The sequence below is a fragment of the Rhizobium sp. B21/90 genome, assembly GCF_019355815.1.
Classification (GTDB): Bacteria; Pseudomonadota; Alphaproteobacteria; order Rhizobiales; family Rhizobiaceae; genus Rhizobium; species Rhizobium rhododendri.
In genome coordinates this window covers 1,803,418-1,859,664 of record NZ_CP072162.1, presented here as the reverse complement: position 1 = coordinate 1,859,664, position 56,247 = coordinate 1,803,418, and the positions used below count along the sequence as shown (strand labels likewise).

Here is a 56,247-nt window from a genome sequence, read left to right as displayed (position 1 = left end):
CACGGGCATCGCGTCCACGACGAGCACCCTCGTCTTGCTGTTGGTAATCGAACGACGCACGGAAGCCACGAGATTGTCGGCTGCCTGGGTATTGTCCTTCAGTACGTAGTCGATAATGCTGCGCTCCATCAACCGGTCGCGCATGTCGATATCGGCCGCTGCTGTAAAGACGATGCTCGGGACCCTGTGGTCGAGGAGCATGTCGAGTGCTTCGCCGTAGGCAGCATCCGGCAGATTGAGATTGACGATGGCCAGGCTGAAACCGTGATCGCTGGCGCGAATCGTCGTTTCCAGCGTCTTCATGGATGTACAGAGCGTGACATCGAGATTGAGCTCGACGCGGAAACGTTGGGAGAGCATCGAGCCGAACATGCGGGAATCTTCGACCAGGAGAACCTTCTGGCCGCGTCTCGCCGCAGGGCTCAGGTCCCGCGAGAATTTTTCGAACAACAGGTCGCTCATTGCCGGCAGCCCCCCCGGCAATGCGACCGGCCCACATTCAATGCGGGCAGCGGGATAGTCAGCAGATCAAGACAGGGATTTATGAACACCGGGGTCCAACAGTTTGTAACTAGTCACCGCGAAGTGGGCATGAACGGGCCCCGAAGCGCCTGTTCTTTCTCAAGCATAGGCCTTCTGCTGGCGCATCGATTGGATCTGCAGCAGGGTATCGAGGTTCTGGTTGACCCTGCAGTAGAATTCCTCGTCGATGAACGGCCGCAATATGAAGTCGTTGCCACCGGCCTTCAGGAAGCGGGCCGACAGCAGCCGATTGGTCGACGACGACACGCCGATGATCCGCAGCTGATGCGAGCCGATGCTGGAGCGGATGCGCCGCGTCAGCTCGAATCCGTCGATGTCGGGCATGTTGTAGTCGGTGATCATCAGGCCGATGTCGGCATTGGCCTTGAGGATTTCCAGCGCCTTGGATCCGTTCTCGGCAACGCTGACGCGGAAATTGTAGCGCTTCAGGCGGCTGCTGAGAAGCGCGCGCGCTGTTGCGCTGTCATCGACGATCAACACGTGGTGGCGGTGATTGGTCAGGAAGCGACAAACCGATTCTGCCAGCAGGTCGACTGCGAAGATGTTGTCCTTGAGGATGTAGTCGACGATATCCTTGGCGAGCAGCGCGTCGCGCATTCCCTCATGGAAGGTGCCTGTGAAAACGATCGTCGGGATGCTGAGGTCAGTCAAGTATTCCAGCGCCTCGCCATTCTCGGCACCCGGAAGATTGATGTTGGAGATCGCCAGCTTGATCGGCTCGGGCGACTTGTCGTAGGCGAGCTGCAAATCTTCGAAGTTGCCGCAAATCTCGATCTCGATGTCGAAAAGCTCTTTCAGCCTCTTGCTGATCATCGCGGTAAAGACATGCGAATCTTCGGCCAGAAGTATGCGAGCCCCCGCAAAGGTCCCACCCGAATATTGCATTCCGGAAATGCCTAAAAATGCCATGACTAACCTTCGATGAGACCTCACTGACCGAAGAATAAGGCAAAGCATTTGAGTTTGTGTTAATTTTGCGACGACTTATGTAAATCGCCATTCAGCTGCAGCAAGTCTGCAGCATTACAGAGTAGATCAGGACTGCACTTCAGGTTTGCCATCGACTTTACGCCGGCTGGGCCTGGTTCGTGTCTCCGCTGGCACCGGCGCTTCTGGCGGCTGGATCGGCGGCTCGACGATGTAATCAGCCTTTTCGATGCTTTCAGGTAGCGTGGCTTCCACCCGCTGTCTTTCCGCGCGGCGGCTGATGTGCAATTCCTGCTGCGGATAAGGCATGTCGATGCCTTCCTTCTTAAAGCGCTTCAGGATGGCAATGCGCAGGTTGTTGCGGATAGGCATGCCATCGGAGAGGTCAGCCAGGTAGAACCGCATCTCGAAGTCCAGCGACGACGGACCGAAGCGGAGGAACTCGACGTGCGGCTCCGGGTTTTTCAGCACCTTGGGCACCGCCTTGACCAGTTCCAGCAGGATTGCCATTACCTGCTCCGGGTCGCAGTCATAGCTCACCGAAACCGGGATTTCGGAGCGCGCGAGCCTGTTGCGGTGCGTCCAGTTGCCGACCGACGCATTGATCAGCTCGGAATTCGGCACGATGATCGATTGCTGGCGAAAGGTCTCGATCTCCGTCGCACGGACGGAAATACGCTTGACGATACCCTCCGAAGTTCCGGAAACAATCCAGTCGCCGACCTTGAACGGCCGCTCCACCAGGAGAATGAGGCCGGAGACGAAATTGGACACGATGTTCTGCAGGCCGAAACCGATACCGACGGAAAGCGCACTTGCAACCAGCGCAAGGCTCGACAGATCGATACCCGCAGCCGAAATGCCGATCACGGCGGCAATTGCCACGCCGAGATAGCCGATGCCGGTCTTGACCGAGTTGCGGACGCCGAGATCGACCTGGCCACGCGCCATGACCGTGCCGTCCAGCCAGCGCTGGAACCAGCGGGTAACGAGGTAGCCGCCGATGAAGAACAGGATGCCGGCAAGGATACCGACGAGGGAGATCCTGATGCTGCCGAGCCTGATCTCGGTGAACAACCGATAGAAGAAGATTTCCAGATCCTGAACGTGGAACCCCCACGACAACAGGATGAGCGGGATGCCGGTCATCAGCGCGAACACATAGATTGCCAGTCCCGCCACGAGGCCCGCTTGGTCGAGCATCGCGGTGCTGATGCTCGCACGGCTCTGCAGAAACCGGCCGATCGATGTCTCGGGGAAATTCTCCTGATCCGATACTGCCTTGCCGAGCAGGATGCCGAGATACATGGTGACGAGAACGGCGCTGGTGACGATCAACTGCAGCGCGATAAAGCGGGCGAGCCCGACATAGCCAATCACCGCCATGAAGATCAGCGCGGCACCGATGACCCTCAGGATGATGGCGAGTCCGTGCGGCCAGCGGCGGCCCGGGGCCTCGGGATCGCCGCTTCTCGCAAGCATCGGCTTGCCGAACGACACCGCGATGAAGATCAGGCCGATGATCATCGCTGCAGAGAAGCTCTTCGCTACGGTGACGATGACCGGCGAGCCCATCGATTCGCTGATGCGATTGAGGACGAAATCGAGGCCATTGACGATGGCAATGGCGAGCAGGCACCAGCCTACGGATCGAGCGCCCTTGTTGGAGAGCTTCACGAGCCGCCAGCTGGGCTCGAACGGCGCAAAGACGGCGTTGACGAAGCTTGCTACGAAATAGACCAGCCCGACGAAACCGAAAACTGCTGAAAACACCGGCGCGATGTCCGGCCGCAGCACATTGAAAGTCTCGAGGAAAAAGAACGAGAGCACGAGGAAGGCAGCCACCGACAACGCCCGGATCATCGTCGACCAGAACGCGATGGAGAGCCGGCTCATATAGGAGGGAGCCTCGATCGTCTCGTCACGGAAGAAGTATCGCCCGAAAAGCCGGTACCCCCCGGCCATGAAGATCAGGGCTGCGGCAAGGGACAGGAAAACAGCGGTAAACAGCGGGATCCGCTTGAATTTCCAGACGAACGTACCCCAGCTCGAGAGGGCGTTGCGAAAGTTGACAGCCTCCTGCACGAGCGCCTGGCCGGCGTCGTCGAAGGTCGACAGCGAGAGTTCGGTACGGCGAAAGAGGGTATCGGCAAAAAGGCGCCGCCGGAGCTCGGTGATCTGACCGGACACCCGATTGGCACTGGCCGTCAGATTGTCCGCATCGCCCATCACGACGTTGATCTGCGCGATTGCAGACGTCAGCTTTTCGCGTTCCTGCGTGACGATGGGAGCCTCGGCAGGCTGGCCCTCTTTCGGAGGCGGGCCGATCTGCGTCAGTCGCGCCGTCATTTCGTCGGCCCGTGGCTTCAGGCGCCCCGAGATCTCGGTCGCGGCACGGGTGAGATCATCGGCCTTTCCGGCAAGGACCACCAGCGCATCGTCATCGGACGCGCCCTGTTTGACGCTATCCTCGAGGGAGGAAAGCTGTTTGCGAGCCTGGGCGATCTCGGCAGCCGTTCGATCCAAGCCGTTGGCCGCAGGCGGTTGCTGTTTTTGCTGGGCATCCGCCGACGGCGCGTCCGGCTTGGTCGCATCGGGCTTTGCTGCATCTGGCGTGGGCGCGTCAGGTGCCGCCGCAGGCGCTGGCGTTGTCTGGGGTGACGATGTCGCCGGAGCCGCCGACTGCTGTGCGCGTGCCGGCAAGGCAATCGCAGTCGCTGACACGGCAAGTGTCAGGAAAAGGACGGAGATCGAATTCAGAAGTGGTCGCAAGCGTCTTCCCCAGGTGAACAGGTCAGTTGGCGAGATCATCGTCATCGCTTGTAAAGCAAACCAAGGCGACAGAAAGGCAACATTCACAGCACTTGCAAGTCGCGCGCCGCATCGATCAGTCGATAGAGAAATTCAACATCGCCCGCGTGCCCTGGCGGTCGGGGGCGTAGAGAATGCTGGACTTCAGGCTGGATGCCATCGCCGTCAGGATCTTGGTGCCAAGTCCCGTGCCCTTGGCCGGAGCCGTCCGGTCGAAGCCGACGCCGTCGTCTTCGACATGCACGCGGAGGCCACCCTGGCCAGTCTGGTCGACAACCACGCGGATTTCACCGGTCTGGCCGGCGGGATAGGCGTACTTATACGCGTTGGTGACAAGTTCACTAATGATCAGGCCAAGCGTGATCACCTTGTCAGTCGACAGGATGACATCGTCGCACTCGACCTTCACGCTATGCGGCCGCTGCTCGTCGCGCATGGACGCCTCGAGTTCGGCAAGCAGGCTCTCCAGATATTCCTTTACCCGGACGGTACCGACCTCGTGGCTGGTGTAGAGCCGCCGGTGGACGCTGGCGATGGCGTTGATGCGGATCTGCGTTTCCTGCAGCGCGTCGATGGTCACCTGATCCTTGGTGACGGAAGCCTGCATGCGGATCAGCGCGGCCACCAGGCCGAGGCTGTTGGCGATCCGATGGTTGACTTCGGAGAGCAGTAGCTCGGCGCGGTCGCGTTCATGGCGGATCACCGCCTGGGCGCGCAACGTATCGCGTCGAAAGCGCGCCCGCTCCAACCCTTGGGCCAACGCTGCGGCCAACAGGTCGAAATAATCGGACGAAACGCCCTTCATGACATAGTCGTCGGCGCCGGCCTTCAGGGCCGCAACTGCAACGCCGGCATCTCCCGATCCGGTCGCGTAGATGACCGGCGGATGATCGGCACCGGAGACGATGCAGGGCAGCAGGTCCAGCCCCGTTTCCCCTTCGAGGAAATGGTCGAGGACAATCGCGTCAATGCCGCCTTCGGCAAGACGCGCCAGGCCAGCAGCGCCATCCTTCGCCAGATGAAGCTCGTAGCCGCGACGCTGCATGTTCTTGCGCGTCAGCACGCCGAGTGCTTCATCGTCGTCTATATAGAGAATATGGATCGCAGCATCCGCCGCAGCATCCAGCTCTATCATTCCACCTCCGGGATCTTCATGACGGCAACGAACATGCCGAGCTGCTGTATCGCATGCACGAACTTGTCGTATTGCATCGGTTTACTGACATAGACGTTTGCGCCGAGGTCGTAGCAACGGGCGATTTCGCGCGGGTCGTCGGTGGTCGTCAGAACGATCACCATTGCCCGCCTCGTATGCTCGTTGGCCTTGACCTTCTGCAGAATATCCAGCCCGCTCATGTCGGGAAGATTGAGGTCGAGCAGGATGAGGATGGGCTGCCCACGCGAAGGCTCGCCACTGCCATCCTTGCCAAGCATGAAGTCGAGCGCATCTCCGCCTGTGACGAAGGGCACAATCTCGTTGGTGACGCCGGCACGACGGATATTCTTCTCGATCAGCCGTGCGTGGCCTTCATCGTCTTCGATCATGATGATCTTGACGGTATTCGGGGAACTCATCATTTCGAATCTTCTCTTTTCAATCGGGCCATATCGGCAGCAATCTTAACTTCGAACGTTGTCCCCTGCCCCAGCTCGGAACTAACGGTAACATCTCCGCCGAGACGCCGGGCCAGCGCGCGAACATGGGCAAGGCCGACGCCGTCGCCCGGCATGTCCTGTCTGCCCGAGCGCCGGAACAGTTCGAAAATCCTCTCTTGGTCGCCTGCAGCGATTCCCCGTCCATTATCGCTGATTTCGACGCTCGCGAACATACCGTGGCGCCTGCCGGAAATGGAGATCTTACCGCGCCGTGAGGGGTCCAGGTACTTGATGGCATTGTCCAGCAGGTTGCCGACGATCTGCTGCAGAGCCAGCCGGTCGGACTGCACCTCAGGAAGGACACCCTGTATATCCACTTCGATCTCGGCCTCGTCCAACCGGTGACGGAGCGTACCCAGCGTGTCCTCGACCAGCTCCGACAGCTTGATCCGATCGCGTTGCAGTTCGCGGTTTCCGGCCCGCGCAAGCACAAGGATCTGGTTGATCAGATTGTCCATCCGACGCATCGAAGTCCGGATGAAACCAAGTGCTTCCGGGATATCCGTGTCGACTGCCTCGATGGCCGCACGACCTTCGATCGTTGTGAGATCGGCATTGTTTTTCTCGAGGTATGACTTGAACACCTGTGCGGCGCGATCGAGCTCCTCCGTGAAGCCCATGATGTTGACGAGCGGCGCGCGCAAATCGTGGCTGACGATGTAGGCGTAGGCCTGCAGCTCGTCGTTTGCCCTTTGCAGCCCTTGAGTGCGGGCGACCACTGTCTCTTCCAGCGTTTCGTTCGCACTGGCAAGCTGCAGTCGTGCCGCCTCGATCTGCCTATGGTGATCGCGGATAAGCTTGAACGCGCCGGCGGCTAGTGCCACGAGCAAGGCCGCACTGACGGCAATGATCGCCGAAAGTGACGTCGTCGATGCCCTGAGCGAGGCGATATGGTCGCCCGAATTGACGATGCCGCGCTGCTGGATGACATTGATCTCACGACGGATTTCATCCATCAGCTCGATCCCGACATTCGATTCGACCAACGCGATCGAACCGGCAGTGTCACCGGCGGAACGCAGGTCCACCGTGCGTTTCATCTCCGCGAGCTTTCGATCCATGAGGGATTTGAGATTGTCCAGCGAAGACTGGGGAACGCCGATCTCGAGCAGGCGCGGCGTGAGCGCGGCAATTTCGGCCGGGATCGACACTGCGGATTTCGTGAACGGCGCAAGATAACGCGCATCGCCGGTCAGAAGATAGCCGCGCTGTCCGGTTTCGGCATCCTGCGCCGAACTCAGAAGGTTGAGCACGCGATTGTTGAGACGGCTTGCATCGACAGCGCTGTCCGCCTCCTCCGCCGCACGACCGCTGAAATACAGAGCGCCGAGAACAACGAGGAGCAGGGTTATAGCGCCAACGGTCAGGATCGCAGGGATGGAGCTGGAAATCGATTTATTGAAACGTATCATTTTAGCTACGATGCACCCATGCCGACCGTTATCAGGCCAGGCCAGACGAGATGCGCCTGTAGCGACGCCACCGATCCCTTCGGGAACGCCCCTGGATTGAAATGGTTCCCAGGCCTCTGAAAAATAATCGATATTCGTGGCATCTCGTTAAGCCGCCTATTGGGAGCCCGGGGACGTGGTCTACCTAGCCCGTCACGGAAACAAGCGCTTCTTCAGCATCTAGCCCTTGCGTCCCGCTCGCCACGAATTGCTCAAGCGTCATATTGTCGAGGATCGTTGCGACGGCGTCGCGAACCACGGTCATCGACCTCCGTACCTGGCAGCCTGCCGGATCGGCACAGTCGTCGCAGGCTTCAAAGGCAGTACGGCTTGCACAACGGATTGGCGCCAGCGGCCCGTCAAGGGTGCGGATCACATGGCCGATACGGATTTCGGCCGCAGGACGAGACAGCGAATAGCCGCCCCCGGGGCCCTTCTTCGAGCGCAGCACGCCGGAATTTCGCAACTCCAGCAAAATCGCATCGAGAAACTTCTTCGGAATGTTGTTGCGCACAGCAACATCGTTGATGAAGGCAGTTTCGCCCGGGCCCAGACGAGCAAGATCGACCAACGCCTTGAGACCGTATTTTCCTTTTTTTGTCAGCATGAGATTCGTTACCTGAAGACGCACGACCGCAGCATCTCGCTGATCGGCAATCACGCAAGCTGCGTAACGCCGGGAGAGCGCGCGGGCAAGCCGATATCGCAGAAATTGCAGGCTTATAAGACGATAAAATTGCGTTTGGACGAGAGGCGGCCGCAACCCGCTAGATGCTGTGCAGGCGCTGCGTCGCTGGAAACATTGCACGGACCGTATCTGCAACGCCGGATGCGACGAAGACCGCGTGCTCCGTTACCTGCGGCAGGCCCATCAGTTCGCCGAATGTACCGCGCGCCAGCGGTCCCGATATGAACAGGGATTCCGTCGCCGTGCCGGACGTACCGATCGCTTGTGAATTTGCATTGCAGTCGAGACCGAGCCGCGTTGGGTCGTTCACCAGATAGCCTCGTTCGGCCAGACCTGCCAGGAAGGGCTGGCTGCGAAGGATGCCGCCATGCCCCGGCCCCGTTGTGACCACCACCGCATCGAAATGCCGCTCGACCCGCTGGCGCGACCGCCCGAGCCGTAGCACGCAGAGGATGCCATCTCGGTCGATTGCAACTTCGGCCACGGAGCCAGCCAGCACGGTCATTCGGCCGTCGGCGATTGCCTCCTCGCTGGCAGCCTCGACTTGCGGCGCGACACGGAACCGGTGGACGTCCCAGAACGGCCGAAGGTGACGTGCGATCCGCCGCCTCTCCCCGACCGGCAGGCCGCGCCACAGCGCCTCGCCATGGCCCCTCACCTGATCGATGACCGCATGCCAGCTAAGCCCCTCCCTGCCCGCTTCGCGAATGGCCGCCCGCACGCGTTTGAGAAGTCCTGATGCAGTCTGCGCAGGCTCGGAGGTGAAATCGCCGAACGGATCCTGCGGCATCGAAGGATGACCGCGCGATCGCAAGCCTCGGCGTGATACCGCTGTGATCTGTCCCCGATGGCCTCGCAGACCAAGCGCTGCAACGACATCTGCCGATGTCAGCCCGTTGCCGACGATCAGCACACGGTCGTCGACACCGATCGGGTCGAGCGCGACCCGCCGGGTCGGGTCGGCGACAAAGCGCGGATCTCCGGCAAGAACGCTGGCAAGCGGCTCCGGTGCGGACGGTGCCGGATGGCTGGTCGCAATGACGAGTATATCGGCGTCGATAACATAGCCTCCCTCGCCCGTCAGATGCCACCGGCCATTGAGGCGATCGGCCGAGAGCACGCGCTCGCGGACATGGCGGATGGAACCGCTCTCGACCAGCGGCCGGATCATCGCGTTCATGTAGCGTCCGAAAAGACCGCGCCTCGGATACAGGGCGCCGCTGGCTGCCAGTGCGTCAGGATCGTCGGCAAGAGCCTCGTTCGCATCGATCCAGCGCTGGAAGTGCTCTGGATCATCCGGAAACAGGCTCATGCGGGTGGATGGCACGTTGATGCGGTGGGCAGGCTCGACAGTGTCGTAGGCGAGACCTGCGCCAAGCAATGCCCGTGGTTCGAAGAGTACTATCTGTTGCCTGCCGAACAGACCTGTTCCCGCCAGATGGTAGGCAACCGCCGCCCCTGAGACACCACCTCCAACAATGGCAACAACAGGAATTGTCTCGGGCGAAGAAAGCATCAGCTAGTCCTTTTTATGCATCGCCTGCCGGAAGCCTAACTCTACTCCGGGCGTCGCGCGATCAATATACGCTGGTGGCGGCGTGACAAGGGAAGGGCTTCCCCTCATGAGACGGGCAGCGGAATGTTTTTTCGAGCTTTTCCGCAACCCTGAATTTTATTCATGACGACCCATCCAAAGAGGAGTACACTGGACGCTCTCTTGAGGAGGAGAAAAACATGGAAATCTTCAGACTGCTGACAGCATTCGACTACCTGCTGGTTGCTGTACTCTGCGGCGTATTCGGACTGGCGATGGCCAACGGAAGAAGCCATCGCTGATAAACAAAATCGGCCCGAAGATCTGAGGAGACCTTCGGACCGACCTACTCTCGATGCTCAAAGCGGCAAGCCCACATGGGCTGCCGGGCGAAAAGGGCTGAAGAAACCCTGCTCCTTAAAGCGAAACCTTGGCATTCTCGCCCATGTCGGGCTTGGCGCTCGACATGGCTGCGGCAATCATCTTGACGTAGCTGACGACGGTGCCTGGGCTATCCCAGTATTCCGCATATTTCGGCGTGACTTTCAGAACCCGGATAGACGGGTCCTCCGCGCTTTCCCACCAGGCTTTGGCGGGCGTCGAGAAAAGTTCGCGGATCCGCTCACGGTCGTTAGACACTTCTGCATCGCCCGTCACGGAAACATACTTCTGGCCCTTTGTGTCGGCAAAGGACAGGCCGACATTATGCCGGCGCTCGATTTCCTCGTCCTTGTGGCTAGCCACGTCCGTCAGAAAATAGATCGCATTTTCAATCGGCTCGAAATGGGCTGCCATTGGCCGCGAACGGATGTCCTCGCCGACCCGGGTGGAAAGCATGCAGAAAAGGATCTTCTCCATCAATTCCCAGGTGCGTGCGACCTTTTCGTTTTCCTGTGTCATGACATTTCCTCTTTTGACTAGATGAACGGCTTGCCGCCGGTGACTGCAATAGTGGTACCGGAAACATAGCTCGACAGCGGATCTGCAAGCATGACGTAAGCTGTTGCGAGTTCCGCCGGCTGCCCCGGCCGCTTCATTGGCGTCTGCTTGCCGAAGTTGGTAACGTTCTCTTCCGGCATGGTGGATGGGATAAGCGGCGTCCAGATCGGGCCCGGCGCAACGGCATTGGCGCGAATCCCCTTCTCGGCCAGCATCTGCGCCAATCCGCCCGTAAAGTTCTGGATGGCGCCCTTGGTCGTTGCATAGGCAAGCAACGTCGGATTTGGCATGTCGGCATTGACCGAGGTCGTGTTGATGATCGAGCTACCGGGGGCCATGTGTTCGACGGCTGCTTTTGTCAGGTAGAACATAGCGTGGATGTTGACCTTGAAGGTCAGCTCCCACTCTTCATCGGATATCTCCGCGATATCCTTGAAGGTATTCTGGTGAGCGGCATTGTTGACGAGAATGTCGATACCTCCGAGTTCGGATACGGCCTTGTCGATGATCGCCCGGCAATGGGCTGCATCCTGGATATCCCCGGGCACCAGAACCGCCTTGCGTCCGGCCTCTTCGACATAGTGCTTCGTCTCCGCTGCGTCCTCGTGCTCATCGAGATAAGAAACGAGCACATCCGCACCCTCCCGCGCAAATGCGATTGCGACGGCGCGGCCGATGCCGCTGTCGCCGCCGGTAATTACGGCGCGCTTTCCGGCCAGACGTCCGGACCCCTTGTAGGAGCTCTCCCCGTGGTCGGGCTTCGGATCCATCCGGGCCGTCTTGCCGGGGATGGACTGTGACTGCGTGGGAAATGGCGGCTTGGGATAACCGTTCATGGCCTGTCTCCTTTTGGTCGGCTTGGACCAGACTAACCAGCGTTGCGCGTCATGGTTCCCCACCGAAGTCTCCGAATTCAATCTGAAGGATGGCGGCACTGAAGCCTGCAGGCTGCGGATGAGCGTTCGGCAATTTGCCACGCACGCCATCGAACGGCACGGATCGGAACTTCAAGGGCCCGAATTTGTTTCTGAACATGACAATGAGAGGATCATCATGACCAACACCCTGCACAAGGCAGACGCGACCGGCAAGCTTGAGCTGGCCAACGAAACCGCGCCAGTTTCCTACAGCGTGACTGTCGCGACCGAAAAAGAGAATGGCAAGTTTGCTGTTACCCTGCTCGTCAAGGCACCCCGCGATTGGTTGCTAAAACGCGGCTTCACATCGTCTGCGACCCTCGTCAGGCACGATGGAGACCAGGTCGAACTCCATCATGATGGCGAACTCGACGTCGGCGAAGCAGTATCGGTCGAGTTGTCCGCAGTTGACACCTCCTGCTCCGACGACAGCGAACTGCAGCGCAAGTATCCAGAATTGCGCGGCTGAAGCCGTGCCGAACGGGAGGACCCGCAGACATGAGGCCAGCAGAGCGAGAGGTCGTCTTCTCCAAGCGCGCACTTGCCGCAACGATAACAGGGATCGACAGCGATGACGGCGCCGACGACATGATTGTAGGCCTGTCACTGGGTGAGGCTATCCTGTTCGTCGCCGAAGAGGCAGGTATAGGCGCTTCCAACGCCCATGTTTCTTATGGCGAGAGCAGAACTCTCAGCTATACCGATTGTCTCAGTGTCTATCGAGATTTCGGGCTATCCCTCAAGGCTGACGCGAAGAGTTGAGATTGTGAAACGCAGTGCCGGCGTACTGATCTACCGCTTTGCCACACATGGGGCACCCGAAGTCCTGCTCGTCCATCCGGGCGGCCCCTTCTGGGCCCGCAAGGACGAAGGCGCCTGGTCGCTTCCAAAAGGCGGCATCGAACCGGACGAGGACGATCTCGCCGCGGCCCGCCGGGAGGTCCGCGAGGAGATCGGCACCAGCCTCAACGGTCCGTTCACGCTGCTCGGGGAAATCAGACAGCCTGGTGGCAAAGTCGTCGTCGCTTTCGCGGCCAATGCCGAGATCGATGCAGACGCGATCGTCAGCAACAGTTTCGAAATGCAGTGGCCGCCGAAATCCGGCCAGATACAAAGTTTTCCGGAAGTCGACCGCGCCGGCTGGTTCGATCTCGATCAGGCGGAAATCAAGCTGCTGCGGGGGCAACGACCGTTTCTCGAGGCATTCAAGGCGTTCATGGAGCGCCTTGACGTCCCTAGTCGTCGAGCGTGATCCACGCGGGAGCATGATCGCTGGCATGCGCCCAGCCGCGGACGTCCCTGTCGACCCCGGCGTCGCACAGCCGCTCGACCAGCGAGGGACTGAGGAGGAAGTGGTCGATGCGCAAACCGGCATCGCGGGCATAGGCGTTGCGGAGATATTTCCAGAACGTATAGATCCGTTGATCGGGGTGCATCTGCCGTATGCCGTCTGTCCAGCCTTGATCGAGGAGCTCCCGGAAGGCGTAGCGGACATCGGGATGAAACAGCGCATCGTCGATCCAGCGTTTCGGATTATAAACGTCGAGTTCGGTCGGCATCACATTGAAATCGCCGGCAAGGACGACCGGGACCTCGAGCTCCAGAAGCTCGGTCGCATAGTCGGCGAGGCGCTGGAACCAGGCTAGCTTGTATTCGAACTTCGGGCCTGGTTGCGGATTGCCGTTCGGAAGGTACAGGCAGCCGACCAGGACGCCGCCGATTGCCGCCTCGATATAACGGCTCTGTCCATCGTCATCACCGGGCAACCCGCGTCTGGTCTCCAGCGGCATAGCGTCCCGCGCCAGGATTGCCACGCCGTTCCAGCTTTTCTGCCCATGCCAGATCGCCCCGTAGCCTGCCCGCTCGATTTCCCGAGCCGGGAAGCGGGTGTCCGGCGCCTTCAATTCCTGCAGACAGACGATGTCCGGACTGAATTCGTCGAGCCAGCGCAGCAGGTTTTCGAGGCGACCGTTCACGCCGTTTACATTGTAGGTCGCAATTTTCATCTGATGGCGTCCCTGCGCGTTGCAAGCCGCAACTCTCGCCTCGCAAACGGGTCAGGCGGCAAAAGGATGCATGCGGCCTGCCATGACCTTGCAGTTCCACTCCCTCGGCCGACCCGGGAAAAATCTGCTTTTATCTCTTCCGCTCCATGCTATCAGAGGGGATCGACAGGGGTGCTCCGTATTGCCGGGGCTGAGACCGAAGCGCACATGCTTCCAAACCCTAAAGCTGATCTGGATAATACCAGCGGAGCGAGGCGGGCTAAAATGTTTTCAGGCGCACAAATATCACTTTATCCGATGACCGACGATTTCGTCGGCGTCATCCACGGCGCGCTCGGTGCTCTGGACCCCTATCGTGACCAGATGCGGGTGTCGACCGACGATCTCTCGACCCTGCTGGTCGGCTCGACCGACGTACTATTTCCAGCGATGCGCGACCTCTTCGTGGCGGCAGCCTCATCGGGCAAGCACTGCGTACTGCACGCCACGGTATCGCGCGGCTGCCCCGGCGAACCCGACGATCCGATCTGCACGCCAAGCACCAGCATGGTCAGCACCCTACCGCTCGAAGAACGCAAGCAGGCGGCTCTCGCAGCCGTTCGCGAAACGCCCCTGACGGGAGAGACTGTCTCCGCGCAATTCTCGCTCTACGTTCTCGGCATCGATCAGCACATGGACGAGATCTACGGCTGCATCGACTTCCTCAAGCAGTCCGGCGTGTTCCACAGTTCAAAGAACTTCTGCACCAAGCTGCGCGGCGATGCCGGCGCGGTCTTTGCGACGATCAACGAGGCCTTCTGCCGCTTTGGCCCGACCATGGGCCACGTCACGCTCGATATCACTATATCTGCCCATAGCCCCTCGTCATCCTGAGATCAACCGGGGAAGCCAGCATTACTGTCGAGGATCGTTGCCGAGGTCTCGCGCCGGTTTCGGTTTGGCGAACAGATAGCCCTGAACCTGCGTGCAGCCGATCTCCTGGAGAACGGCGAACTGCTCCTCGGTCTCCACGCCCTCCGCCGTCGTCGACATCCCCAGGGTCTGGGCAAGAGCGGTGATGAGCCGGACGACGGACAGTGATTCCGAATGCAGGGTCAACTCGCGGATGAACGACCGATCGATCTTGATCTTGTCGAAGGGGAAACTTCTGAGATTGGACAGCGACGAATAGCCGGTACCGAAATCATCCATAGCAATCGAGATGCCGAGTTTCTTGAGGGCCAGCAAGGTCGACGCCGTATGGGCGCCTGCATCGAGCAGGACGGATTCCGTGATTTCCAGCTCCAGCCGGCCGGCCTCGAGCCCGCTATCCGTCAGGGCCGCGACGACCGTCTGGATCAGGTTGTCGTTACGGAACTGGATCGGGGAAAGATTGACGGCGACCGTGATGTGGTCAGGCCAGCGCACGGCATCGGCGCAGGCCTGGTTGAGCACCCACGCACCGAGCGCGCCGATCAGCCCTGTATCCTCGGCAATCGGGATGAAGTCCATTGGCGGGATTTGACCCATCCGGGGATGGTTCCACCGTAACAGCGCCTCGTAGCCGGATACCTGACGCGTCGCGGTGTCCACGAGAGGCTGGTAGTAAACTTCCATCTCGCGCCGCTTGAGCGCTTTGCGCAGATCGACTTCCAGCGCCTTTCGCGCCAGCAGCCGCTCGTCCATGTCAGGACGGAAGACGCGCACGCGTCCCTTCCCTTCGGCCTTGGCCTCGTACATGGCCAGATCCGCGTATTTCAACAGTTCTTCCGGATCCGAGGAATGCTGGGGAAACTTTGCCACGCCAACGCTGGCGCCAATGGTCACCTCGTGATCGTCCAACAGGTAAGGACGCGTCAGCTCTGCAACCAGCCGGATCGGCAGCTCCAGGCTCTCCTTCTCGCTGGCTTCCTCGCTCAAATCCTCGTTGGCTTTAAGGATATTGATGACAGCAAACTCATCGCCGCCGATGCGGGCGACGACGTCGCGGGGGCCGACATGGGCGAGCAGGCGCTGCGATACCCGCTGCAGAAGCTCGTCTCCAACGTGGTGCCCCATCGTATCGTTGACATCCTTGAAGCCGTCGAGGTCAAGGAAACATACGGCCACCGCGTCGCCGTCGCGCTTTGCCTCCTTCAGCTTGCGCTCCAGCATCTCCATGAACAGCACCCTGTTCGCCAGATTGGTCAGCGCATCGTGATGGGCCATGTGGGCGATGCGCGCATCCAGCCGACGCCGCTCCGTGATGTCCTCGTAGGTCGCAAGCCAGCCGCCTTCCGGCAGCGGCTCGTGGGTCACCACGTAGGCCTTGCGATCGGAAGCCTCATGCATGAAGACGCCGCGCCGCGCTTCCTTGATCAGCGGAATCTGGAGGGCAAGAAGCTGTTCGAAGGTCGAAGAACCAGACCCGGACTCGGAGGTTTTGGCAATGCTGTCGATGGACGTACCGCTGGCGATGCCGCGCGGCCGCGCCGCCATCGTCGAGAAGCGGTCGTTGCAGACGATCATGCGGCCGTCCTTGTCAAACATGCACAGCGCCTGCGTCATGTTGTTGAAGGCCGTCAGATAGCGAAAATTCTGCGCGTCGGTTTCCCGCGATGTGCGCTGCAGCTCTTCCGTTGCCCTGTTGAGTTTGTCGCGCGCGCGCGCAAGCAGCCGGTTGTGCTGGACAAGAAGGATGATCAGAGCGATGCCGCAGAGGATGAGGCCAGCGGTCAGGCCCGTATAGATCAGATGCAGCCGCTCAAGACCGGCCTCGTCTTCATCGATCTTCTTCGCACCGCTTTCGATTGCAGCGGAACCGAGCGCAATGACATCGGGCTCGATATCGGCGAGGATCTTCAATGCCGGCTGAGGATCGAATGGCGCCGTATCGCTCGCCGGCATCGAACGGTCGACCGTATCAAGCGCCGTCTTCAGCTGTTCGATGGCCAACTTGTTGAAATTGTCGTTGCGGACAAAGTTTCGAAAGGTGGCGTTTTCCAATACGCCGAGACGATTGAACATGATGTCCAGCCGAAGCCGCACATCTTTCAACGACACGCCGCTACCCGGGACCGAATAGGCCAGCAGCGTCTTTTCGAGCCGCAGCAATTCCGAGGACGTCTGGCTGACGCTCCAGGTCTCGTTATAGCCTGCGACCTGATGCAGGGCTTCCTGCCGCTCGATGATCACATAGGAGAGATAGGAAGAAGAAAGGACGAAAAAGCAGACCACCCCGGCGAGCACCCACTGGATCTTCCTGAACGCAACGGTGGTGCTTCGCAACGCCTGTTACTCCACGACGAGCTTGGCGAGTTGCCAGGCTGATCGGCCGTAATATGTCTGCGTCTGCAACTCGCTGTTGCTGTCGAACGGATAGACGATAAACAGCGGTCCCTTGTCGCGAACCGGCATATATTGACCGTCGCGCTTGATCGCCAGCATTGTGCCGTACTCGGCGAAATCGGAAATCGGGATGTTGATGGCGTAGTCGTTGAGCGCGACTGCGCGGACGCTTGTGCCTTTGGCCCCGACCATCTTCATCAGCTTGTCCATAGGCACGCCTTCGAACGTCACCACGCCCTCGTACCAGGGCGTCTTGGTCGACATCTTTTCCATGCCGAGGGCCTCCAGCATCGGCAGGTCGAACTGCGCAGTCCCCGCAACATTGGTGTTTGTGATGTCACCCGAAATCACCAGGATCGGCGCAGACTTCGGCGCAGCAAGGGATTGCGCCATTGAGGCCGATGACACCGCAAGACCGACGGCGATTGCGATAACCGCCCAAAATAACTGTCGCAAGAAAAGCTCCGATTCGAATAATTTTAAAATATGTGCGCTTGAAAATTCTTAATCCGGTAACCCCGAAAGGTCAGTTATCACCCGATCAATCATTTGCAACTGCTCTTGCTGCCCAGCAATCTCCCAAAGCCGGTCTTGGCCAGGCAGATCACTACCCACAGCGCGCCTGACGTGCAGGGTGGCATTTTGATCCCGGCTCAATTGCACTGAAAAGTTCTGTATTCTGCCGGCGCAACCCTTCAGCGAGCACTTTAGTTCCAGACTTTTGAAAAAGACCTGGCTTGGATAAGATTGAGGGCTTGGACAGCACTAAGGGCGATCGACTTGGTGGATGGCAGAGACCTTGATCCGCCATCCGTCAAGTTCGAACGTCCCGTCCCGGCTTGTGACCGCACGGACAATATCCGCATCGGTAATTTTCGCCTTTTTCGGAGCCGTCTTGCCAACGATGGCCCGCAGGCGTGGCAGGGTGAGTACGCCGTTATGCAGCGCAATGCCCCTGTAGTGAACAGAAGCGTGAAAAAGCGTGGAAGCCTCGATCATCATCACCTCCCTGATCGACCATCGGCGATCCTCCTCGCAGGTCCCGATATACATAACTTAGTAACATGACGCATTCGGCACAATGGTGGGGTTATCGGATGACGCGCTAAGCGCGAAATTCCTTAACGAATTTTATAGAATTCGCGGAAAGATCCAGACCGGAACTTGCGTACCCGGACCGTAGGTATCCTCCAAGGATACCTACAACAAATTGATTTTAAAGAGAATTTGGTGGGTGATGTAGGGCTCGAACCTACGACCCGCTGATTAAGAGTCAGCTGCTCTACCAACTGAGCTAATCACCCGCACCGCTTGTTCTTCCGGTGTGAGGGCGATATAAATAGGATCGCTTTCATTGTCCAGCCGATTGACGAATTTTCTTTGCCGAATTGTCAAAAAAAACCGGATAAGTCAGAAAACCCTTTAAAATCAAAGATCCAGCGTTCCGGACGCGATGCGAACAGCCTGGCCGCCAATACGCGCATTGGAAATTTCACCATTGGTGACATCGATGTGCAGATGGATGAGCGACGGCCTGCCCATCTCCACGCCCTGTTCGACGATGATCGGATGATGGCCATCCGGCAACCTGTCGAAACGATGGATGGCGCCGGACAGCGCGGCGACTGCGGACCCCGTTGCAGGATCCTCAACGATGCCCATGCCGGCGGCAAACATCCGCGCATGGAACTTTGCGGTGTGGTTGACCGCGCCTCGGCAGTAGAGGTAGGCCGAGGCCAATGCCCCGTCGACGAAGGGCACGGTCTTCTCCCAGAGCTGCGGATCGAACTCCACACGCCCGGCGGTGCCTATGTCGCGCACGGGAATGAGCAGGAACGGCACGCCGGCCGACCACAGCGACACGACGTGATTCTCGAAAGCGAGTTCGCTCGGCTGCAATCCCAGGGCATTGGCGATCCCGAGCCTGTCGAGCGGCAGGGTGATCTGCTGCGATTTGCGCGGCAGGTCGAATTCGGCAAAGCTCGCCTGCTGCTGGCGGAGGCGAACGGCGCAGCGCACCGGTCCGACCTTCTCCTCGAGCACGCACACCAGATCGAGTTCGCCGCCATTTCCGGCATGATTGCGCTCGGCAAGAGCTATAGCGGTGCCGACGGTCGGATGGCCGGCAAACGGCAGTTCACGCCCGGGCGTGAATATCCGCAAGCTGGCGCTGTGGGCAGGATTGGTCGACGAGCAGACGAAGACAGTCTCCGAAAGGTTCATCTCTCTCGCGATCGAAAGCATTTCCGCGTCGCCGAGCCCGTCCCCGTCGAAGATCACGGCCAGCGGATTGCCGGCCAGTTTGCGATCGGTGAACACATCGTAGATGCCGTAACTGCGAGCCAAATCAGCCTCCTGAAATCTTCGACGACGGGCAACCTGCCCGACCGCGCTGCCAAGTGCAAGGCGACTGGCTCAAGCCTGCCGATTGAAATACCAGTCGAGGATGGTCACCATACTCCCGTGGTAGGGCTGAGCCTTCGGATCGGCCGAACGAATGACCACAGCGCCGGCAATTTCCTGCTCCTCGTCGTCAATCATGTGCCGCTCGATTGCCGCCACCAATTCTTCCGCCGTCTGCGAAAAACGGAAAATGCGAAACAGCGTGACGGTGCTGTTCTGGTGGACCCCGTAATATCCGCCATCGGCCGTCGCAAGGTCCAGATCGAGCCCGGTTTCCTCCCCTACCTCGCGACGCATATTGGAGGCTATGTCGCAGAAACCGTCGACGATATCGTGTTCGTCTAGCGAGCCGGCAGCAAAATACACCTGGCCGGGATTGGCGGTATGCGCGCCCATCCTGATTGCCACCAGCGCCCCATCGGAGCTGGCGATGACGGGATAACCGAACAGATGAAAGCCGCCGCTGCGATCCGCCTGCTTGCGCCACCACATGAAGGACGAGAACGGCACCACGTGACCCTCGCCGCGAATTCCGGAAGAGGTGATCTCCAGACGTCGCTGGAACACCATCCGGCCGTCGAACAGCGTCGGGTTGGCGGCAATCTCCGCTGCCCAGTTGGCCGTGATGGCATCGGCATTGGCAAGATGGACCGGATGGTCGCCGGCCAGCACCCGCAGTTCTACGGCAGGAACCGCAATAACAGTCTTCTCAGGCGGCCATCCGGCGGTTTCTTCGATGCGTGTCGTGTTCATTATAAATTCCAGTGTCATGAGGTCGGAAAGTCGAGATGCGTGCTGCCTGTGCAAGCCACCGCATCGATGGCATCTCGATATCGGGAAATTTAGCCGGCCTTTCCTGTGACGGTCGATTTGAACTTGCCCATGAGGTAGGGGCCGGAAAGGACAGGCGCATATTTCGGGCTATCGCCCGGCGCCACGCAAGACGGCAAGCAGGAGATTTCCGAAAACCAGTTCGGCTGGTGAAAGAAGGCCAGTGACTGGCGACGCTGTAGCCCACCCTCCTCCGCAGACGGATTGACCACCCTGTGCATAGTCGAGACCCAGCGGTCGTTGGTCCACAGCGCCATGAGATCGCCTATGTTGATGACAAATGCACCGGGTACCGGCGGCACCGGTGTCCAGCTGCCGTCCGGTGCGATGATCTCAAGTCCCTTGGATCCCGGCTGCGGAAGCAGGATCGTCAGGCTGCCATAGTCCGTATGCGCACCCGCACGCAGTTGCCCCGGCTCGGGAGACACTGCCTGTTCCGGATAATTGAGAGCTCTGAGGGCGCTGATGGGAGCGTCGATATGGGCATCGAAAAAATGTTCGTCGAGCTGCAGTGCCGTCGCGAACACCCGCATGATCCGCGCAGCAAGGTCTTCCATTGCGCTATAGTAGTTCTTCCAGGCCTCGGTGAAACCCTTCGGAGCAGATGGCCAGATCGTCGCCGCATAGCAAAAGCTAAGCGCCTCCGTATCCGTCATACCCGGCGGTACGGCCAGAGGCCCGCCATTGAAACTCTCTTTCAGATCAGGCGGTGTCTCGACGTTACGCGATTTAGCCAGCGCTTCCGTGCCGGGCCCGAGATAACCGTAGGGATAGCCAGGATAAGGGGCACTGGCCTGCTGTTTCTCTGCCGCGGGCAAGTCGAAGAAGGCCTTTGTCGTAGCCCAGATGTCCTGAATAATGCCGTCGCTGATGCCGTGGTTGGCGATTGCCAGGAAGCCTGTCGAGCGGCAGATATCATCGACAACATTGCCAAGCCTTCGCTTATCGGAAGCCCCTGCAGCCTCATAGGCGCCGAGATCGAAGATTGGAAAAGCTGTGCTCTGCATGGCGACTCCTTTTGAACGACACTCGACTGAAACACAGCTGGCAGAGGGCGACAACCACCTCATGAGGGAGATCGCCATTCAGTGGCTACAGCCTCCAGCCGGCGCGGATGACCACCGGTATCCGGTCGCCCGGTGACACCGAATGGCGGGTGTAGGCGCGCAGGACCTGGCCATCGGGCAGAGCTAGCCGCACGGCATAGCGTTCGCCCTCGTAAAGCACCGCCTCAACGCTGCATTCGATCCCTTCGGCATCGGCGATGACGTCCTCCGGACGCACCAGAATATCGACAGATGCGCCACGACTGCTCGACGAACCCGCCATCAGAGGCGCCAGCGCCCTCCAGTCGAGGGCTCGTCCGACCGTCTCGGGCGATAGCGGCAGCGAAAGAATGCTGCCTTGGCCAATCAGGCTACCCACCAGCTTCCCCTCGGGACGGGCATAGATCTCGGCGGGTTCGGCAACTTGCAGCAAACGGCCTTCCGACATGACGGCGACATCCGTTGCCAGCGCCATCGCCTCGCTCTGGTCGTGCGTCACATAGACCATCGTGGCACCAGAGCGCTGGTGGAACTCGCGGAACGTTTCCTCCATCTCCTTCTTCAGATGTCGGTCCAGATTGGCGAGTGGCTCGTCGAGCAGCACGACGTCGGGCGATGTCACCAGGCAGCGCGCCAGCGCCACCCGCTGTCGCTGGCCGCCAGAGAGGTCAGCCGGGCGACGCTCGGCATAATCACCAAGCCGCACGGTGCGCAGCGCCTCCATCACCCTGTCGCGATAGTCCAAACCGGAAATGCCACGGACCTTGAGCGGATAACCGACATTGTCGGCGACGTTCATGTGCGGCCATAGCGCATAGGACTGAAACACCATCGCCATATTGCGTTTTTCCGGCAGGAGAGCGGACATCGCATTGGCAAGCAAACGGTCGCCGAGATGGATCGAACCTCCCGTCGGCTGCTCGAAACCGGCAATCATCCGCAGCACCGTCGTCTTGCCGCAACCGGATGGCCCGAGAAGCGCGAGGAACCCACCCTCGCGCACGGTCAGCGAAAGTCCTTCGACGGCGGCGCGACCCGTTCCGAAATCCTTGCTGAGCGTATCGAGGATCAGCTGCGCCACGGCACCACTCCCTTCGGCAGCCGATTGGCCAGAAGCTCCAGAAGCAGCATCAGGAGAACCACCATCGCAACGACCAGCACGGACATCGCAGATGCGAGGTCGGAGCTGCCGCTGTCGTCGAGATTGTAGATGACCACGCCAAGCGTCTGCGTGCCCGCCGACCAGAGCAGCGCCGACACCGTCAACTCGTTGCAGGCAATGAGAAATACGAGGATGACAGAGGCACCGGCGGCCGGCGCTATCAGCGGCACGATGATATCGACCAGGCGGCGCCGGAAGCCTGCCCCCGAGAGCCGCGCCGCTTCTTCCAGCGCCGGATCAAGCTGCAGGAACGCGCTCATCACCGGTTTGAGGCTGACGGAAAAATAGGCCGAGAAGTAGGCAAGCAGGATGATCCAGATCGTGCCGTAGAGCGTGACATGGATGAGCGGCAGGGGCGCTGCAAACAGCAGGATGAAGCAGACAGCGATGATGATCCCCGGCAGCGAATAGGGAATGTCGATCAGCCCCGCCAGCAGCCGGCTGGCAAGGTCCCGCCGCTTCGTCAGCACGTAGGCGGCAAGCACCGTCAGCACCAGCAGGCCGAGCGCTGTGGCGCCAGCGAGAAACAGCGAATTGCCAAAAGCGACCCGTGTCACCGACTGGTGAAACAGGATTTCCTCGAAGGCATGCAACGATGCCGTCTTCAACGAAAGCGGCACGCCGTAGGCAGGCACCAGCGCGCCGGCGACAAGCGCAAGGAATGGCGCCACCAGCATGATGAACACCAGCCCCCAGAGCAGCGGTCCGGCGGCAAGTTTCCAGCGTCCAAGCGCAAAGGCAGCTGACGCACCGGAGAGACCGATGACGCGGTAATCCCGCCCTCGCAGCGCCCGGTTCTGCAACGCAAGCCCGGCAATCGAAATGACCGCGATGATCGACGACAGCACGGCGACATCCCCGAATGTGCGCGGGCCAAAAGCGGAGAACTTGGTGAAGATCAACGTCGACAGCGTGAAGATCGAGGCGGGAATGCCGAGGATCGCCGGAATGCCGAAATTGCCGATGGACGAGACGAAGGCGATCGCAGCACCGGCAACGATGCCCGGCATCGATAGCGGAAGGATGACATCGCGAAACACCCGGAAGCCACCCGCGCCGGAAAGCCGGGCAGCCTCGACGCCATCGCGCGGCAACGCCATCAGGCCGGCCCGCAGAGCGAGATAGACCAGCGGCGCGTGCTGCACACCGTAGAGCAACGCGATACCGCCGATCGAATAGAGCGGCTGTGGCGACCCCAGCGGCGGCGCGATGTGGAGTGCTTTGAGCAGCGGGCTCGAGGGGCCGCTCATCTGCACCCAGGCGAGCGCCGTGACCTGCGGCGGGATCATCATCGGTAGCACGAAGAGGAAACTGAGAATGCCCTTTCCGGGAAGATCGGTGAGACCGAGCAGGAAGGCAAACAGGCAGCCGATGGCCACGGAAATGACGGTGCCGATCACCGCGGTCTCGACCGTGTACCAGGTGGATTGCCACAGGCCGGCATCGGAGACGAGATCATATGCACCGCCGTGCAGCAGAGCTGCGATGCCGGCAACGGCAAGGCGCACCAGCGGCATGGCCGACAGGATCAGAACGGCAAGGACAACGAGGGGAAACAGCCAGATTGGCTGGCCATTTCCCCGGCGAAGATAGTCTGTCATGCGTGGTCCAGGTTGATCGACGGGATCTTGTAACTCACTTCACACCGTAGAACGAGGAGAAGGTCTTCAGATCCTGGTCGGTATTCTTGACAGCCGCTGCGGCATCGAGCGGCAGCACCTTGATCGTGCTGCGCGCCGGAAAGCCCTCTGGCATGGCAACCCCGTTGCGCGCCGGAATATAGCCGAGCTTGACGAAACCCGCCTGCCCCTTCTCGGACAGCACATAGTCGACGAACGCCTTGGCAGCATCCGCGTGCTTGGCCGTCGACAGGATCGCAACCGGCTCGGTGACGGCGGACACGCCTTCGGTCGGGAAGACGAAGGCGAGCGGTGCGCCCTTGGCCTTCTCGCGGATCGGCATGTAGTCGACGATCATGCCATAGGCCTTTTCGCCTGAAGCCACCGACTTCAGCACCTGGCCGTTGCCGCCCGATGCAATCGCCCCGTTGGCAGCGAGGCTCTTGTAGAAATCCCAGCCGAGGCTCGGCACACCCGCCAGCGTCTGCGCATGGATCAGCGCTGCACCTGATGTCAGGGGGCTCGGCATGACCACGAGGCCCTTGGCTTCCGGTTTGGCCAGGTCTTGCCAGCTGGTCGGCTTCATGGCGGCGGCAGTGTTGTAGACGATGCCGGTCGTGATCAGCTTGGTCGAATAATAGTAACCGCCTGCGTCATAGAGCGACGCATCGTAGTTCACGGCTTCCGGAGACTTGTAGGCCATCAGCTTGCCAGCTTCCTTGAGCCGCTCGAGCGTCACGGTGTCGGCGATCAGAAGCACGTCGGCAACGGGATTGCCAGCGACCATCTCGGCCTGAAGCTTGGCCATGATCTTCGGTGTGCCATCACGCACCCAGTCGACCTTGATCGACGGGTTCGCGGCCATGAAGCCATCGACGGTCGCCTGCGCATCTTCGTTCGGCTGGCTGGTGTAGAGCACAAGATCGGCAGCGGAGGCCGGCAATGCGGCAAGGCTCGCGGCAAACAGCGCGGCGGCGGTAGCGATCGTCTTCATGGCTCGGTCCTCATTGGTTTGCACTTCCCATAGGGACGGCGTTTTACAGATGTGTGACAGGTCGGCGTGCAATCAATGGCATTTTGCAACGGTCGCGTGCTCAACCGATGGGGAACTGCATCCAACAGGCACAACAACGCCGGAGGCGCCCGGCAGACGAACTGTGCGGCTCCGGAGATAGAGGGATTTCAGAATGGCCCACGGCCGGACAAAACGTCTGCCTTGAGCAAGCGCACCCACTAGGCCGCCTTGGAGACGATCTCTTGCGCAATCAGGTCCGCCAGGCGGTGAATGCCCTCTTCGATCTGCTGGTCGTCGGCGCGGGAAAAACTCATCCGGAATGTATTGGCGCCGGATCCATCCGCAAAGAACGCCTGCCCCGGCACGAATGCGACCTTGGCCGTCTGTAGCGATTTTGCAAGCAGCGTCGCTCCATCCATGCCCTCCGGCAGGGTGACCCAGATGAACATGCCGCCTTCAGGCTTCGTCCAGTGGGTCCCGGCCGGCATGTACTTGGCAAGGGCTGCCAGCATGCAGTCCCGGCGGCGCCTGTAGACCGTTCCGATCCTGGCAACCTGAGCCGGGAAACCATGCTCGACGACCTTGTGAATGGCCATCTGGTTGATGGTCGAAGAGTGAAGATCCGCCGCCTGCTTCATCAGCACCAGCTTGCGGATTACCTGAGCGTTGGCAACGACGTATCCGACGCGCAGACCCGGTGCCATCGTCTTGGAAAAACTGCCGCAATAGATCGTCCGCGTTGCTTCGATATCGCCCTTGCGGGAAATCTCCAGGGCAAGGATCGGCGGGATCGGGTTGCCGTCGTAGCGCAGCGACTGGTAGGCGGCATCTTCGACGATAGCGATATCGAGATCGTCGGCGAGGTCGATGAGCTTTTCGCGCGCCTCGAGGTCGATCGTCTCACCGGTCGGATTGGCAAAATCCGGAGACAGATAGGCAAACTTCACCCGCCCACCGGCCTTCTCCGCAGCAGCGCGATAGGAACCCGGCGTGCGGTTGCCGTTCGGCGTCAACCGGTCGTAAGTCGGCTCGTAGGCGTTAAAGGCCTGCAGCGCGCCGAGATAGGTCGGCGCCGTGACGAGAGCCGTATCATCGGGAGACAGCATCAGCTTGCCCAGATAATCGAGCGCCTGCTGCGACCCGGAGACGATGAATACGTTGTCGAGGCCGCAGGCAACGCCGAGCCCGGCCATCTGCTGCACGAGCCACACACGCAGCGGCTTGTAGCCCTCGCTGACCGAATATTGCAGCGCTGCATCGACAGTCGCACCGTCGAAGATGTCGGCGTAGGCCTGCTTGAACGCATCCTTCGGAAACAACTCCGGATCGGGGATCCCGCCCGCGAACGAGATGATATCCGGCCGATCCAGCAGCTTCAATAATTCGCGGATTTCAGAGGCGCGCATCCGGCTCGAGCGCGTCGCAAAGATCGTTTCCCAATTCAACATGGGGCTTCCTCGTAATTTTGTGTCTTTCGGGAAGCTAACCACGCAACAAAAGATAAGTCAATAATGCTGACCTATTTTGCCAATAGGCAGTGACGATTTTGATGATGAATAGGAAGCGAACGATCGGTCCATACAGTTGGAAACGTCAATTCCCCCGACGTTGCTGGTGTGTTATTCTTACTGGATAGACATCGATCAAGAGATGGTAAGATGGCAACCGCAACCCTATCGTCCAAATTCCAGATTTCGATCCCGAAAGAGGTCCGAGATCAGCAAGACTGGTCTGCGGGTCAGGAGTTCGTTTTCATCCCGAAGGGCAATGCGGTGCTGATTATGCCAGTGCCGACACTCGAAAGCCTCAGGGGGATTGCGGCTGGAGGAAATCCTGAGAACTATCGCGACCGCGACGATCGTCTCTGATGCGCGTGGTCGATAGCTCGGCATGGATCGAATGGTTGCTCGACAGCGCGACTGGTCAACGCTTGGCCGATGAAATGCCCGAACGCGACAAGTGCGTCGTGCCCACCATCGTCCAGCTCGAGCTATCCAAGTGGCTGAGCCGCGAAAAGGGTGAAGAAGCCGTCGATCAGTTTTTCGCGTTTACAGCCACATGCATCATCGCGCCACTAGATACGGCGATAGCACGACTGGCAGCGGAGACGGCAACGCGCCACAAACTGTCGATCGCCGATGCAATCATCCACGCAACTGCTGAAACTTACGATGCAGACATTCTGACCTGCGATGCGCATTTCAAAGGTCTGGCTTGGGCAGCCTACGTCGAGAAGATCAGCTAGCGTAACCCGAAACTTCGCTCTACCCACCATACGGAAAAGGCCGAGGCTTTCGCCCCGGCCTCCTTGTCTCACATAATATCACGAAAGGCTTAGTTGACGGCCTTGTCGACCAGCTTGTTCTTGCCGATCCAAGGCATCATGCCGCGCAGCTTGGCGCCGACTTCCTCGATCTGGTGATTGTCGTTCATGCGACGGATGCCCTTGAAGCGCGAGCCGCCGGCACGGTATTCCTGCATCCAGTCCGAGGTGAACTTGCCGGTCTGGATGTCGGTCAGAACGCGCTTCATTTCAGCCTTTGTTTCGGCCGTGATGATGCGTGGGCCGGTGACGTATTCGCCCCATTCCGCCGTGTTCGAGATCGAGTAGTTCATGTTGGCGATGCCGCCTTCATAGATCAGGTCGACGATCAGCTTCACTTCGTGCAGGCATTCGAAATAGGCCATTTCCGGTGCGTAGCCGGCTTCGGTCAGCGTTTCGAAACCGGCGCGGATCAGTTCGACCAGGCCGCCGCAGAGGACGACCTGCTCGCCGAACAGGTCGGTTTCGCATTCTTCGCGGAAGTTGGTTTCGATGATGCCCGAACGACCGCCGCCGACGCCGCAGGCGTAGGAGAGCGCCAGTTCAAGCGCGTTGCCGGAAGCGTTCTGGTGAACGGCCACGAGGCAAGGCACACCGCCGCCCTTCTGGTATTCGCCACGAACCGTGTGGCCGGGGCCCTTCGGTGCGATCATGACGATGTCAAGCGACGCCTTCGGCTCGATAAGGCCAAAATGGATATTCAGGCCGTGGGCAAAAGCGATGGCGGCGCCGTCACGGATGTTGGCTTCGATGTCGGCCTTCCAGATATCGGCCTGCAACTCGTCCGGGGTCGCCATCATCAACAGGTCGCCCCACTTGGCGGCGTCTGCGACGGTCATGACCTTGAAGCCATCGGCTTCGGCCTTCTTGATCGTCTGCGAACCGGCCTTGAGCGCGATGACCACATTGGCGGCGCCGCTGTCCTTGAGGTTCAGCGCATGGGCGCGACCCTGGGACCCGTAGCCGACGATGACTACGTTCTTGGCCTTGATGAGATTGAGATCGGCATCACGATCGTAATAGACGCGCATTTGATTTTTCCTTCCCTTGCTTGTCGATTTTGGTTTGATCCATCAGACGGATGCGGCTGCATCCGCCGAAACTTTTTCCGTGCCATAGAGCCTGAGGAAAGCACTGACCGCCCTCTCCGCCTGCTGGGCACCATCCTTGATGCTGCGTTCGCCGAGCAGCATGCGAACGTGCAGGTCGGAGACAACGAGGCCATAGAGCGTATGGTAGGCCTCGTTGGCATCGTCGAAGCGCAACAGCCCCGCCCGCTTGCCGGCATCGATCAGGCCGCTGGCACGTCGGTCGATCTGTCGACGTCCGCGCTCGAGCAGCAGCTTCCCAAGCTTCGAGCCATCGCGGTTCGACTGGCCGATCGCCAACCTGTTCAGTGCCAGCGATACGTCGCCGGCCAGCACTTCCAGGAGGTCGCGGGCAAAGATCACCAGATGATCGTGCAGGCTCGTCGCCGTCAGCCGTTCGCCGTTGCGCTCGAAGGTACGGACCTTGCTCGCCTGGTGGGCAATCATCGCAGACAGCAACCCGTCGCGGTCGCCGAACCACTTGTAGAGACTTTCCTTGGAGCAATTGGCGGCGCGCGCCACGCCGGATGTCGTCAGCGCCTTTTCGCCACCGTCCACCAGCAATCGCAGCGCCTGCTCCAGAACGGCGTTCTGACGTGGCGAAAACTCCGATGTCTGCAGTGCGTCGCTCGGCACAATGACCACTCCCACTTGCGTACCGTACGGTACGGTTCGCAGCCTTATGCCGCAGCTGGCTCAAGGCGTCAAGCGACTTTGGGCAGAGAGCCGAAGAAATTTCCGTGAGCGCCGAGACGTGCGGCCAGCTGCTGCGCGAGCCCTATTCGGCGGCGATGGGCGCGCGCATGCCTTCGACGTCGCGCAGCGGCGACAGGCCGTAGAGACGGCTGTATTCGCGGCTGAACTGCGACGGGCTCTGGTAACCGACGCGGTGGCCGGCGGTGCCGACATCGAGCCGCTCGATCAGCATCAGCCGCCGGGCCTCGTGCAGCCGCAACTGCTTCTGGTACTGCACCGGCGTCATCGCTGTGATTGCCTTGAAATGATGGTGAAAGGAGGAAACGCTCATGTTGACGTGCTCGGCCAACTCCTCGATGCGGAGCGGACGAGCGAAATTCTCTCTGAGCCAGGCAACGGCGCGGGCGATGCGGTGGCCGTGATTGTCGGCGACAGCGATGTTGATGAGTTGTCCACCCGCTGGTCCCGTCAGGATGCGGTAGAGGATCTCCTGCTCGAGCAGCGGCGCCATCGCCGGGATGTCGCTCGGATTATCGAGCAAGCGGAGCAGCCGCACGGCAGCATCGAGCAATTCGGGCGTCGCGATGTTGACCATCATTCCGCGCTGGCCCGCAGCAGGTTCGGCTGGCCGCTGGATATCCGTCCGGCTGAGCAGATCGAGCAGTTTCTCGGGGCTGATGGCAAGCGTTATGCAGAAGTGCGGGACTTCCGGACTGGCCTCGACGACGCGCCAGGCGACAGGGAGATCGAGCGACGTCAGGAGGTAGTCGCCGGCGCCGTAATTAATGGTGTCGGTTCCGAGCTGCAGGCTTTTCGCCCCTTGGATAACCATCGCGAAGCACGGCCGATAGCTGGCGTGGCAGGGTGCGCTCGGCATCGAGCGACGGCTTATCCCGAGCCCTTCGATCGCTGTCTTGAACTCTCCTTCGCCGGGCGCAAACCGGGCGGCGATCGATGCGATTTCATGATGGGGATTGAACATCAGTGTCATCAAGGCACTCTTAATCGGGGGTGCAGGGGGAGCAAGCTACCGTTCCTATGTAGGCGAAATCCCTAGCCCGGCAAATAGGCGGCGTTCACACTTTTGCAGGATCGGGCAAAAACCTGAGAGGATCGCTCTAACGCCGGTGACAGGAAACGCGGCATAAGGGATCATCACCTTGCAGCCCCCAAAGAAGGAATATCCCATGCCAATCGCAAAAGGCTACGCCGCAACGGACGCGTCCAAACCCCTCACCCCTTTCACATTCGAACGGCGCGAGCCGAATGCCGACGACGTCGTCATCGACATCAAGTTTGCCGGCATCTGCCACTCCGACATCCACACCGTTCGCAACGAGTGGAAGAACGCCGTATACCCGATCGTTCCCGGCCATGAGATTGCCGGCATCGTGTCCGCCGTCGGCGCCAACGTCACCAAGTTCAAGGTCGGCGACCACGTTGGCGTCGGCTGCTTCGTCGACAGCTGCGTCGGCTGCGCCAACCGGGATGTAGACAACGAGCAGTACATGCCCGGTCTCGTGCAGACCTACAACAGCGTCGAAGCCGACGGCAAGACGCCCACCCAGGGCGGCTATTCGGACTCGATCGTCGTCAAGGAAGGCTATGTCCTCTCGATCCCGGAAAATCTTCCGCTCGACGGCGCCGCCCCCCTGCTCTGCGCCGGCATCACGCTCTACTCGCCGCTGCACCACTGGAAGGCCGGTCCCGGCAAGAAGGTTGCCATCGTCGGCATGGGCGGTCTCGGCCACATGGGCGTGAAGATCGGCGCCGCCATGGGTGCCGATATCACGGTGCTCTCGCAGGGCCTTTCGAAGAAGGAAGACGGACTGCGGCTCGGCGCCAAGGAATACTACGCCACGTCGGATGCCGAAACCTTCACCAAGCTGGCCGGCACCTTCGACCTGATCATCTGCACGGCCGGTGTCGCGATCGACTGGAACGCCTATCTCGGCTTGCTCAAGGTCAATGGCTCGATGGTCATCGTCGGCGCGCCTGAACATGCAATCCCGGTTCATGCCTTCTCGCTGATCCCGGGCCGCAAGAGCCTGTCGGGCTCGATGATCGGCTCGATCAAGGAAACGCAGGAAATGCTCGACTTCTGCGGCAAGCACAACATCGTCTCGGAAATCGAGAAGATCAACATCCAGGACGTCAACGAAGCCTATGAACGCGTTCTGAAGAGCGACGTGCGTTACCGCTTCGTCATCGATATCGCTTCGCTCGCAGCGTAAGTCGAAATCATCCTGAAGACATCAAGGGCGGCCCTCGCGGGTCGCCCTTTTGCGTGACCTCAATCCTCGCGCGGCGTTTCTTTCTGCGTGATCAGCCGTGCGCTGTGCTGACGGCTGAGATAGATCCACAACCAGCTCCAGGCAACGCTGAGCCTCGACCGCGTGCCGATAAGGAAATAGATGTGGGCAAGCCCCCATATCCACCAGGCGAGACCGCCCTTCATTTTGATCCATCCAAAATCGATGATCGCCGCGCCCTTGCCAATGGTGGCGAGGTTTCCCTGGTGGTGGTAGCGGAAGGTATCCGGCACGGTCTTGCCGGAAAGCCGCGCCTCAATCACCCTGGCGACGAATGCACCCTGCTGCTTGGCGGCGGGCGCAACACCGGGCACCGGCGCCCCGTCTTCGCGCAGAACCGACGCCGTGTCGCCGATCACGAAGATTGCGTCGTCGCCGGGTACCGTCAGGTTCTTTTCGACAACGACCCGGCCTGCGCGGTCTGCCGGCACATCGAGCCAGGCCGCCGCGGGCGACGCCTGCACACCGGCTGCCCAGACGATCGTTCGGCACGGAATGAAGCTGTCGCCGACAACGACACCGTCGGCCGTGCAGGACGTCACGGCCTTGCCGGTGCGGATCTCGACGCCGCTGCTCTGCAGCTTGCTGTGGGCGTAGGCCGACAGGTCATCGACGAAGGCCGAGAGAATGTGCGGCCCGGCCTCGACGAGAACGACCTTGGTCTTCGTGGTATCGATGCGGCGGAACTCCTTCGGAAGGGTATCGTGCGCCAGTTCGGCGATGATGCCTGCAAGTTCGACACCGGTCGGTCCGGCACCGACGATGACGAAGGTCAGCAGCGCCTCGCGGATCGCCGCGTCTTCTTCCATCTCGGCCCGCTCGAAGGCCAAAAGCAGGCGGCGGCGGATGGTCGTGGCATCCTCGAGCGTCTTCAGGCCGGGTGCGACCGGCTCCCATTCGTCATGACCGAAATAGGCGTGCGTGGCACCAGTCGCCAGCACCAGCGTATCGTAGCCAACGATTTCGCCGTTGGTAAGCGCCACGGTCTTTGCCTGCCTGTCGATGCCCTCGACTTCGGCCAGCAGCGTCGTGACATCGGGCCGCTCGCGATAAAGGCTGCGGATCGGCCAGGCGATCTCGGAGGTCGACAGCAGTGTCGTTGCGACCTGATAGAGTAACGGCTGGAAGAGGTGGTGATTGCGCCGATCGATCAGCGTGATGCGGACAGGCGCCCGCGTGAGGTCGTTGACGATCTGCAATCCCGCAAAACCGCCGCCGACCACGACGACATGATGTTCCTGCATGACGATCCTTTCCTGTGCTCCCCCTCCTCACGTGAGCCTGTTCTCGACGGACATCAACCGCCGTTTACGCATGGCTCCGTTGCACATCCTCAGATCCGCCAGCCGACGACCAGAGCTACCTTCCCGGAAGAACAGCAATTGCGGGCTAATCCTCCACGCTAATGTCGACACCAACGTCCGCGTGCATTAAGCGTTGGGAAGCCGACGCCTGCAGTGGCGACTGGGGGAACACAGTATTGACCGTGTCGAAAAAAGATAATCCGGCTGCTGAGAAGACACTGGCCCAGCATATCCTGCCGACATCCGGCACCATGGTCGGTATCTGCACCACGCTGATCGGACTGGTGAAGGTTGTCGAGGGCCGCATCGGGCCAAGCCGGGTCGACGAGTACGCAGGCTGCGCCTCGCTTCTCTTCCTCGTCAGCGCCATCACGTCCTATTTGTCGATCCGCTTTGCCAACCGGCTGAAGCTCAGCAGGACACTCGAGACGGTCGCCGACCAATGCTTCTTGTTCGGCCTGTTCGGCATCACTCTCATCGGCTTGTTGTTCGCCTATGAGGCGATCTGAGCACCCGCCTATACCGCATACCCAACGGGGATTGCCATTCCGCTTTTGAGTTCCTCCATCGAGATGGAAGCCGCTACGTCGAACAGTTCGACCCGGCGGACGATGGTCTTGTAGATCACGTCGTAATGCTCGACGCTCGGCAGCACGATCTTGAGGATATAGTCGTGGTTGCCCGTCAGCCGGTGCGCCTCGACGATCTCCGGTATGTCGGTGATAGCCCTCTTGAAGCGCTCGATCCATTCGTCGGCGTGATGGGCGGTCTTGATCAGCGCGTAGACGGTGGTGGGCACGCCCATTTTGCGGCGGTCGAGCACGACGATCCGCCGGGCGATATGACCGCTGTCCTCCAGTCGCTGGATCCGGCGCGAACAGGCGGATACCGACAGAGCCACGGCATCGGCCAAGGCCGTGACCGATATTCCGGCATCGCCTTGCAAGATATCGAGCAATTTCCGGTCCCGTTCGTCCAGCATCAGCGTCCCTCCTCACTACCACGCGATAAATTTGCACGAAGAAGACATATCGCACAATCTTATTACGTTATTTTTGTAAATCGAACGAAAAATGCAAATCACGCGCGGATGTTTCGAACGACAATGGTGGCAACGGAATCACAAGCGGAGACAAATTCTATGCGCACCATTGGCCTGATCGGCGGCATGAGCTTCGAAAGTTCGGCGGTCTACTACCGTCTCGTCAACGAGATGGTCCGCGATGCACATGGCGGCCTGACCTCTGCCGAGGTTCTGATGCATTCGGTCAATTTCGCCGATATCGTCGCCTTGCAGAAGGCCGGTCGCTGGACCGACGCCTCCAGACGACTCGGGGACGTCGCAGCCGGCCTGGAGCGCGCCGGTGCCGACTGCGTGCTGATCTGCACCAACACCATGCATCTGATTGCTGAGGAAGTGGCAGCCCGCATCTCCGTCCCGCTGGTCCACATCATCGATGAAACCGCAAGCGCGCTCAAGGCAGCCGGTCGCAGGAGGCCGCTGTTGCTTGCCACCCGCTACACCATGGAACACGGGTTCTATGCCGACCGCATGGCCGAACTCGGCGTCTCCGTGATCGTGCCTGACGCCGATGACCGCACGGCGGTGCACGACATCATCTTCGACGAACTCTGTGCCGGCAAAGTCCGCGATGAATCGCGTGTTAAACTGCTGGAGATCGTCGAACGGGCGAAGGCTGGCGGTGCGGACAGCGTCATCCTTGGCTGCACCGAGATTTGCCTCATTCTCGATGCTGAAAAATTGCCGCTGCCCGGTTTCGACAGCACGACGATCCACGCACGGGCAGCCGTAGATTTCGCCTTGGCGCCGCTGGCCAATATCGACGCCGAAGCTGCCTGAAAACACCTGGAAACGCTGGATCCGGCGCGCGCCTCAGGCGCCGGATTCGTCGAACCTGCGGCGGGCATCCCGGACGTTGTCGTGGTTGGCCTCCGCCCAGTTCAGCAAGTGCGACAGCGGCTCATAGAGCGAGCGTCCAAGATCGGTCATCCGGTATTCGACACTCGGCGGCTTTGTCGGAAAGACCTCGCGTTCAACATAACCGTCGCGCTGCAGGTCGCGCAGCGTCTGGGTGAGCATCCGTTGCGAGATATCAGGCACGGCGCGCTTTAGTTCGCCAAAGCGATAGGGACGCTGCGACAGCGCATCGACGAGCAGCGTCGACCATTTTCCATGGATTTGCTGCATCACGTCCCGGATGGGGCAATTGCTCGGATCGAGTTTGGCGACGTCGAACACCCGACCATTCCCGGCCATGTCCTTGTTGCGCAGATTGACGACGGTGCCGCTCATGGCAGTTCCCTTTTGGTAACCTATGGCAGAAAAACTGCCTCCTTTACAGAACTCTCTCAATTCCTATTGTAGCGCAAGTCTCTTTTTGAGACTGCAACGCCGGTCGTTGAGCCGGTTGCAAGGAACAGAGGAAAACCCCATGACCCTTCTCGTCACCGGCGCTGCCGGCAAGCTCGGCCAGAGCGTCGTCCATCACCTGCTCGAAACCTACAAGGTCGCTCCCGGCGATATCGTCGCCGCGACCCGCAGCCCGGAAAAGCTCGGCACACTTGCAGCCAAGGGCGTCGTCACCCGCAAGGCGGATTTCGACGATGCGGCAGGCCTCGTCTCGGCCTTTACGGGCGTCGACCGCCTGCTGATCATCAGCACGGATTCGCTCGACACTCCCGGCAAGCGCCTGGCTCAGCACAAGGCTGCCATCGAGGCTGCCAAGGCCGCCGGCGTCAAGCACATCCTCTACACCTCGATGCCAAACCCTGACAAATCGCTGGTGACCTTCGCCCCCGATCATCTCGGCACCGAGAATGCCATCAAGGCCAGCGGTATCGGCTACACCATCCTGCGCGACGCCTGGTACCTGGATAATTTCATGATGTCCCTGCCGCACAATCTGCAGGGCGGAAAGTGGTACACCGCGACATCAGGCGGCAAGGCGCCCTACATTTCCCGCGAAGACTGCGCGCTGGCCATTGCCGCAGCCCTTGCTTCCAGCGATACGGAAAGCAAGACCTACACGCTGACAGGCTCTACTTCCTATTCGATCAAGGATGTCGCCTCGACGGTCTCTGCTGTCACGGGTCGCCCGCTAGAGGTCATTGACGTCACCGACGAACAGCTTGCCGCCGGTATGGCCGGCGCCGGCCTGCCGCCATTCCTGGTCGACATGCTGGCATCTGCCGACGCAAACATACGCGCCGGAAACTTCGACAGCCTGACCGCCGATTTCACGACACTGACCGGCAAGGTTCCGCAGACGCTGAGAAGTTTCTTTGAAGAACGAAAGACTGAATTGGCGGCGTAAGCCCAAGGCCGCTAACCCAATCTCCCCCATCCGGGGGCGATTGGGCGACGGTGGCCTAAACTATCTGCCCGCACGCCCGGCGAAACCGGCGAACGGTCTCCGCCATGCCGAACTCCAGCGCATCGGCAGTGAGTGCATGACCGATCGATGCCTCGGCAAGCTGCGGGATACGCTTGATCAGGTCCGGCAGGTTGGCGACCGTCAGATCGTGACCGGCATTGACGCCCATCCCCAGCGCGATGGCCGCATCGGCTGTCTTGCCAAGACCCGCAAGCACGGCAGCCGCCCGCTCCGGCGAATTATGACATCCACCGTATGGACCGGTATACAGCTCGATCCGGTCGGCACCGACAGTCTTGGCAATCGCTACTACCTCGGGATCGCCGTCGCCGTCGGCAAACAGCGAGACGCGGCAGCCCAGCTTCTTGTAGGGCCCGATCACATCGGCCAGAAACGCTTGGTGCTTGCGGAAATCCCAGCCATGGTCCGACGTCGCCTGCGACGGATGATCCGGCACCAGCGTCACCTGCTCCGGCTCGACACCGGCACAGAGATCGAAGAATTCTGGCGTCGGATAGCCCTCGATATTGAATTCCGCCTCAGGGAATTCGTCGTCGATCAGCGCGCGAATGACTGGGAGGTCCGAAAATCGCACATGTCGCTGATCCGGACGCGGATGCACCGTCAATCCGCTGGCGCCGGCTTGGAGCACGATCCGCCCGAGCGCCTCGAGGCTCGGCCAGGGAAGGTCCCGGCGGTTGCGAAGCATGGCGATGGCATTGACATTCACGGAGAGCTTGGTGGGCATCGTCGATATCCAGTTCACGAGCAACGTGCCTGCGCTTTTAATCCGATCGCCCCGTCAACGCCAATGACATTCGCATGTGCAAGCCATGCAAAAGATTGATGCAACCGGCAGACCTCAGCGAACGATGGTCAGCGTCTCTGCGGCACGGGTGATCGCCGTGTAGAGCCAGCGTTCGCGCGTGTCGCGAAAGGCCCAGCTCTCGTCGAACAGGACGACCTTGTTCCACTGCGAGCCCTGTGCCTTGTGCACCGTTAAGGCATAACCGAAGTCGAACTCGTCATAGCGTTTGCGGGTGGTCCACGGGATTTCACCCTGGACATCCTCGAAGGCCGTCTTCAGCACCTTGATCTTGGCCGCACCGCGATCCATGTCGTCGTCTTCAGGACGGATCAGAAGGTTGATGCCGGGCTTGGTGGTCTCTTTGGACGAGGTCATGACCTGCCAGAGCGAGCCGTTCAGCAGCCCCTTAGCCGGATCGTTACGCAGGCAGACGAGCTTGTCGCCAGACTGCGGATATTCTGTATTGAAGCCCTTCAGCTCGCGAAGGCGCTGGTTGTAGCGCTTGCGTGTCTTGTTGGTGCCGACGAGCACCTGATCGGCCTCGAGCACCAGCGGCTGCGTAACCTCGCCCTTGGAGATGACCTGCACGGTCCCGTAATCGCCGTGCATGATCTCCTTGCCTTCGCGCACCTGCATGGCGAGCTGGATGATCGGGTTGTCGCGAGCCTGGCGGTGGATATCGGTCAGCAGGTAGTCCGGCTCTTCATTGGTGAAAAACCCACCCCCGGTGATCGGCGGAAGCTGGCCCGGATCGCCGAGCACAAGGATCGGCGTGCCGAAACTCATCAGATCCTTGCCGAGCGCCTCGTCGACCATCGAGCACTCGTCGACGACGATCAGCGCAGCCTTCGACACCGGGCTCTGCCGGTTGACGGTAAACATCGGCGTCATCGAGCTTTTGCCGGTTTCCTCATCCTCGACGGACTCCTCGCCGCGCGGACGATAGATCAGCGAATGGATGGTCCGGGCATTGGTGGCGCCGCGCGACCGCAGCACCTGGGCAGCCTTGCCGGTGAAGGCGGCAAACAGCACCTCCCCATCGACATTCTCGGCGAAATGGCGGGCAAGCGTCGTCTTGCCGGTTCCGGCATAGCCGAACAGGCGAAAAAGCGGCGACCGCCCGTCCTTCAGCCATTTGGAAACGGCCTTAAGCGCTTCATCTTGTTGTGGCGCAAATTGCATCGCCGGACTTGGCAGGATTCGCCCTTTGGAGGCAACCGGAAAAATCTGCGGATACCGGGAATAAGAGGCAGACCTACCCTCACCCACCCCCCAACGCAGGTGAGCCTCCCCAACGCTGCCTTACTTCAGCATCGGCCAGAGGCTGAGCACGAGCAGAACCGCCATTGTAATATTGAAGCACTTCAGCCGCACCGGCACCGCCAGCCACTCGCGCAGCGCCGATCCGAAGCCGGCCCAGGTGGAGACCGTCGGGATATTGACTGCGGCAAAGACCAGTCCGACGATCGTCACGCTGACAAAATATCGGTCCGCATCGGTGTAGGCAGCCATCGCGGTGACGGCCATGACCCAGGCCTTCGGATTGATCCACTGGAAGGCAGCGGCTGCGAAAAACGACATCGGCCGGGCGCCGCCTTCCCTTTCACCGAGGCTGCGCGACGAGCCGATCTTCCAGGCAATCCAAAGCAGATAGGCCCCGCCTGCGAATTTCAGGGCGGTGTATAACACCGGGACCGTATGCAAGATGGCGCCAAGCCCAAGACCGACGCTCAAAAGCAGCGACAGAAAGCCGACACCTATGCCGAACATATGCGGGATCGTGCGCCGAAAGCCGAAATTTACCCCCGATGCGAACAGCATCATGTTGTTCGGCCCGGCGTGATCGACGTGGTGAAGGCAAATAGAAGCAGGGCCAGCAACGTATCAGGCGGCATCATCGTATCCCCGGCATGTCGCGTTTCCATCGCCCTGTGCAGTACACGGAATGTCCGTCCTCTAAGACGCGTGCATCCGATATGCACACAATCCTCGTGATGTACGAGATGACAAATGTGACGGTGACAAAATAGCATCGGGCAGCGCGTCCGTGGCTGACACCGACGACCGGGGTCACGACAGTGTGACCTTTAAAACTGTAGTGCGGAGCATACATCACTGGGAGACAAGAAGCGTACTCTGTGAACCTCTTCCATGAACGATACGAAAGACGACAGCCATGAGCGATGCCATCCCGTCGATTAGCTTTCCTTCCGGCATCAGCGTTCCAGCCCTTGGCCAGGGCACCTGGAACATGGGCGACGATGCCTCCGGGGCGAAGACGGAGATCGAAAGCCTCCAGGTCGGCATCGACCTCGGAATGACGATGATCGACACTGCCGAGATGTATGGCGAAGGCGCCTCTGAACGGCTTGTCGGCAAGGCGATCAAAGGTCGTCGCGACGAGGTTTTCCTTGTCAGCAAGGTTTATCCCCACAATGCCAACAGCCAGGGCACCGTCGAGGCATGCGAGCGCAGCCTGCAACGATTGGGAACCGACCGACTCGACCTCTACCTGCTGCACTGGCGCGGCAGCTACCCACTGGCACAGACAGTCGACGCCTTCGAGCGGCTGAAGGCTGCCGGCAAGATCCGCGCCTGGGGCGTGTCGAATTTCGATGTCAATGACATGGAGGAACTGTTGCGGGTGCCGTCGGGCCGAAACGTCGCCACAAACCAGGTGCTCTACAATCTCGGCCGGCGTGGAGTAGAATTCGACCTGCTGCCGTGGTGCCACGACCGAAATATCCCGGTGATGGCCTATTCGCCTATCGAGCAAGGCCGGCTGACGCGCCACCCGACGCTCGTCCAGCTTGCCAAGGCCTATCAGGCTACGCCTGCCCAGGTCGCACTTGCCTTCGTCCTCAGGCGCGACGGCGTCATCGCGATTCCGAAGACGTCCCAGCCGGCGCGCACCAGGGAAAACCGGCAGGCAGTGTCGCTCGACATTTCGAATGAGGACTGGGCAGCCATAGACGCCGCCTTTCCGCCTCCGCAGAGGAAAACACCGCTGGAGATGCTCTGATCTCCAGCGGCGCCACATAAAAGCAGCTTACATACCCTGCGGGCCGCGGTTCATTGCCGCGATGCCCGTGCGGCAGACCTCGACCAGGCCGAGCGGCCGCATGATGGCGACGAACTGGTCGATCTTCGACGACTTGCCGGTGATCTCCAGAATGAAATGTTCGACGGTGGCATCGACCACCTTGGCGTGGAAAGCGTCGGCCAGCCTCAGCGTCTCGGCCCGCGTCTCGCCGGTACCGGTGATCTTGATCAGGGCCACTTCGCGCTCGATCGGCCGTTCCTGGCCGAGTTCGCGGGCCCGTACCGTCAGGTCGACAACCCGGTGAACGGGGATGATACGCTCCAGCTGCGCCTTGATCTGCTCCAGCACCGGTGGCGTCCCGCGGGTCACGATGGTGATGCGTGACAGATGCGCCTGATGTTCGGTTTCCGACACGGTCAGGCTCTCGATGTTATAGCCGCGCCCGGAAAATAGGCCGATGACGCGAGCAAGCGTGCCCGGCTCGTTATCGACCAGAACCGAAAGCGTGTGGTTCTCGGCCGTCGCAGTTTCCGGCGAAATGAAATAGGCGGAGCCGGTCGGTTGAAGGTGTGCATTCATGATCTTGGGTCCGTTTCCTCAGATATTTGTTCAACGCCATGCATGATTGGAGGCGCGTCCACCGCGCCTCCGCGTCGCGATCAAACCAGCGCGCGCCCCTTGGCGTCGATGGCGTTGGCGACGGCCTCGTCGGTGGCTTCGTCCGGCAGCAGCATCTCGTTGTGTGCCTTGCCCGACGGGATCATCGGGAAGCAGTTGGCGAGATTGGCAACGCGGCAGTCGACGATGACGGGACGCCTGACGTCGATCATTTCCTGGATCGTCGCATCGAGATCGCCGGGTTTTTCGACGCGCAGGCCGACGCCGCCATAAGCATCCGCCAGCTTGACGAAGTCAGGCATTGCCTCGGTGTAGGAGTTCGACAGGCGGTTACCATGCAGCAGTTGCTGCCACTGGCGAACCATGCCCATGTACTGGTTGTTGAGGATGAAGATCTTGATCGGTGCATCGTGCTGCACCGCCGCCGACATCTCCTGGATACACATCTGGATCGAGGCATCGCCGGCGATGTCGATGACCAGCGCCTCCGGATGGGCGATCTGGACGCCAAGCGCTGCCGGCAGTCCGTAGCCCATGGTGCCGAGGCCGCCTGAAGTCATCCAGCGGTTCGGCTCCTCGAAGCCATAGAACTGGGCCGCCCACATCTGATGCTGGCCGACTTCGGTCGTGATGTAGGTGTCGCGATGCTTCGTCAGCTCATAGAGCCGCTGGATCGCGTATTGTGGCATGATGACATCGTCGCTCATCTTGTAGGCGAAGGAATTGCGCGCCCGCCAGCGGTTGATGTCGTCCCACCACTCGGAGAGCTGGCCGGGCTCCTGCTTCTTGGGCAGGGCACGCCACAGGCGGATCATGTCTTCGAGGACATTGCCGACGTCGCCGACGATGCCGATGTCGACATGCACCGTCTTGTTGATCGAAGACGGATCGATATCGATGTGGATCTTCTTCGAATTCGGCGCAAAGGCGTTCAGGCGACCGGTGATGCGGTCGTCGAAACGGGCACCGATGCAGACCATGACGTCACAGTCGTGCATCGCCATGTTGGCCTCGTAGGAGCCATGCATGCCGAGCATTTTCAGCCAGTTCTTGCCGGAAGCTGGATACGAGCCGAGACCCATCAGCGTCGATGTGATGGGGAAATTGGTCAGCTCGACCAGCTCGCGCAGCAACCTGGAGGCTTCCGGGCCTGCATTGACGACGCCGCCGCCGGAATAGATGACGGGACGGCGGGCAGTCGCCATCAGTTCGATGGCCTGCTTGACGCGGTTGATGTCGCCCTGGACCTGTGGCTGGTAGCTCTTCTGGACGGCATGGGCTTCAGGCGGCGTATAAGTGCCGGTGGCGAACTGAACGTCCTTGGGGATGTCGACGACGACGGGGCCCGGACGGCCGGTCTGGGCGATCCGAAAGGCTTCGTGGATGACGGCCGCGAGCTTGTTGACGTCCTTGACCAGCCAGTTGTGCTTGGTGCAAGGCCGGGTAATGCCGACCGTGTCGCATTCCTGGAAAGCATCGGAGCCGATCAGCGTCGTCGGAACCTGGCCGGTCAGGCAGACGAGCGGGATCGAATCCATCAGCGCATCCTGCAGCGGCGTGACAGCGTTGGTGGCGCCGGGGCCGGAGGTCACCAGCATGACGCCGACTTTGCCGGTCGAGCGCGCATAGCCCTCGGCTGCGTGTCCGGCGCCCTGCTCGTGGCGGACGAGGATGTGCTTGATATCGTCCTGCTGGAAGATCTCGTCGTAGATCGGCAGGATTGCGCCGCCCGGATAGCCGAAAATATGCTCGACGCCATTGTCCTTGAGCGCCCGCAGGACGATTTCTGCGCCGGTCATCCTGTTATCGCTGATCTGCTTGTCTGTGCCCGTCATTGTCAAGTTCCGTTGCCTGCTTGAGTATTCTGGAAGCGCGACGCCCGATTTCGGGCATAAAAAAAGGCTCCTTCGGGAGCCTGTTGTCTAGCGCATGGGTGGCTATCGCCGGATGGTTACACCATCCTGCCCATGCGCTGTCCCACCACAATAAGAGTTGTCGCTATGTTCATGACCGGAATTGATAGACAGAAAATTTCGTAGCGTCAACGCTTTGGGCAATAAAAAGTCAATGCACCAAAGGTCAGCTGAAAAAACAAGCACTTCGACAGGACTTTGTTAAGCGGATAACCCTATGCTCGGCCGATATCAGGAGCACCCGGTTGCTAAACAACGATTTGCAGACGTCAGGCAAAGCGGGCGAACATGACCGCCGCGACAACCTCACCCCCGGGAACCGCTTTCTTGGCCGCGTCGTCGCATGCAGCGGAGCTCGTGTCACGATCGCCGCAACCGCAGAGGCGGGCGGCACCGATCTCACAGAACTTTGGTCCGTTGGCCGCCTGATCTCCATCAGCGTCGAAGGAAACCGCGTCGCCGCGCTGGTCTACTCCATGGACACCGGCAACATGGCCTGGGGTGAAGGTGAGGACAACCAGTTCCGCATCGAAGCCGAGTTGCTGGGCGAAGTGCGCGTCGATGCCGATGGCCGCGAAGAATTCTCCTCCGGCATTTCCCGCTATCCTCATCTTGGCGCCGTCGCCCATCGTATGCGCGCTCGCGACCTGATGCGCATCTATGACGCCGGCCAGGAAAGCAGCTGCGTCATCGGCAAGTTGACGCAGGACGAAACGATCGACGCCGCCATCCACATACCCTCCATGCTCTCGAAGCACTTCGCCGTTGTCGGCTCGACCGGCGTCGGCAAATCGACGGCGGTATCGCTGCTGCTGCACAAGGCGATTGCGTCCGATCCGAAATTGCGGGTGCTGATCCTCGACCCCCACAACGAATTTGCCGCCGCTTTTCCCGACCATTCCGTCGTCGTCGATACCGATACGCTCGACCTGCCCTTCTGGCTGATGCGGCTGGAGGAGTTTGCCGAGGTCATCTTCCGGGGCCGCCCGCCCGTGGCTGAAGAACTCGATATGCTGCGCGATATCATTCCGGATGCGAAGCGCGCCTTTCGGGGCAACGATTCGACGCTGATGCGTCGCCAGACCGAAAAAAGCTCGATGACGGCAGACACGCCCGTTCCTTACCGGATGGCCGATCTTCTCGCGCTGATCGACGAGCGCATTGGCAAGCTCGAGGGACGGCAGGAGAAGCCGCATCTTCGCTCGCTGAAAATCCGCGTCATCTCGGCGATCAACGATCCGCGCTATCACTTCATGTTCTCCAACAACACGATCAGCGACACGATCATGGAGACCATCGCGGAAATCTTCCGGATCCCGGGCGACGACCGGCCAATCTGCACGTTTCAATTGTCGGGAATTCCCTCTGAAGTCGTCAATTCCGTCGCCTCGGTCCTCTGCCGCATGGCATTCGAAATCGCGCTCTGGAGCGAGGGTGGCATTCACATGCTGGTTGTCTGCGAAGAAGCCCATCGCTACATTCCAGCCGATCCCAATCTCGGTTTTGTGCCCACCCGGCAGGCCATATCGCGGATAGCCAAGGAAGGGCGCAAATATGGCGTTTCCCTCGGCATCATCACGCAGCGCCCCGGCGAACTCGACCAGACCATCCTGTCGCAGTGCTCGACGCTGTTTGCTATGCGCCTTGCCAACGACCGCGACCAGGAGATCATCCGCTCCGCCATTCCGAACTCGTCCATCTCCACCACCAGCTTTCTGTCGTCGATCGGCAATGGCGAGGCTATCGCTTTCGGCGAGGCGATTGCCGTGCCGATGCGCATGCGCTTTACCAGGGTGGCGGACAATCTCATTCCGAAAGCCAACGGCCTTGCCGAACGGGCCGACGACGTGACCCCGGACACGGTCGATTTGCGCAATATCGTCAGCCGCATGCGCTCGATCTCCGGACCGGACATATCGGCGTTTCAGCAGGCCTATTCGACAGGCAGCAGCAGGAGCGGCGAAGACGAGATCGAGCCGGAAGCAGCCTCGGTGCGCCACCTGTCCGAGGAAACGCCGCGCCCCCTGCCTTTGGGTCCCGTATCGGTCGAGGCCTACAGGCCCGACATGCTGCCTCGCCCCGGCGAGCCTGCCGCCGGCCTCGCCATGCCTCCGCAGACCTCGATCGACAGCAAGCTTGCCGAATTGCGCCGCGAATACAGGCGCGATGATGCCAGCCGGGGAAACCCTACGCAGGACACCGGCGCATCTCCGCGCCGCGATCAGGCTTCGTCGATGCGTGACAGTCTTATCAGGAAGCCGCTGGGGTCGCTGTTCAGCAGGGATTAACGCCCTCCGATTTCAGCCGATCCGCTCCCAGCTTTCATCCATCTGGTTGCGAAACCATGTCATCTGCCGCTTCGCATATTGCCGGGTCGCGGCCGAACCGAGTTCGATGACCTCCTCGCGCCCGATTTCGCCGCGTAACATCGCAGCAATCTGCGAGACGCCGATAGCCTTCATGACGGGCTGCTGCGGCGAAAGGCCGAGCGCCAGCAGATCGGCTACCTCTTTCTCCGCACCATCAGCAAGCATCGCCTCGAACCGGCGGTCGATGCGCGCGTGCAGCAGCTGCCGCTCGGGCATTACGACGATCTTGCGGGCGCGGGCGGGGTCGATGATGACGGGTCCGGCAAGCCCCTGTAGCGCGGCAAGCGACTGCCCTGTTGCCTGTTTTACTTCGAGCGCCCTGACGATGCGCTGCCCGTCCTGCGGCTTGAGGGTAGCCGCCATCGCCGGGTCGCGCTGCGCCAGTTCGCGGTAGAGCGGTTCCGCCCCCTCATCGATCAGCCGCTGGCGCAGACCCTCACGGAGTTCGGCCGGGATTTCCGGCATAGGAGAAAGTCCGCCTGTCAAAGCCTTGAAATAGAGCCCGGTTCCGCCGACGATGACCGGCATGCGGCGCTCTTGGCGGAGTTCTGCCAAAAGCTCCGAAATCTGCCTCAGCCACATCCCGGTCGAATAGGCATCCCTCGCCGGGACGTGACCGTAAAGATGGTGGGGAATGCCCTTCGTATCCTCGATGGACGGGCGCGCGGTGAGGATCCGCAGCGTGTCGTAGACCTGCATGCTGTCGGCATTGATCACCACGCCGTCGTGCAGGCTGGCAAGCTCCACGGCCATGCCGGACTTGCCGCTGGCGGTCGGCCCGGTTATCAGGATCGCGTCGATGTCGTTCACAGGGTTTCCCATCATGGCCTTCGTTGCCACGCTTATTGCCAATCCGTCAAACCCCGTTCTTGTCTCCCGCCTCGCGGAGCAGGCGGCCGATGCGGTGAAAGCATCGGGACTGTACTGGCTGGCGGATGGCATAGCCTGCGACATCGCCCTCCGGGACGGCACCAACCTGCAGGCGGCCGAGACAAGCCTCAGGACCGTACTAGGCAGCGCACCCATCGATCTCGTCATCCAGGATGCCGAGACCCGACGCAAGAAGCTGCTGGTGGCCGACATGGATTCAACGATGATCGCCCAGGAATGCATCGACGAGCTGGCAGCCGAAGTCGGCCTCAAGGATCAGGTCGCGGCCATCACCGCGCAGGCCATGAACGGCGAGATCGACTTCGAACCCGCCCTGCGCGCCCGCGTCGCGCTGCTGAAGGGATTGCCGATCTCGGTCGTCGACGAAGTGATCGCCAGGCGCATCACCCTGACACCAGGAGGCCCGCAACTGATCGCCACCATGAAGGCGAAGGGCTTCTATACCGCGCTCGTCTCGGGCGGCTTTACGGTCTTCACCAGCCGCATCGGCGCCACTCTCGGCTTTAATGAAGACCGCGCCAACGTGCTGCTGGAAGACAATGGCGTGCTCACCGGCTTCGTCGCCGAGCCGATCCTCGGCAGGCAGGCGAAGGTCGATGCCCTCACCGAAATCGCGGCCACCCTCGGCATCTCCACCGAGGCCGCGATTGCGGTCGGCGACGGAGCCAACGATCTCGGCATGCTGGAGCTCGCCGGCTCCGGCGTCGCCCTGCATGCAAAACCCGCCGTCGCGGCTGAAGCAAAAATGCGCATAGACCACGCCGACCTCACCGCGCTCCTCTATATCCAGGGCTACCGCAAAACGGATTTTGTCGACGCCTGAATCGCCAAACGCATTTCGAGACTTAAAGAGACGGATGGAACTTTGGCCATGATCATTCTCGAAACCGACCGCCTGATCATTCGCAACTGGCGCGAACCCGACCGTGATCTTTTCTTCGAGATCAACTCCGACGAGACGGTCATGAAGTTCTTTCCCTTCCGCCGGGATCGGGCGAGCGCGGATGCTTTCTTCGACCATCTGAAGACCCTGATTGCGGAAACAGGCCTCGGCTTCTATGCGCTCGAAAGCAAGGCGACCGGCGAAACGATCGGTTTTTGCGGCCTTGCCCGCACCGACCTAGAACCGTTCATTCCGCTCGGAACGGTCGAAATCGGCTGGCGTCTGCCGGTGCGGTTCTGGGGACAGGGTTTCATCAGCGAGGCGGCAACTGCCCTGCTCCGTCACGGCTTCGAGACCCTACACCTCGACGAGGTCGTCTCCTTCGCCGTCCATAACAACCACCGCTCGACCGCAGTCATGCGACGCATCGGCATGCACCGGGATATGAACGGCGACTTCGATCATCGCCGCGTCCCAGACAGCAGGCCGGAGCTGAAACGTACCGTGCTCTACCGGCTGACGGCGGACCAATGGCGCGACGCGGGGAGTGCGGCCTAAGCCCTACTCCAGCGGCACGGCAATGAAGCGCAGGTCGCCGTTGGGCGCCGCGATCATCATCTGCGCGTTACGACGGCCTTCCTTTTTCAGGGACGTGACCTTGGCCGCGATCGAGCCCGGAGTCTTCATGAACTCCTGCGCCACCTCGACGATCACGTCGCCGGGCTTCAGGCCCTTTTCGAGGGCCGGCGATCCCGGCGCCACCTGCATCACGACGACACCGTCGACGCTGTCTGCAATACCGAAGGTCTTGCGGTTGTCCGCGTTGAGGCCGGCCAGTTGTATACCGAGCACGGTCTGGACTGTATCGGCGTTCGGAGCCGGTGCGGCGTCGCCCTGGTCTTCCTGATCGTCCATCCCGTCGTCATCGCCAGCGCCGTCGCCATCGGGGTTAATGACGCCATTGCCATTGGAGCCGCCGGGCGCCGCATCCGGCGCAGCCGCTTTGTCGTCGGCAGCAGCGGCAGTGTCGTCAAGCTTGCCAAGCGTCACCTTGACCGTCTGCTGCTTGCCGGCACGCATCACCACGACATCGACGGCCTTGCCGACCGGGCTTTCGGCGACGACGCGCGGCAGGTCGCGCATTTCGTTGACGGCTTTACCGTCGAAATTGAGAATGACGTCGCCCGCAAGGATCGAGCCGTTGTCGACCGGGCCGCCCTTGATGACACCCGCCACCAGAGCGCCCTTGGCGGACGGCAGTCCGAGGCTCTCCGACACATCGTCGGTCACAGGCTGGATACGCACCCCCAACCAGCCGCGACGCGTCTCTCCAAAATCCATCAACTGCTTGACGACACCCTCGGCGATTTCGGACGGCACGGAGAAGCCGATGCCGATGGAACCGCCGCTCGGAGAGATGATCGCCGTGTTGATGCCGATCACTTCGCCGCGCATGTTGAACAGCGGGCCGCCGGAATTGCCCTTGTTGATCGCGGCGTCCGTCTGGATGAAATTGTCGTAGGGGCCTGCATTGATGTTGCGGCCCCGCGCCGAAACAATACCGACCGTCACCGAGCCGCCAAGACCAAAGGGATTGCCGACGGCCATCACCCAGTCGCCGATGCGCATCTGGCTGGAATCACCGAAGTGAACCGACTTCAACGGCTGCTTCGGCTCGACCTTGAGGACGGAAAGATCGGTCTTGGTGTCGGTGCCGACAAGCTTTGCCTTCAGCTTGGTGCCATCCGGAAAGATCACCTCGATATCGTCGGCGCCTTCGATCACGTGGTTGTTGGTGACGACATAGCCTTTCGGATCGATGACGAAGCCGGAGCCTAGGGAACTGACCTTGTGATTGTTGCTCTGCCCGGGCTTATCCTTGAAGAAGTCGTTGAACAGATCCTGGAAAGGCGACCCGTCCGGCATCTTCGGCGTCGACACGTTGCCCTCGCCCTTGACCTTCTGCGAGGTCGAGATGTTGACGACCGCATCAAGCAACCCGGCTGCGAGATCGGCAACCGAGGCAGGTCCTGCCATCTGTGGGCGGGGAGCGGCAGGCGCCGCAGATCCTGCCGGTGGCACCGGCAACGGACCTGACGGCGTCGGCGGGGTCGTGGCGTTCGGCGGCGCGGGAGTGGCCGGCATGGTGCCCGGCACGCCCGAGAGGACATTCGTCGTGCCTTCCGCATAAGCCCGTTCGAAGCCATTGAAGGTGGAGCCGGCGACAAGGGCCGCGCCAGCCATCAGGGCAAGCGAACGTCGAAGGGTCGGGCAAGCGGTCGAAGCCATCAGGCATCCTCATCAAAGGGTCAGGTCGTTTATTACAGCATCAGCATAGGGCGGAATGATGAAGGGTGGAATCGCCTTTTTCGCTAATCCCCGCCCGTGATGACAAAGGCCGGAGACAGCGGGCGCTTGCCGGTGGTCGGCGGGCACAAAAAAATCGGGCCATCCTAGGGATGGCCCGACATGATTGCGATCTTGAGTGCGAGACAGCGTCAGTTGACGGCTGGCGCTCCCGGCAGGGCGAGAGGCGCGCTGGCCGACGGCGCGGCCAGGGCGGGTGCGCCTGGCTGCGGTGCAGGCGGCGTGCCGTTCGGGTTTTGGAAATACCGGAAGAAATCCGATGTCGGCGACAACACCATCGTCGTCGTCCCCGAGCCCAGCGCTGTCGTGTAGGCGGCCATCGACCGGTAGAACTGGAAGAAGGCAGGATCGCGCGAGAAGGCATCGGCAAAGATCCGTGCCCGCTCGGCTTCGCCCTGACCGCGCAGGACTTCCGAATCCTTGCTGGCTTCGGCAACGATCTCGACGACCTGGCGGTCGGCGACAGCCCGGCGACGCTGGCCCTCTTCGGTGCCTTCGGCGCGCAGCAGTTCTGCTTCCGCCAGGCGCTCTGCGCGCATGCGGTCGTAAGTCTTCTGCGACACGTCCTGCGTCAGGTCGGTGCGCCGGATGCGGACGTCATCGATCTGGAGACCGAGCGTTTCCGCATCCTTGTGCAGGTCGTTGCGAACTTCGAGCATCATCGATACGCGCTCGTCCGAAAGAGCGGCATCAAATTCGCGCAGACCGTAGACCCGACGCAGCGAGGCGTCGAAGCGGGTACGAAGCTGCGATTCGGCTGCCGTGCGGTCGCCCGACACGGTTTCGCGGAACTTGCGGGCATCGGCGATGCGGTAGACCACGAAGGCATCGACATCGAAGGTGGCGCCGCCCTTAACCTGGACGCGGATGTTGTCCAGATCGAAGCGCAAGGCCTGCTTGGAGACATACTGGACGCGGTCGGCGTCAGCAAAGGCGAAAGGCAGCTTGAAATAGATGCCTGGCTCGGACTTCACCGACTGGATCTGGCCGAAGCGGACCAGAACGGCCTGCTCGCGGGCGTTGACGACGAACACCGACGAATAGACGATGAACAGGAGGACGACGAGGGCGATGACGATCGCCGGAAGACGACTGGAGGACATGTTACTTACCCCCCTCTGTCGCGGCAGCCGGCGGAACGACCTTGCCGATCCCGTTCAGCGGCAGATAGGGCAACACGCCCTGCTTCTGGTCGATGATGACCTTGTTCGAATTCTTCAAGACGGATTCCATCGTTTCAAGGAACAGGCGTTCTCGGGTGACATCGGGCGCCTTGACGTACTGCTCGTAGACCGACACGAAGCGCTGGGCCTCACCCTCGGCTTCCTTGACGACACGGTCCTTGTAGGCAGCCGCTTCTTCGCGGTTCTGCGCCGCCTGGCCACGTGCGCCACCGAGCTTCTGGTTGGCGTACTGGTTAGCTTCTTCGACGAGGCGCTGCTTGTCCTGGTCGGCACGCTGCACTTCTTCGAAGGCATCGGCGACTTCACGAGGCGGAGCGACATCCTCGATGTTGACGCGGTTGATGGCGATACCCGAGCCGTAGCGGTCCATTGTGCCCTGGATGATGTTCTGGACTTCGCTGGCGATCGGCTGACGGTTGTCGCGGAACGCATCCTGTGCCGGACGACGGCCGACGACTTCACGCATAGCGCTCTCGGAAACCTGCTGCAGGGTTTCTGCCGGATTTTCGAGATTGAACAGATAGGCCTTGGGGTCGCTCACCGTGAACAGCACCGTAAACTGTACATTCAGGATGTTCTGGTCGCCCGACAGCATCAGGCCGGATGTGGAATTGGCACTGCCGCGTCCACCGATGCTCTGCAGCTGTTCAGTGACCTTGACGATGTTGATCTGGTCCATCGGCCAAAAGTGGAAATGAAGACCGGGAAGCGAGACTTCCTCTTTGGGCTTGCCAAAGCGCAGTTCGACGCCTCGCTCGTCCGGCTGGACGGTGTAAATGCACTGGATAAGCCAGAAAACAACGACGACCGCAGCAACAATCAGGAAAATACCGCTGTTGAAACCGCCTGGAATGATCCCCCGCAGGCGCTCCTGGCCGCGTCGGATGATGTCTTCCAGATCGGGAGGACCGCCCCCGCCGTTGCCGCGCGGACGGTTGGGACCCTTGCCCCAGGGGCCTGGCTTGTCGCCACCGCCACCATTACCGCCGCCGCTGCCACCGCCGCCCCAGGGACCGCCGCCATTCTGATTACTCCAGGGCATTAAAACCTCATCGTTCGTGGAATTCTTGACACGTTGTCCGGCCCTGGTTCCCCGCGGCAGCAACGATGCCCTCGTTATAGGTATCGGCGGTGTCGCTTTCAACGCAACCTCTGGAAGTTGGGCGGCATAATTGGAAAAATAGTTGATTTTTGGAGCTTAAATGCAGTTTCGCGTGTTTCGCGGCAAAGCCGTTGCAAACCTTGAAGCAGGCAGAACCACGCCTGTGATCCGCGCGACTTTCACCGGCGACGATACGTCACGAAGCGCGTTGCAAAGCTGTCTCGCTCGCCAGCGGGGACTGCCAACTCGGCCTCTTCCTCCCATACCGCCGGGTCGATCGCCGGGAAGGATGTGTCTCCCTCAACCTCTGTCTCGATGTGCGTCACATACATGCGTTCGGCAGTCTCCATCGCCTGGCGATAGATCTCTCCGCCACCGATGACGCAGATTTCATCCACGCCATCGAGCCTCGCCTTTTCGGAAGCCTGCGCAATCGCGTCCTGCAGCGAGTTCACGACCGTAACGTCTTCAGGAGCGAAAGTGGGGTCGCGGGTAACGATGAAGTTCGGCCTTCCCGGCAGCGGCTTGCCAATCGACTGGAACGTCTTGCGGCCCATGATGACCGGCTTTCCCGACGTCAGCGCCTTGAAGCGCTTGAGGTCGGTGGATAACCGCCATGGCATGGCGCCATCCCTGCCGATGATGCTGTTTCGCGAAATCGCGACGATGATGACCTGTCTTATGTCCGACATGGAACCTGCATCCCTTCAATCCCTCGGCAGCGCCGGCACCCATCTTGGCGCGGTCGGCCTTCCCGCCCGTTCTTACCGCACCATAATCATCGGTGCCACAAAAAGGCTCGAGCGGGGGAGCCGTCCCGCGACCGCATCGCACAAGTGGACCTTGCCTGCGAAATGCAGCATACCATTTGGTCCTTGCCTCAAGCAAAAACCGGCAATCCCGACTGGAGTTAACCGATGACAGAGAACACCGAATACAAGCCCGCAAGCGTCTGGACATGGGACAAGGCAAGCGGCGGGCGGTTTGCCAATATCAACCGGCCTATCGCCGGAGCCACCCACGAAAAAGCCCTCCCCGTTGGCAAGCATCCCCTGCAGCTCTATTCCCTGGCGACACCCAACGGTGTCAAGGTGACGGTCATGCTCGAGGAACTGCTGGCCCTCGGCCACGAAGGGGCTGAATACGATGCCTGGCTGATCCGCATTAACGAAGGCGACCAGTTCGGCAGCGACTTCGTCGACATCAATCCGAATTCCAAGATCCCGGCCCTGATGGATCGCAGCGGACCGACACCGGTGCGCGTCTTCGAATCAGGCTCGATCCTGTTTTATCTCGCCGAAAAATTCGGCGCCTTCCTGCCGACGGAACAGCCGATCCGTACGGAATGCATGTCCTGGCTGTTCTGGCAGATGGGCAGCGCCCCCTATCTCGGCGGCGGCTTCGGTCACTTTTACGCCTACGCACCGACAAAGATGGAATACCCGATTAACCGCTTCACGATGGAAACGAAACGCCAGCTGGACGTCCTCGACCGCCGGCTTGCCGACAACGAATATCTGGCCGGCTCGGACTACACCATCGCCGATATCGCGGTCTGGCCCTGGTACGGTGCGCTGGCCAAGGGCTGGCTGTATGAAGCAGCCGAGTTCCTGCAGGTCCAGGAATACAAGAACCTGCAGCGTTGGACCGACCTGATCGGCGAACGCCCCGCAGTCCAGCGCGGCCGCATGGTCAATCGCGTGTTTGGAGAACCGTCGAGCCAGTTGCATGAGCGCCACGATGCCGCCGATTTCGACACGAAGACACAGGACAAGAATCCGTCGTAAACAGTCAGAGGCAGTTTCTTACCGCCCACATGCGGCCCCGGCTTTCGGGGCCGTTCCCATCACGGGTTGGCGCGCAGATAGGCAATGACGTCCTTGATCTCGCTGTCGCTCCACAATCCCCAGAATGGCATGGTCGTGCCCGGGACTTTCTTCTTCGGGCTGAATAGAAACGCCGAAAGCGCTGCCTCGTCCCACACCAGTCCGGCAGCACCGGCATCGCTCATGGCCTTGGAATACCGGTAGCCGGCAACGGCCCCGGCAGGCCTGCCGACGACGCCCTTCAGATAGGGACCGAAGCCGTTCCTCTCGCGGTCCACAACATGGCATTGCGTACAGAGCTGGAAGACTTTCTTGCCATGCGCAAGATCCTCAGCCGACACCCCCGTCGCTCCGCCGATCATCATAGCGACGGTAAAAGCCGCCATCGGCATCTTCCGCAAAATCAAATGTCTGAGGCATTCCATTTCGCTCTGATCTCCTCGACAGCCGGTTGCAGCGGAACGTGATACGCCGTTGCAGGCTGAAAATCGCTTGGCTTTATAGTCGCAGCACCGGTGGTTTCGAAGACCCGGCGACAAAACGCCTGAAACGCGCTTTCAGAGCTGGGCTAAGCGTGGCGATATCGAAAGTGCCGGTTTCGTCTGGATTTGCACGCCTGGATAGTCCAAAACAGCAGAATGAAAACAGCAAAGAAATCGAAATTTCCAATTCGGCCGATGTCGTTCGTGCGGCATTTCCTGCAAAGTTCGTCCGCAGGCGGCATTGTTCTCATGGTGTCCGCAGTGGTGGCGCTGGCCGTCGCCAACTCGCCCCTCTATTCTGTGTATGCGGACACCCTGCATCTCTACGTCGGAGGTCTTTCGATACTTCATTGGGTCAACGATGGCCTGATGGCGATATTCTTCCTGATGGTCGGCATGGAAATCAAGCGGGAAGTTCTCGACGGCCAGTTGTCGACCTGGTCGCGCCGGATCCTGCCCGGTGTCGCAGCGATTGGCGGCATGCTGGTGCCCGCCCTCATCTATCTCTCGTTCAACCTCGGAGAAGCCGGGCATCCGAAGGGCTGGGCTATCCCGTCTGCCACCGATATCGCCTTCGCTCTCGGCGTGCTGTCACTGCTCGGGCCGGCAGTCCCGACATCGCTGCGCGTTTTCCTGACGGCCCTCGCAATCATCGACGATCTCGGCGCCGTGCTGATCATTGCCGTGTTCTATACCGGCGACCTCAATGTCTATGCACTCGGCGGCGCTGCCGTGACGCTGCTCGCGCTCGTAGCACTCAACCGCGCCGGCGTGACACGCCTGCTGCCTTACCTGGTGCTGGGCGCAATCCTTTGGTTTCTGACGCTGCAGTCGGGCATTCATGCGACGCTCGCCGGTGTCGCCCTCGCCTTCACCATTCCGCTGAGGGCTATCGCGAGTAAAACAGATACGGAAGTCTCCCCGCTGCTGACACTGGAGCACGGCATACAGCCCTGGGTCAATTTCCTGATTGTGCCGATTTTCGGGTTTGCCAATGCCGGCGTTTCCTTTGCCGGACTGTCGCTCGGTGCTTTCGTCGATCCCGTCCCGCTCGGGGTGGCGACAGGCCTGTTCGTCGGCAAGCAGCTTGGCGTCTTCGCGTTCTCAGCCGCCGTCATCCGCATGGGTTGGGCGGAATTGCCAAGGCACGCGACCTGGCTGCAACTCTACGGCGTCGCCCTTCTCTGCGGCATCGGTTTCACCATGAGCCTGTTCATCGGCCTGCTGGCCTTTGCCTCGGACCCCATGCTGCAGGATGAAACCAAGCTCGGCGTCCTGCTCGGCTCGTTCTTGTCTGCAATTGTCGGCGCGATCCTCCTCAAGACCACCGGCGGCAACGATACCCAGCCGGACAGGCCGGCAAGCGACTGATCCCTAAGCCGTGCCCGGTCGCTAAACCGCGACCGGGGCCTCGATGGCCGGATGCGGATCATAGCCGCTGACCTCGAAGTCCTCGATGCGATAGTCGTCGATACTGTCTGGATGGCGCAACAGGCGGAGCTTCGGAAACGGCCGTGGCTCGCGACTGAGGATCGTGCGGGCCAGATCGACGTGGTTGAGATAGAGGTGCACATCTCCTCCGACCCAGATCAGTTCGCCCGGCGTCATGTCCACCTGCTGGGCCACCATGTGAACCAGGGCCGCCTGCTGGGCGAGATTGAATGGATTGCCGAGGCCGACGTCACAGGAGCGCTGGCCGACCAGCAGCGAAAGCTTGCCTTTCTTGCCCGACCCCGCAGGGGCGCCCTCGTCTGCGATATTGCTGACATAGAACTGGTACGTCATATGGCATGGGCTGAGCGCCATCCGGTCCAGTTCACCGACGTTCCAGGCGTGGAACAGCATGCGCCGGCTGGAGGGATTCGACTTCAGTGTCTGGATGACGGCCGCGATCTGGTCGTGTTCCTGACCGTCCGCATCTAGCCACCGCCGCCATTGCTTGCCGTAGACAGGCCCGAGATCGCCCCACTCCTGTGCAAACGCATCGTCGCCGAGCACGCGCTCCTCGAAAGCCTCCTGCGAAATGTCTTCGCCTGTTGCCTTGCGATATTTGTCGAGCGGCCAGTCGGTCCAGATCCGGACGTTTTCGCGCAGCAGCGACTGGATGTTGGTCTGCCCGGTCAGGAACCACAGCATTTCCTTGACGGCCGTTTTCCAGAACACCCGCTTGGTGGTGTAGACCGGGAAACTTCCATCGGAGAGGTCGAAGCGCATCATCGCGCCGAACGTCGACAAGGTGCCAACGCCGGTCCTGTCGATACGGCGGTCGCCTTTTTCCAAAAGATGTTCCAGCAGATCCAGGTATTGGTATTCAGGGTGCCGGGCCATATGAGAAATCCTTTTACGTCGCCAGTTTCGTACCGTCGCGGCGCCTCAAAACCAAGCCGTGTCGGCAGTCGGGACTCGCTTCTCCCCCAGTTTCGACGCCGATCGAGAAAATGCCAAGCAATTTTGCCACGAGCTCTTCCCTCGGGCACGAGAAGACACTATATCCGTATTGCCGGTTTTCGGACCGGCTATGGCAATAAATGAGCGATGTAATAAACCTATTGGACCCGGGGGCGGTACCCGGCGCCTCCACCAAAAACCGGCCAGAGATGATCGGCTTTTGATGGGGGCGAAACAGGATCGACAAGGGTGTAAAGATCTACTTTTTGCCCGGCATTGTACCACCGTTATCGGACTAAATCTGTAGTTGCAAACACCAACTATGCGGAAGCTCGTCTCGCTGCTTAATCGCAGTGTGACACTTCAAATCAAGTCCTGAAGGTTCGCACCTTAAGGCGGGG

54 protein-coding genes, 1 tRNA gene, 1 other RNA gene, 1 pseudogene and 1 riboswitch (2 of these 58 cut by a window edge) are annotated in these 56,247 nt (G+C 60.6%); of the genes and pseudogenes, 17 read left to right on the top strand and 40 right to left on the bottom strand.

Annotated features, from left to right (window positions below; translation table 11 throughout):
• From J5278_RS08840 to J5278_RS08795, 10 genes are all read right to left on the bottom strand, one after another.
• Positions 1–462, bottom strand: partial view of a diguanylate cyclase gene (locus J5278_RS08840; RefSeq protein WP_247749106.1) — the start only. 876 nt of this gene lie to the left of the window's left edge; the window shows 462 of its 1,338 coding nt (coding positions 1–462); it begins with the start codon at positions 460–462; its stop codon lies off the left edge, out of view.
• A 159-nt stretch (positions 463–621) separates the two neighbouring features.
• Entirely contained in the window at positions 622–1,452 is an 831-nt protein-coding gene (locus tag J5278_RS08835; RefSeq protein ID WP_142823112.1) for a response regulator, read from the bottom strand.
• A gap of 126 nt (positions 1,453–1,578) precedes the next feature.
• Positions 1,579–4,281, bottom strand: coding sequence for a mechanosensitive ion channel family protein (locus J5278_RS08830; RefSeq protein ID WP_209183994.1), 2,703 nt, complete (start codon positions 4,279–4,281; stop codon positions 1,579–1,581).
• Between the two features lie 76 nt (positions 4,282–4,357).
• Positions 4,358–5,416 carry a histidine kinase dimerization/phosphoacceptor domain -containing protein gene (locus J5278_RS08825; protein WP_142823114.1) on the bottom strand — a complete coding sequence of 353 codons (1,059 nt, stop codon included), beginning with the start codon at positions 5,414–5,416 and terminating at the stop codon, positions 4,358–4,360.
• Positions 5,413–5,859: a response regulator gene (locus tag J5278_RS08820; protein WP_374108266.1), complete on the bottom strand. Its 447-nt coding sequence runs from the start codon at positions 5,857–5,859 to the stop codon at positions 5,413–5,415. The genes J5278_RS08825 and J5278_RS08820 overlap by 4 nt, the downstream gene beginning before the upstream one ends.
• Positions 5,856–7,349: a CHASE3 domain-containing protein gene (locus J5278_RS08815; protein WP_209183995.1), complete on the bottom strand. Its 1,494-nt coding sequence runs from the start codon at positions 7,347–7,349 to the stop codon at positions 5,856–5,858. Before J5278_RS08815 ends, J5278_RS08820 begins: the two co-directional genes overlap by 4 nt.
• A gap of 184 nt (positions 7,350–7,533) precedes the next feature.
• On the bottom strand, positions 7,534–7,995 hold the full coding sequence (locus J5278_RS08810) for an Rrf2 family transcriptional regulator (protein WP_209183996.1): 462 nt from the start codon (positions 7,993–7,995) through the stop codon (positions 7,534–7,536).
• 160 nt (positions 7,996–8,155) lie between these two features.
• Complete coding sequence (locus J5278_RS08805; RefSeq protein WP_209183997.1) at positions 8,156–9,592, bottom strand: FAD/NAD(P)-binding protein; 1,437 nt, start codon at positions 9,590–9,592, stop codon at positions 8,156–8,158.
• A 435-nt stretch (positions 9,593–10,027) separates the two neighbouring features.
• Positions 10,028–10,510 carry a pyridoxamine 5'-phosphate oxidase family protein gene (locus J5278_RS08800; protein ID WP_142823118.1) on the bottom strand — a complete coding sequence of 161 codons (483 nt, stop codon included), beginning with the start codon at positions 10,508–10,510 and terminating at the stop codon, positions 10,028–10,030.
• Between the two features lie 17 nt (positions 10,511–10,527).
• Positions 10,528–11,385 (bottom strand): SDR family oxidoreductase, encoded by an 858-nt coding sequence (locus J5278_RS08795; RefSeq protein ID WP_209183998.1) that lies wholly within the window; start codon positions 11,383–11,385, stop codon positions 10,528–10,530.
• 217 nt (positions 11,386–11,602) lie between these two features.
• Between J5278_RS08795 and J5278_RS08790 the strand changes: the two genes are divergently transcribed.
• Genes J5278_RS08790 through J5278_RS08780 form a run of 3 tightly spaced genes read left to right on the top strand, consistent with a single transcriptional unit; the run spans position 11,603 to position 12,718 of the window.
• The gene (locus J5278_RS08790) at positions 11,603–11,935 is read left to right on the top strand and encodes a hypothetical protein (protein ID WP_209183999.1); all 333 of its coding nucleotides are present in this window, start codon (positions 11,603–11,605) and stop codon (positions 11,933–11,935) included.
• Between the two features lie 29 nt (positions 11,936–11,964).
• The gene (locus J5278_RS08785) at positions 11,965–12,228 is read left to right on the top strand and encodes a hypothetical protein (protein WP_209184000.1); all 264 of its coding nucleotides are present in this window, start codon (positions 11,965–11,967) and stop codon (positions 12,226–12,228) included.
• Position 12,229: 1 nt separating this feature from the next.
• Positions 12,230–12,718, top strand: a complete 489-nt coding sequence (locus J5278_RS08780; RefSeq protein WP_209184135.1) for an NUDIX domain-containing protein — start codon at positions 12,230–12,232, stop codon at positions 12,716–12,718.
• Here the strand turns inward: J5278_RS08780 and xth are convergent.
• Positions 12,702–13,472: an exodeoxyribonuclease III gene (gene xth, locus J5278_RS08775; RefSeq protein WP_209184001.1), complete on the bottom strand. Its 771-nt coding sequence runs from the start codon at positions 13,470–13,472 to the stop codon at positions 12,702–12,704. The genes J5278_RS08780 and xth overlap by 17 nt on opposite strands.
• Before the next feature lie 157 nt (positions 13,473–13,629).
• Positions 13,630–13,742, top strand: a riboswitch (TPP riboswitch).
• On the opposite strand from xth, the gene J5278_RS08770 reads away from it, so the two are divergent.
• Positions 13,737–14,345 (top strand): YkoF family thiamine/hydroxymethylpyrimidine-binding protein, encoded by a 609-nt coding sequence (locus J5278_RS08770; RefSeq protein ID WP_209184002.1) that lies wholly within the window; start codon positions 13,737–13,739, stop codon positions 14,343–14,345. It overlaps the preceding riboswitch by 6 nt.
• A 21-nt stretch (positions 14,346–14,366) precedes the next feature.
• Here the strand turns inward: J5278_RS08770 and J5278_RS08765 are convergent, their stop codons facing one another.
• The 11 genes from J5278_RS08765 to J5278_RS08715 form a co-directional block, all read right to left on the bottom strand.
• Positions 14,367–16,718 carry a bifunctional diguanylate cyclase/phosphodiesterase gene (locus J5278_RS08765; protein ID WP_209184003.1) on the bottom strand — a complete coding sequence of 784 codons (2,352 nt, stop codon included), beginning with the start codon at positions 16,716–16,718 and terminating at the stop codon, positions 14,367–14,369.
• 6 nt (positions 16,719–16,724) lie between these two features.
• Entirely contained in the window at positions 16,725–17,171 is a 447-nt protein-coding gene (locus tag J5278_RS08760; RefSeq protein WP_142823601.1) for a molybdopterin-dependent oxidoreductase, read from the bottom strand.
• Positions 17,172–17,543: 372 nt separating this feature from the next.
• Complete coding sequence (locus tag J5278_RS08755; RefSeq protein ID WP_142823126.1) at positions 17,544–17,777, bottom strand: hypothetical protein; 234 nt, start codon at positions 17,775–17,777, stop codon at positions 17,544–17,546.
• Between the two features lie 229 nt (positions 17,778–18,006).
• Positions 18,007–18,082, bottom strand: a tRNA-Lys gene (locus J5278_RS08750).
• 124 nt (positions 18,083–18,206) lie between these two features.
• Positions 18,207–19,124: a PhzF family phenazine biosynthesis protein gene (locus J5278_RS08745; RefSeq protein ID WP_209184004.1), complete on the bottom strand. Its 918-nt coding sequence runs from the start codon at positions 19,122–19,124 to the stop codon at positions 18,207–18,209.
• Positions 19,125–19,193: 69 nt separating this feature from the next.
• Positions 19,194–19,934 (bottom strand): NUDIX hydrolase, encoded by a 741-nt coding sequence (locus J5278_RS08740; protein WP_247749107.1) that lies wholly within the window; start codon positions 19,932–19,934, stop codon positions 19,194–19,196.
• A gap of 89 nt (positions 19,935–20,023) precedes the next feature.
• Entirely contained in the window at positions 20,024–21,019 is a 996-nt protein-coding gene (locus J5278_RS08735) for an isopenicillin N synthase family oxygenase (protein ID WP_209184006.1), read from the bottom strand.
• Positions 21,020–21,104: 85 nt separating this feature from the next.
• On the bottom strand, positions 21,105–22,139 hold the full coding sequence (locus J5278_RS08730) for an ABC transporter ATP-binding protein (RefSeq protein ID WP_219258333.1): 1,035 nt from the start codon (positions 22,137–22,139) through the stop codon (positions 21,105–21,107).
• The gene (locus J5278_RS08725; protein WP_209184008.1) at positions 22,127–23,821 is read right to left on the bottom strand and encodes an iron ABC transporter permease; all 1,695 of its coding nucleotides are present in this window, start codon (positions 23,819–23,821) and stop codon (positions 22,127–22,129) included. The genes J5278_RS08730 and J5278_RS08725 overlap by 13 nt, the downstream gene beginning before the upstream one ends.
• 34 nt (positions 23,822–23,855) lie before the next feature.
• Positions 23,856–24,833 carry an ABC transporter substrate-binding protein gene (locus J5278_RS08720; RefSeq protein ID WP_209184009.1) on the bottom strand — a complete coding sequence of 326 codons (978 nt, stop codon included), beginning with the start codon at positions 24,831–24,833 and terminating at the stop codon, positions 23,856–23,858.
• Between the two features lie 239 nt (positions 24,834–25,072).
• On the bottom strand, positions 25,073–26,302 hold the full coding sequence (locus J5278_RS08715; protein ID WP_209184010.1) for a PLP-dependent aminotransferase family protein: 1,230 nt from the start codon (positions 26,300–26,302) through the stop codon (positions 25,073–25,075).
• A 210-nt stretch (positions 26,303–26,512) separates the two neighbouring features.
• On the opposite strand from J5278_RS08715, the gene J5278_RS08710 reads away from it, so the two are divergent.
• Positions 26,513–26,722 carry an AbrB/MazE/SpoVT family DNA-binding domain-containing protein gene (locus J5278_RS08710; protein ID WP_111222917.1) on the top strand — a complete coding sequence of 70 codons (210 nt, stop codon included), beginning with the start codon at positions 26,513–26,515 and terminating at the stop codon, positions 26,720–26,722.
• Entirely contained in the window at positions 26,722–27,099 is a 378-nt protein-coding gene (locus J5278_RS08705; RefSeq protein WP_209184012.1) for a type II toxin-antitoxin system VapC family toxin, read from the top strand. The genes J5278_RS08710 and J5278_RS08705 overlap by 1 nt, the downstream gene beginning before the upstream one ends.
• Before the next feature lie 89 nt (positions 27,100–27,188).
• Here J5278_RS08705 and ilvC read toward each other — a convergent pair whose 3' ends face one another.
• From ilvC to J5278_RS08690, 3 genes are all read right to left on the bottom strand, one after another.
• The gene (gene ilvC, locus J5278_RS08700) at positions 27,189–28,208 is read right to left on the bottom strand and encodes a ketol-acid reductoisomerase (protein WP_111222915.1); all 1,020 of its coding nucleotides are present in this window, start codon (positions 28,206–28,208) and stop codon (positions 27,189–27,191) included.
• Positions 28,209–28,250: 42 nt separating this feature from the next.
• The gene (locus J5278_RS08695) at positions 28,251–28,916 is read right to left on the bottom strand and encodes a TetR/AcrR family transcriptional regulator C-terminal domain-containing protein (protein ID WP_374108265.1); all 666 of its coding nucleotides are present in this window, start codon (positions 28,914–28,916) and stop codon (positions 28,251–28,253) included.
• A 127-nt stretch (positions 28,917–29,043) separates the two neighbouring features.
• Complete coding sequence (locus J5278_RS08690) at positions 29,044–29,952, bottom strand: AraC family transcriptional regulator (RefSeq protein ID WP_111222914.1); 909 nt, start codon at positions 29,950–29,952, stop codon at positions 29,044–29,046.
• Positions 29,953–30,148: 196 nt separating this feature from the next.
• Between J5278_RS08690 and J5278_RS08685 the strand changes: the two genes are divergently transcribed.
• Entirely contained in the window at positions 30,149–31,195 is a 1,047-nt protein-coding gene (locus J5278_RS08685) for an NAD(P)-dependent alcohol dehydrogenase (RefSeq protein WP_209184014.1), read from the top strand.
• Positions 31,196–31,254: 59 nt separating this feature from the next.
• Here the strand turns inward: J5278_RS08685 and J5278_RS08680 are convergent, their stop codons facing one another.
• A complete protein-coding gene (locus tag J5278_RS08680; RefSeq protein WP_209184015.1) occupies positions 31,255–32,517 on the bottom strand; it encodes an NAD(P)/FAD-dependent oxidoreductase in 1,263 nt (420 codons plus the stop codon).
• Between the two features lie 236 nt (positions 32,518–32,753).
• On the opposite strand from J5278_RS08680, the gene J5278_RS08675 reads away from it, so the two are divergent.
• On the top strand, positions 32,754–33,086 hold the full coding sequence (locus J5278_RS08675; protein WP_111222911.1) for a hypothetical protein: 333 nt from the start codon (positions 32,754–32,756) through the stop codon (positions 33,084–33,086).
• Positions 33,087–33,094: 8 nt separating this feature from the next.
• On the opposite strand, the gene J5278_RS08670 is transcribed toward J5278_RS08675, so the two are convergent.
• Entirely contained in the window at positions 33,095–33,559 is a 465-nt protein-coding gene (locus tag J5278_RS08670; RefSeq protein ID WP_209184016.1) for an Lrp/AsnC family transcriptional regulator, read from the bottom strand.
• Between the two features lie 159 nt (positions 33,560–33,718).
• Between J5278_RS08670 and J5278_RS08665 the strand changes: the two genes are divergently transcribed.
• On the top strand, positions 33,719–34,438 hold the full coding sequence (locus tag J5278_RS08665; protein WP_209184017.1) for an aspartate/glutamate racemase family protein: 720 nt from the start codon (positions 33,719–33,721) through the stop codon (positions 34,436–34,438).
• 33 nt (positions 34,439–34,471) lie between these two features.
• On the opposite strand, the gene J5278_RS08660 is transcribed toward J5278_RS08665, so the two are convergent.
• Positions 34,472–34,891: a helix-turn-helix domain-containing protein gene (locus tag J5278_RS08660; protein WP_209184018.1), complete on the bottom strand. Its 420-nt coding sequence runs from the start codon at positions 34,889–34,891 to the stop codon at positions 34,472–34,474.
• A 139-nt stretch (positions 34,892–35,030) separates the two neighbouring features.
• Here J5278_RS08660 and J5278_RS08655 point away from each other — a divergent pair, with 139 nt between their 5' ends.
• Positions 35,031–35,912 (top strand): SDR family oxidoreductase, encoded by an 882-nt coding sequence (locus tag J5278_RS08655; RefSeq protein WP_209184019.1) that lies wholly within the window; start codon positions 35,031–35,033, stop codon positions 35,910–35,912.
• A gap of 55 nt (positions 35,913–35,967) precedes the next feature.
• Here J5278_RS08655 and J5278_RS08650 read toward each other — a convergent pair whose 3' ends face one another.
• The 3 genes and pseudogenes from J5278_RS08650 to J5278_RS08640 form a co-directional block, all read right to left on the bottom strand.
• Positions 35,968–36,720 carry a pyridoxine 5'-phosphate synthase gene (locus tag J5278_RS08650; protein ID WP_209184020.1) on the bottom strand — a complete coding sequence of 251 codons (753 nt, stop codon included), beginning with the start codon at positions 36,718–36,720 and terminating at the stop codon, positions 35,968–35,970.
• Between the two features lie 114 nt (positions 36,721–36,834).
• On the bottom strand, positions 36,835–37,962 hold the full coding sequence (locus J5278_RS08645; RefSeq protein ID WP_111222907.1) for an ATP-dependent RecD-like DNA helicase: 1,128 nt from the start codon (positions 37,960–37,962) through the stop codon (positions 36,835–36,837).
• Positions 37,963–38,082: 120 nt separating this feature from the next.
• Positions 38,083–38,675, bottom strand: a pseudogene (locus J5278_RS08640) (LysE family translocator).
• A gap of 281 nt (positions 38,676–38,956) precedes the next feature.
• On the opposite strand from J5278_RS08640, the gene J5278_RS08635 reads away from it, so the two are divergent.
• Positions 38,957–39,802 carry an aldo/keto reductase gene (locus J5278_RS08635; protein WP_209184021.1) on the top strand — a complete coding sequence of 282 codons (846 nt, stop codon included), beginning with the start codon at positions 38,957–38,959 and terminating at the stop codon, positions 39,800–39,802.
• Positions 39,803–39,829: 27 nt separating this feature from the next.
• On the opposite strand, the gene ilvN is transcribed toward J5278_RS08635, so the two are convergent.
• Both ilvN and J5278_RS08625 read right to left on the bottom strand, forming a co-directional pair.
• Positions 39,830–40,402, bottom strand: coding sequence for an acetolactate synthase small subunit (gene ilvN / locus J5278_RS08630; protein WP_209184022.1), 573 nt, complete (start codon positions 40,400–40,402; stop codon positions 39,830–39,832).
• Positions 40,403–40,482: 80 nt separating this feature from the next.
• Positions 40,483–42,276, bottom strand: a complete 1,794-nt coding sequence (locus J5278_RS08625; RefSeq protein ID WP_209184023.1) for an acetolactate synthase 3 large subunit — start codon at positions 42,274–42,276, stop codon at positions 40,483–40,485.
• Between the two features lie 323 nt (positions 42,277–42,599).
• Here J5278_RS08625 and J5278_RS08620 point away from each other — a divergent pair, with 323 nt between their 5' ends.
• Complete coding sequence (locus J5278_RS08620; protein ID WP_209184024.1) at positions 42,600–44,642, top strand: ATP-binding protein; 2,043 nt, start codon at positions 42,600–42,602, stop codon at positions 44,640–44,642.
• A gap of 12 nt (positions 44,643–44,654) precedes the next feature.
• Here J5278_RS08620 and miaA read toward each other — a convergent pair whose 3' ends face one another.
• The gene (gene miaA / locus J5278_RS08615; protein WP_374108264.1) at positions 44,655–45,548 is read right to left on the bottom strand and encodes a tRNA (adenosine(37)-N6)-dimethylallyltransferase MiaA; all 894 of its coding nucleotides are present in this window, start codon (positions 45,546–45,548) and stop codon (positions 44,655–44,657) included.
• On the opposite strand from miaA, the gene serB reads away from it, so the two are divergent.
• Together serB and J5278_RS08605 are read left to right on the top strand one after the other, a co-directional pair.
• The gene (gene serB, locus J5278_RS08610; protein WP_209184136.1) at positions 45,547–46,437 is read left to right on the top strand and encodes a phosphoserine phosphatase SerB; all 891 of its coding nucleotides are present in this window, start codon (positions 45,547–45,549) and stop codon (positions 46,435–46,437) included. The genes miaA and serB overlap by 2 nt on opposite strands.
• A 48-nt stretch (positions 46,438–46,485) precedes the next feature.
• Positions 46,486–47,055 carry a GNAT family N-acetyltransferase gene (locus tag J5278_RS08605; RefSeq protein ID WP_209184026.1) on the top strand — a complete coding sequence of 190 codons (570 nt, stop codon included), beginning with the start codon at positions 46,486–46,488 and terminating at the stop codon, positions 47,053–47,055.
• A gap of 3 nt (positions 47,056–47,058) precedes the next feature.
• Here the strand turns inward: J5278_RS08605 and J5278_RS08600 are convergent, their stop codons facing one another.
• The 4 genes from J5278_RS08600 to J5278_RS08585 all read right to left on the bottom strand — a co-directional run bounded on the left by J5278_RS08600 (position 47,059) and on the right by J5278_RS08585 (position 51,842).
• Complete coding sequence (locus J5278_RS08600) at positions 47,059–48,786, bottom strand: Do family serine endopeptidase (protein WP_209184027.1); 1,728 nt, start codon at positions 48,784–48,786, stop codon at positions 47,059–47,061.
• A 209-nt stretch (positions 48,787–48,995) separates the two neighbouring features.
• Entirely contained in the window at positions 48,996–49,967 is a 972-nt protein-coding gene (hflC, locus tag J5278_RS08595; RefSeq protein WP_209184028.1) for a protease modulator HflC, read from the bottom strand.
• Between the two features lies 1 nt (position 49,968).
• Positions 49,969–51,090, bottom strand: coding sequence for an FtsH protease activity modulator HflK (gene hflK, locus J5278_RS08590; RefSeq protein ID WP_209184029.1), 1,122 nt, complete (start codon positions 51,088–51,090; stop codon positions 49,969–49,971).
• Positions 51,091–51,329: 239 nt separating this feature from the next.
• The gene (locus J5278_RS08585) at positions 51,330–51,842 is read right to left on the bottom strand and encodes a dihydrofolate reductase (protein ID WP_209184030.1); all 513 of its coding nucleotides are present in this window, start codon (positions 51,840–51,842) and stop codon (positions 51,330–51,332) included.
• A 225-nt stretch (positions 51,843–52,067) separates the two neighbouring features.
• On the opposite strand from J5278_RS08585, the gene yghU reads away from it, so the two are divergent.
• Positions 52,068–52,937 (top strand): glutathione-dependent disulfide-bond oxidoreductase, encoded by an 870-nt coding sequence (yghU, locus tag J5278_RS08580; RefSeq protein ID WP_111222893.1) that lies wholly within the window; start codon positions 52,068–52,070, stop codon positions 52,935–52,937.
• A gap of 59 nt (positions 52,938–52,996) precedes the next feature.
• On the opposite strand, the gene J5278_RS08575 is transcribed toward yghU, so the two are convergent.
• The gene (locus tag J5278_RS08575) at positions 52,997–53,362 is read right to left on the bottom strand and encodes a cytochrome c family protein (RefSeq protein ID WP_247749108.1); all 366 of its coding nucleotides are present in this window, start codon (positions 53,360–53,362) and stop codon (positions 52,997–52,999) included.
• A 252-nt stretch (positions 53,363–53,614) separates the two neighbouring features.
• Here J5278_RS08575 and nhaA point away from each other — a divergent pair, with 252 nt between their 5' ends.
• Positions 53,615–54,829, top strand: coding sequence for a Na+/H+ antiporter NhaA (nhaA, locus tag J5278_RS08570; protein WP_209184031.1), 1,215 nt, complete (start codon positions 53,615–53,617; stop codon positions 54,827–54,829).
• A 21-nt stretch (positions 54,830–54,850) separates the two neighbouring features.
• On the opposite strand, the gene J5278_RS08565 is transcribed toward nhaA, so the two are convergent.
• Positions 54,851–55,786 (bottom strand): thymidylate synthase, encoded by a 936-nt coding sequence (locus J5278_RS08565; RefSeq protein WP_209184032.1) that lies wholly within the window; start codon positions 55,784–55,786, stop codon positions 54,851–54,853.
• A 132-nt stretch (positions 55,787–55,918) separates the two neighbouring features.
• Here J5278_RS08565 and ssrA point away from each other — a divergent pair.
• Positions 55,919–56,247: a transfer-messenger RNA gene (ssrA, locus tag J5278_RS08560) on the top strand (it continues 32 nt past the right edge of the window).

Bases quoted from the DNA above. Each gene is read 5' to 3' on its own strand.
- J5278_RS08660 (WP_209184018.1), bottom strand. From the start codon at position 34,891: ATGAGCGGCACCGTCGTCAATCTGCGCAACAAGGACATGGCCGGGAAT.
- J5278_RS08575 (WP_247749108.1), bottom strand. From the start codon at position 53,362: ATGGCGGCTTTTACCGTCGCTATGATGATCGGCGGAGCGACGGGGGTG.
- J5278_RS08720 (WP_209184009.1), bottom strand. From the start codon at position 24,833: ATGAAGACGATCGCTACCGCCGCCGCGCTGTTTGCCGCGAGCCTTGCC.
- J5278_RS08735 (WP_209184006.1), bottom strand. From the start codon at position 21,019: ATGCAGAGCACAGCTTTTCCAATCTTCGATCTCGGCGCCTATGAGGCT.
- xth (WP_209184001.1), bottom strand. From the start codon at position 13,472: ATGAAAATTGCGACCTACAATGTAAACGGCGTGAACGGTCGCCTCGAA.
- J5278_RS08740 (WP_247749107.1), bottom strand. From the start codon at position 19,934: ATGAACACGACACGCATCGAAGAAACCGCCGGATGGCCGCCTGAGAAG.
- J5278_RS08600 (WP_209184027.1), bottom strand. From the start codon at position 48,786: ATGGCTTCGACCGCTTGCCCGACCCTTCGACGTTCGCTTGCCCTGATG.
- nhaA (WP_209184031.1), top strand. From the start codon at position 53,615: ATGAAAACAGCAAAGAAATCGAAATTTCCAATTCGGCCGATGTCGTTC.
- serB (WP_209184136.1), top strand. From the start codon at position 45,547: ATGGCCTTCGTTGCCACGCTTATTGCCAATCCGTCAAACCCCGTTCTT.
- J5278_RS08705 (WP_209184012.1), top strand. From the start codon at position 26,722: ATGCGCGTGGTCGATAGCTCGGCATGGATCGAATGGTTGCTCGACAGC.
- J5278_RS08795 (WP_209183998.1), bottom strand. From the start codon at position 11,385: ATGAACGGTTATCCCAAGCCGCCATTTCCCACGCAGTCACAGTCCATC.
- J5278_RS08830 (WP_209183994.1), bottom strand. From the start codon at position 4,281: ATGATCTCGCCAACTGACCTGTTCACCTGGGGAAGACGCTTGCGACCA.
- J5278_RS08820 (WP_374108266.1), bottom strand. From the start codon at position 5,859: ATGATGAGTTCCCCGAATACCGTCAAGATCATCATGATCGAAGACGAT.
- J5278_RS08710 (WP_111222917.1), top strand. From the start codon at position 26,513: ATGGCAACCGCAACCCTATCGTCCAAATTCCAGATTTCGATCCCGAAA.
- J5278_RS08585 (WP_209184030.1), bottom strand. From the start codon at position 51,842: ATGTCGGACATAAGACAGGTCATCATCGTCGCGATTTCGCGAAACAGC.
- J5278_RS08815 (WP_209183995.1), bottom strand. From the start codon at position 7,349: ATGATACGTTTCAATAAATCGATTTCCAGCTCCATCCCTGCGATCCTG.
- J5278_RS08680 (WP_209184015.1), bottom strand. From the start codon at position 32,517: ATGCAGGAACATCATGTCGTCGTGGTCGGCGGCGGTTTTGCGGGATTG.
- hflK (WP_209184029.1), bottom strand. From the start codon at position 51,090: ATGCCCTGGAGTAATCAGAATGGCGGCGGTCCCTGGGGCGGCGGTGGC.
- miaA (WP_374108264.1), bottom strand. From the start codon at position 45,548: ATGATGGGAAACCCTGTGAACGACATCGACGCGATCCTGATAACCGGG.
- J5278_RS08760 (WP_142823601.1), bottom strand. From the start codon at position 17,171: ATGGCGCAATCCCTTGCTGCGCCGAAGTCTGCGCCGATCCTGGTGATT.
- J5278_RS08645 (WP_111222907.1), bottom strand. From the start codon at position 37,962: ATGCAATTTGCGCCACAACAAGATGAAGCGCTTAAGGCCGTTTCCAAA.
- hflC (WP_209184028.1), bottom strand. From the start codon at position 49,967: ATGTCCTCCAGTCGTCTTCCGGCGATCGTCATCGCCCTCGTCGTCCTC.
- J5278_RS08665 (WP_209184017.1), top strand. From the start codon at position 33,719: ATGCGCACCATTGGCCTGATCGGCGGCATGAGCTTCGAAAGTTCGGCG.
- J5278_RS08835 (WP_142823112.1), bottom strand. From the start codon at position 1,452: ATGGCATTTTTAGGCATTTCCGGAATGCAATATTCGGGTGGGACCTTT.
- J5278_RS08785 (WP_209184000.1), top strand. From the start codon at position 11,965: ATGAGGCCAGCAGAGCGAGAGGTCGTCTTCTCCAAGCGCGCACTTGCC.
- J5278_RS08725 (WP_209184008.1), bottom strand. From the start codon at position 23,821: ATGACAGACTATCTTCGCCGGGGAAATGGCCAGCCAATCTGGCTGTTT.
- J5278_RS08715 (WP_209184010.1), bottom strand. From the start codon at position 26,302: ATGTTGAATTGGGAAACGATCTTTGCGACGCGCTCGAGCCGGATGCGC.
- ilvN (WP_209184022.1), bottom strand. From the start codon at position 40,402: ATGAATGCACACCTTCAACCGACCGGCTCCGCCTATTTCATTTCGCCG.
- J5278_RS08690 (WP_111222914.1), bottom strand. From the start codon at position 29,952: ATGACACTGATGTTCAATCCCCATCATGAAATCGCATCGATCGCCGCC.
- J5278_RS08770 (WP_209184002.1), top strand. From the start codon at position 13,737: ATGTTTTCAGGCGCACAAATATCACTTTATCCGATGACCGACGATTTC.
- J5278_RS08635 (WP_209184021.1), top strand. From the start codon at position 38,957: ATGAGCGATGCCATCCCGTCGATTAGCTTTCCTTCCGGCATCAGCGTT.
- J5278_RS08800 (WP_142823118.1), bottom strand. From the start codon at position 10,510: ATGACACAGGAAAACGAAAAGGTCGCACGCACCTGGGAATTGATGGAG.
- J5278_RS08605 (WP_209184026.1), top strand. From the start codon at position 46,486: ATGATCATTCTCGAAACCGACCGCCTGATCATTCGCAACTGGCGCGAA.
- ilvC (WP_111222915.1), bottom strand. From the start codon at position 28,208: ATGCGCGTCTATTACGATCGTGATGCCGATCTCAATCTCATCAAGGCC.
- J5278_RS08565 (WP_209184032.1), bottom strand. From the start codon at position 55,786: ATGGCCCGGCACCCTGAATACCAATACCTGGATCTGCTGGAACATCTT.
- J5278_RS08650 (WP_209184020.1), bottom strand. From the start codon at position 36,720: ATGCCCACCAAGCTCTCCGTGAATGTCAATGCCATCGCCATGCTTCGC.
- J5278_RS08685 (WP_209184014.1), top strand. From the start codon at position 30,149: ATGCCAATCGCAAAAGGCTACGCCGCAACGGACGCGTCCAAACCCCTC.
- J5278_RS08655 (WP_209184019.1), top strand. From the start codon at position 35,031: ATGACCCTTCTCGTCACCGGCGCTGCCGGCAAGCTCGGCCAGAGCGTC.
- J5278_RS08790 (WP_209183999.1), top strand. From the start codon at position 11,603: ATGACCAACACCCTGCACAAGGCAGACGCGACCGGCAAGCTTGAGCTG.
- J5278_RS08625 (WP_209184023.1), bottom strand. From the start codon at position 42,276: ATGACGGGCACAGACAAGCAGATCAGCGATAACAGGATGACCGGCGCA.
- J5278_RS08825 (WP_142823114.1), bottom strand. From the start codon at position 5,416: ATGATAGAGCTGGATGCTGCGGCGGATGCTGCGATCCATATTCTCTAT.
- J5278_RS08810 (WP_209183996.1), bottom strand. From the start codon at position 7,995: ATGCTGACAAAAAAAGGAAAATACGGTCTCAAGGCGTTGGTCGATCTT.
- J5278_RS08755 (WP_142823126.1), bottom strand. From the start codon at position 17,777: ATGATCGAGGCTTCCACGCTTTTTCACGCTTCTGTTCACTACAGGGGC.
- J5278_RS08805 (WP_209183997.1), bottom strand. From the start codon at position 9,592: ATGCTTTCTTCGCCCGAGACAATTCCTGTTGTTGCCATTGTTGGAGGT.
- J5278_RS08670 (WP_209184016.1), bottom strand. From the start codon at position 33,559: ATGCTGGACGAACGGGACCGGAAATTGCTCGATATCTTGCAAGGCGAT.
- yghU (WP_111222893.1), top strand. From the start codon at position 52,068: ATGACAGAGAACACCGAATACAAGCCCGCAAGCGTCTGGACATGGGAC.